The organism is Qipengyuania pacifica, assembly GCF_019857205.1.
GTDB classification, from domain to species: domain Bacteria; phylum Pseudomonadota; class Alphaproteobacteria; order Sphingomonadales; family Sphingomonadaceae; genus Qipengyuania; species Qipengyuania pacifica.
Window position 1 is genome coordinate 57,672 of record NZ_JAHWXO010000011.1, and the last position, 44,427, is coordinate 102,098.

The window sequence follows — 44,427 nt, forward strand, 5'->3', positions numbered from 1 at the left end:
CGTTCCCCGTCGAGCAGCAGGAACGACGCACGCTTCCCAACGGCACCGAGTTTTTCGGGGCGCGGATCATCGTCAAGAACACGGCGCGCGAAACCCGGCCAATCCCGCCGATCCTGATCGTCCTGCGCGATCAGCGCGAACGGCAAGTCTACAGCTGGGTCGTGCAGCCGCCGCAGTCGAGCCTTGCGCCAGGCGAGGATCTGACGATCAATGAAGCGGTAACCGATGTGCCCAAATCGGCGGTTTTCGCCGATGTGGGCTGGGCACCGCGCTAGGTTTCCATTTCACGCAATAAAGATGCTTGCCGGGGCGATGCACCGCTGCTAGTGGCGCGCTCCTACCGACGGGGGCGACGCCAAGCGGATTCGCTCCCGAGCAGACTGTGTGCGGTCGTGGCGGAACTGGTAGACGCGCAACGTTGAGGTCGTTGTGGCCGCAAGGCCGTGGAAGTTCGAGTCTTCTCGACCGCACCAAACAGTCCATCCCCCTGACAATCGGCTCCGACGACGGAGCCATCGGATGGCGTTGATCGCGGCGCCGCGTCGACGGCGAATGCGCCGCCCGATCGCGTGCGGCCGGTTTGGATCAGGCGCGCTGACGCGGCGTTGATCCTATCCAAACTCAGCCATAGCGAGCGCGCGGACCTGCTATTGAGAGCCATTATCATTGACGGCACCATGCGATCCACCTAGGCGGCTTGCGAACGATTCGCAGGAGGGTGTTCGTGAGGGGTTATCTATCGATCGGTGCGGCGGCTGTGGCCCTGCTTCATACGCCGGCTGCAGCGGAGCCGGTCGAACAGGGTGAAGCGGACCGAAGCCCGCAGATCGGTGCGCCCTCTTCGGGTTTGCTAAATGCGCCAGCTTCAGCAGAGCAGGCCGAACAGGCGGGCGCCGACCTAAGCCCGCGGATCGGTGCGGCCGCTTCAGGTCTGCTCCATGCGCCAGCGTCAGCAGGGCAGGTCGAACAGGCGGGAGCGGACCTAAGCTCGCACAACGGTGCTACATCTGTGGTTTCGCTTCATGCGCCTGCTGCATCGCGACAGGTCGAACAGCGTGATGCGGATCAAGGGCCGCAAATCGGTGCGGCGGCTGTGGCCCTGCTTCATGCGCCCGATGCTGCGGAGCCGGTCGAACAGCATCAGACGGCCCCAGGCTCGCAGAACGGTGTGAGCGCCATTTCCCATGACGAAGCGGATGCCATCGTCGTCACCGGGCGCGCGCAGAAGCTGTACCGGGTGGAAGAGACCAGCTCGGGAAAGCTCGACACCCCGCCCCTCGAATCCAGCCTCGTCATCACGACGATCACGGAGCAGTTGATCGAAGATCAGGGCGCACGCGATGCACAGGATCTATATCGAAACATCTCCGGTGTGAGTTTCTTCTCCTACGCCGGAGTGACGGCGCGCGGCTTCCGGCAGGAGGAAATCTTCTATGACGGACTGCGCGGCGACCCCTATGCCGGCTTTTCCGTCCCGCAGCTGTTCAACGTCCAGCGGGTCGAATTCCTGAAGGGACCGAGCGGAATGCTCTATGGCCCCGGCGCACCGGGCGGCCTGTTCAACTACATCACCAAGAAAGCCCAGGCCGACAGGTTCGAAGGTCAGGTCAAGGCGATCGCCGGCACCGAAGATCGCTGGGGCGGTTCGGCCGAACTCAACGTGCCGCTTGGTCGAGGCTTCGCGGCACGCGGCGGCCTGTTCTACGAAGATCGCGGCACCTTCCGGTTCAATGCCGCTTCGCGCACGCTGATTGCCGACGGCGGGGTGTCGTTCGATCCCGGTCCGATCCGCGTGGACATCCAGGCGACCCGCTACGACCAAGAGCTCGACGCCAACCGCATTCGCGGTGTGCCGGTGGACGATAACGGCAAGTTCCTCACCGATCGGCGGTGGAATCACAACGAGCCGGGCGATTTCCTGAATCTCGAATCCGATGTGTTCCAGATGCGCCTCGAAGCCGAACCGTTCGATGGTCTCTCGCTCGATGCGACGGCACGCTACAACAATGCGGTCGAGGTGCAGAACTATCACGAGCCACGCGGCCTGTTCGATTCCGACGGGGACGGCGTGATCGATGCATCGATCCGCGAATTTCGCGACCAGATGCGCACGCAGGAAACCTGGTCCTTCGGCGGCAATGCGGTCTGGGCGACGCAGCTGTCCGACACGATCGGAAACCGTGTGCTTGCCGGGTTCGACCATTTCATTTCGGACCAGTATTTTCAGGGCCGCTCGCTGCGCGGGACAACGCAGGCCACACCCGGCCTCCCCAACCCCATCAGCCTGTTCGATCCGCAATACGGCCTGTCCGACCCTACAACCTACGAGCAGGGGCCGTTCAATGTGACGCTGACCGAAGGGACGCGCACCGGTTATTACCTGTTGAACGAACTCACGATCGGCAGACTCATCCTTACCGGGGGTATTCGCCGCGACAGCTTCCGCGACGATGCCGACGGAACGGTGTTCGAAGACAAGGAAACGACCTATCGCGCAGGTGCAGTCTATCGGATCACAGACGATATTTCCGCCTTCGGGCAATATGCCACCAGTTTCGAGCCGCAGAGTGCGAGTTCGCAGAACCCGCTGGCCGGCGGCCCGTTCGCACCGACCGAGGGCGACATCTACGAGGGTGGGCTGAAAACCGCGCTGATGGGCGGCCGCATACAATCGTCCCTTTCCGCCTATCGCATTCGGCGAACGAATATCCTTCAGACCGACCCACGGGGCGATATCGGCGATGACGGGGTCGACGATCTCGTGTCGATTGGCGAAATCACCAGCAAAGGGATCGAGTTCGATCTGGCGGCGGACATCACGCCCGATTGGGTAGTCACGGTTGCCTATGGCTATAACGACACCCGCATCACGGCGGACAATGGCGGTGGCGGCTTTTCGAACGCTGTAGGCGACCGTTTCGCCAACGCACCGGAACATCAGCTCGGCTTCTGGACCCGCTATCAGTTTCCCATGCTCGGTCTGGCGGCGGCAGTCGGCGGCGATTACGTATCGAGCCGCGTGAGCATCGATGGCCAGCCGGTCAACGCGTACATGGTGTTCGACGCCTCGCTCATCTACGAGACCGGCCCGATCCGGGCGATGGTGCGCGTCGACAATCTGTTCGACAAGACTTACGCCGCGTCGGGTTTCATCTCGCGCACCGGACACTTCCCCGGCGAGCCGCGTTCGGCCTTTCTCGAAATCGGCTACCGCTTCTGATGGAAATGGCGCGCACGCTCGATAGCGGGGTACGCCCGCTCGACAAGGCCAAGCCCAGGCCCAAGGCTGCGCGCATATGGTGGGTCGTGCATCAGTGGACCGGGCTGAAGCTCAGCCTGTTCATGACCTTCATTCTCTTTACCGGGACGCTGGCGGTATTGAGTGCGGAAATCGACTGGGTCCTTCAGCCGAGCCTGCGGGTTGCGCCATCCACTGTCGAAGGCCCGGTCGCCTGGGCGGACATCGCCGAGAATGCGTCCGAATATTCCGGCGTTTCAAAGGTCACATATATCAACGCGCCAACCGCTTCGGCCTTTGCTGCGAAGGTCACGGTCGAGAACAGGAATGGCGAGCTGTTCTTCCTGCACGCGCATCCCACAACCGGCGAAATTCAGGGAACCGGCCCCTGGGCAGGCGCGCAGCGTGTGCTCAGGAACATGCACCGCCATCTCAACTTGCCCACGTGGCTTGGCGTGCCGATCGTCACATCGCTCGCCTTCCTGTTGCTGATCACCCTGATCACGTCTTTCTTCGTGTACAAGAAGTGGTGGAGGGGCTTTGCCAAGCCGCTGCGCAAACGCGACGCCCGTACATGGTGGGGCGACTTTCACCGCCTGGTAGGGGTGTGGTCGCTGTGGTTCGTCGCGCTGATTTCGTTGACCGGCGTATGGTATTTCATTGAAAGCCTGGGCGGCCAGGCTCCTCCCCAACCGAAGGTAGAACGCGAAGCCGCCGCCAGCGAGCGGACCGGCAGCGGCAACTTGCGCGCTTCAATCGATGCCGCGCTCGCAGCCTATCCGGGCCTTCGCGTGGAGGCGGTAGCCTTGCCCACCGACGATGCGGTACTTCAGATCAACGGCGATTTCGAAGCGGTGCTGGTCCGCCCACGTTCGAACGCGGTCTATGTGGACACCAGCACGAACGAGGTGCTGCTGACGACCGATGGACGCGATCTCAATCTTCACCAGCGCATCGGCGAAATGGCAGACCCGCTGCATTTCGGATCTTTCGGCGGCTACTGGACCAAGCTGGTGTGGTTCCTGTTCGGTCTGGCGATGACGGCGCTGTCCGTTTCGGGGGCAGCCATCTATTCGCTGCGGATCGCACGCGAGCGAGGTGACAGGGTAGCGATCCGGCGGGGCTTTACAGGCATGTGGCAGGGCATGGGCCGCTGGCGTGCGCTGTCGGTGGCGCTCATCGGGATCGGGTTTATCCTGATCGCCTTCCTGATCCTGGGCATCCAGTAGCCCGCGGTCAGGCAGACCCGCCCCATCCGACTAGGCCGAGGATCGCGCCAGCAAGCCCCGGATATCTTCCAGGTCCTGGAGCTTGTCGACATCGACGGCAGCAAGCCCGTTGGAAGCCCTTACCAACCGCGCTTCGATACCGATCCGCCGCCCCAGTTGCGCAATACCATCGCCCAGACCGAGACGGCCCAAGGCATATGAGACAAGCGTGGACACCCCAAGCTTGCCGACTATCCGCCATGGCCGCTTGCGATCTTTTTCGACATTGTTCCACGTCGCAAGGGCATGCTCGGCCCGGGAGGTTCGCAGGTAGAACAGATTGCAGCCCGACCATTCCCCGTCGGCAAACCGCAGATAGGTTCGCCGGCTACCCGGCAAGGCGCGTTCGATGTCATCCCGTTTCGCCAGCGCGACGCCGAGATCGGCATCGTCCGGGGTCCCATCCACCAGTTCGCGTACCCATTCCGGACGCAGCAGGGCATGATCGGCGGTGGTCAGGACGAGCGGTGCGCCGAACCGGGCAAAGCCGATGCCGGCACTTTCACTCGGCCCCGCCCCTGTGGGCACAACCTCGCATTCCAGCAATCGGGCGAGGTCTGCGACAGGTCCTTCGTCGCATGACACACCGATGCGCTCCATCCCGGCCAGTCGCAGCGCCGCCACGACCCGCTCGAGCAGCGGCCTGCCCTCTATCTCTATAAGCGCCTTGTGCGGTTTGCCTTCCAGTCCGGCAAGCGGATCGCCGCCGGCGCGCGTGCCGGCCAGCACCAGTGCCGATGTCACTTGGCCTGCTCCGCCTTCACCAGACTGCGCATCACATGCCACACGGTCGCGCTCATCAGCACCCACAATACGGCCATGCCGAAAGCTACCGCGATACCGACGCCGATCGGTCCCATCGGTGACAGCAGCATGATCCCTGCACCCAGAACGGCGACGGCCGCCAGCCGGATCATCAGCGGATATTGGGCATGCCCTGTCGAATAGAGCATCGGCTCATAGGCGACCGATGCGAGTTCGAACGACGCCGCGACCGCCAGCGGGATGAGCACCGCCGCACCGGCGATATAGGCATCGCCGCCGATCAGCATCAGCAGCGGTTCGCCCAGGAAAATGGCGACCAGAGTGACACAGACCCCGCTCAACGCTGCAATAAGCGACACCTGGCGCACCAGCTTGCGGAACATGTCGATGGCCTGCGTGGTGCGTGCGACCGCGAATTCGGGAAAGATCGCGCGCGTCAGTATGCCCGAAAGCTTGCCGATGCCCTGGCCCAGCTGGTCGGCGAGGCGGTAGAGACCGGCCGCGCTCGTACCCAAGAGCAAGCCGACGGCGAGCACCGGCCCCTGCTTGTAGATCGCATCGAGCGTCGAACTGCCGTAAGTTATGCCGAAGAATTTAGGCAGATCGGGGTGCGTGGCCACGGTTTCGCGGAAATGGCCGAAGTTTTCGCGATTGAGCGCCTTGGGCACCAGGCGCCAGGCGACCACCCAGTATAGCAATCCCGTGAGCAGATCGAAGAAGGCCCAGGCGAACAGAAAGCGCCCCACGGTCGGCCCGACCAGAATGATGATCAGCGAAGCGATCAATCGGCCCGCAGGAACCACGGCTTCGACATAGGTGCCCAGATCGAACCGGTCGAGCACGCGAACGATGCCATTGGGCGTCGTCATCCGCGACCACAGCAGGGCGACGTTGAACCAGAAAGCCATGTCGATGAATTCGGGATTGAGCGAAAGCGCTTCCCCGAAGCCGTAATAGACGACGAAGGCGACCATCGTACCGAGCATCGCGCCGGACACGTCGATGGCGCCGCACAGCCACACGATCCGCCCGAAACTGCGCCAGTCCTTGAGGCGCGACGGTTCGGCGCCGAACTTCACGACGGTCTGCCAGGTCTGGAAGCTCGCCACGGCGACCAGCGCAAGGCCGGTCGCGAATATGAGCGAGAAGTGACCGAAGTCCTTGAGACCGAGCGAGCGCGACAGAATGGCGAGATAGGCGATGGAGCAGATCGCCCCGAAGCCCTTGCCCCCCATCAGCCAGGCGACATTCTTGAAGATGTTGAGCAGACCGCCGCGCCGGTGCGGACCGGTTCGATCTTCCTCCATTGCCGCAAGTGTCATTCTCAATCCTAATGCGGCATGCGCGCCGATAGTCGGCGATGCGGTAGCGGCTGCGATCATTCTACGCAAATGCCGGGCGCTGGCTATTCACTTTGCATCGGCGGGCGGTTGCCCTATCCGCGCCGCCTATGGCCCGGGCAGTTTTCCTGTTCAATCACGATGCGGCGCATCAGGTGTCTCACCTCGCGCCGATCGCCGGCGCTATGGCGCGGCATCACCCCGAAGTCGAGACGACGGTCGCCTATGCCAGCCAGACCGTGCGTGCGCAGATCGAAAGACTTGTCCGGCCGGAAGATGCCGCGCGCATGGACTGGCACGAACTCGCCCTGCCCCGCCCTATCGCAGCCGCGACCGGTGTGCTGGACAAGATCGCCCCGGTGACGCGGCTCGCCCGTCTTCGTCTGCACCAGCCGCTGTTCAGGGCGAGCGACGCGGTCGTTTCGACCGAGCGGACCTGCCTGAGGGTGAAACGCCGGCTGCGCCCCGGCACCGCACCGCTGTTCATCAGGGTGCCCCATGGGACGGGGGATCGCAGCGTCACATTCCACCCCGACCATCGCCAGTTCGATCTCAGCCTCGTTGCCGGACCGAAGTTGAAGGAACAGCTCGTCGCCAATGGCGTCGATGCGGCGAAGATCGAGGTCACCGGTTATTCCAAGTTCGAGGGCATCGATTTCGATGCGCAGCCCGACTTCTTCGCCAACGGTCGCCCGACCTTCGTCTATAACCCCCATTTCGATCCGCATCTGTCGAGCTGGTACGATGCCGGGCCCGACGTGCTGCGCTGGTTCGCCAGCGAAGCGGGGCAGGCCTATAATCTGATCTTCGCACCGCATGTGATGCTGTTCCGCAAGTCGGTGCACATCTCCCCTGAATACAAGGTAGGCAGGGTCCGCCCGGACATCCCCGACGCGGCGCGGGCGGCGCCCAATATTCTGATCGACACCGATGGCCCGCGCCTGTTCGACATGTCCTATATGCTCGCAGCGGACGGTTATATCGGCGATGCATCGAGCCAGATCTACGAGTTCCTCATGCGGCCAAGGCCCGTATTCCTGCTGGATCCGAACGCCGCTCTCGGGTCGCAGGGCGAGGAGGTGCTGCCCTTCCTGCGCACCGGGCCAAGGGCGGAGAGCGTAAACGATCTGGGATCGGCGATCGGCGGGTGGGACGAGATCGGGCCGCGTTACCGTGCCGAGCAGGAGCGACTGATCGCACACACTTTCGCGCTGTCCGAAGTGCCCGCATCCCAGCGCGCGGCCGATGCCATCGCCGCCGCCATTGCGCGGCGAAACGGCGCTATGTGATGCGGATAGCCTACGTCATCAATTCGATGGAGGGCGGCGGCGCGCAGACCCCGCTGCCGAAGATCGTCGCCGCACTGGCAAAGGCAGGAGCGCGCGTGCGTGTCCTCGCGCTCACCCGGCGAAACGGGCATGCGATCGAACGGTTGCAAGCCGCTGGCATCGATCCGCTCGTCCGCGAAGGTGGTGAAAGCGACCAGATCGCTGCCTATCGCTGGATCTGCGAACAGGCCCGGGAATGGGGGGCGGATGCGATCTGGACCTCGCTTACGCGGGCGACGCTGCTGGGCCAGATCGCGGGCAGGCGGCTGGGGATTCCGGTCGTAAGCTGGCAGCATAACGCCTTTCTCAAGCCCTGGAACGAGCGGCTTCTGCGCTGGCGTGCGGATGCGGCCGATCTGTGGGTGGCGGACAGCGCGCAGGTGGCGGCCCTCACTCTCGACCGTCTCGGAGTAGCTGCAGAAAAGCTGGTCACCTGGCCGATCTTCGCCGCCGATCCCGGTGCGCCCCAGGCCAGGCCGTGGCAGCCCGGAGAAACGCTGCGGATCGGGAGCCTCGGCAGGCTTCACCCCAATAAGGGCTACGACATTCTGATCGAGGCCCTCGCCAAGGTGAACGCGGCGGCCACGCCAGCGATGCCGCCCTACCACGTGGCGATCGCGGGGGAAGGGGCTGACGAAGCAAGCCTGCGCAGCCTTGCGGCGGGCCGGGGTGTGGATCAGCTCGACTTCGCGGGATTTTCCGACACGAGCGCCGATTTCCTGGCGGGGTTGCACCTCTATGTTCAACCCTCGCGCCGCGAAGGCTTCTGTATCGCCGCGCATGAAGCCATGCAGGCGGGCCTCCCCGTGATCGTTTCGAAAACGGGCGAAATGCCGCTTACGGTCGACACGCCCACTATCGGGCGAGTGGTGGAGGTTGCCGATGCGCAATCGCTGGCCGTGGCGCTGGGCGAATTGCTGAATGCTCCGCATAGCCTCGCCCCAATGGGAAGCGCGGCGCGCGAACGGGTGCTGCACAGATTTTCGCAGGAGAGGTTCGAGTTGAACGCGGCTGAGATCGTTCGCCGCCTCGAAGGTTTGGTCAGTCGGCGCTGATTATCCGCCAGCCCCGCGCTTTGGCCTTTTCCCTCTTGCGGGAACTTGCGCTGATGAAGATTGGATCATCGGCCAGATCGAGCAGCGGCGCGTCGGCGAAACTGTCGCTCACGAAGCGGAACTCTGCTCCTTCCAGCTGGTGATTTTGATGCGCCGCCCATGCCCGGACCCGCGCCAGCTTGGTCTCACCATAACAATTACCACCCACGATGGAGCGGCCATCCCAGCGCGTGCCGATCACGGTATCGATATCGAGATGCTTGGCGAAGGCCGCCGCGTAAAATTCGAATGCTGCTGTCGCAATGGCGATGTGTGCGCCCTGCCGTCGGTCTTCCTCCAGCAGAGCGAGTGTCGCCGGCATCAAGCCATCATCGGCAACGCGCCGATCGGCGAACTCTCGTCCGACATCCTGCAACGTCGCAATCCCGACCTTGCCGACCATCAGCTTCATCCCGGCGGTCTTGAGTATCGTACGATCGTACAGCCCGGCGCGATAGCCGATCATCATGGCTACCCAGACCGGAAGCAGCGCCAGCCTCCATGGCGCGATGCGCCACGCCGCAAAGATCAGGAAAGGCGTAAAAGTCGCCCGCCGAGTCAACGTATTGTCGAGATCGTATATGGCGATTCGCATTTGGTGGCGTGAGGCTTACTGGACCGCCGGTGCGTCCGTAACAGCCATGAGGCACGCCAGCATGGTTGCCGTCGCGGATTCGATTTCTTCCGACGTCGTCGTGCTAAGCTTCAGCCCCATGATCGAATGATGGAGCATTTCGCCCATCCCCTTGGCCGTGATGCCACGGCTTTCGAGCGCGGCTTCGTACGGCAGGAGAAATTCGCACAGATTGCGACGCGCCTCGACATGGATGTCGGCGAGTTCTTCCTTGATGGTGGTGGCAAGTTCCAGCTCGAGCTCGTCTGCATGCGGCATCGCCTGCATGGATTTCCACGATTCGATCACGATCTCGTCGAGCAATATCGAAAAGCGGGTCTTGCGGTCATGCTCGGAGGAGCAACGCGTGAGGATGGCGTCCCATTTGGAGTTGAAATGAAATCGCACGACCCCGGTCAACAGCGCCTCGCGATTGGGAAATATGTTGTAGACGGTCTGCCGCGAGACGCCTGCCGCTTCGGCTATATCGTTCATGGTCGCGCGCCGTACGCCGTACTGGCTGATGACCGCATAACCGGCGGCTGCTATCTTGCATGCTCTCTCTTCCATGCAGGCAGATGGACATATGATGCAAAATTGTCAATTTACATTTGTATAGAAAATGTCAAAGCGCGCAATTGTCGAGCCGTCGGTGGGGCGGTGATTCGTTTTATGAGGGAACTCCATGTCGTTTTACCGGACACTGCTCCTGCTCGTGCTAGGGCTCGTGACTGCCGCTTGCGGATCGCAGGAAACTGCGCAGCAGGGACAGGCCGTTCCGGTGCGGACTATCACGGTATCCGCCACGAATATCGACAATGTGATCGAACTTCCCGGACGTGTTCAGCCCGTCCGGGTTGCCGAAGTGCGGGCCCGTGTCACCGGCATCGTGCAGCAAAGAACCTATGAGGAAGGAACGGATGTCAGCGAGGGCCAGGCCCTGTTCCGCATCGATCCGGCCGAACTCAGGGCCAGTTACGCGCAGATCAAGGCTAGCCTCGACCGGGCACGCGCCACGGCCGCGAACGCCAACGCCGTCGTTACGCGATACCGGCCCCTTGTGGCGGAAAACGCCATCAGCGGGCAGGAATTCGACGCGGCCCAGGCTGCTGCACGTGAAGCCAATGCCAATGTCGCGCAGATCCAGGCTCAGCTTCGCGCTGCATCGCTCCAGTTGGGGTACACGACCGTGCGCGCGCCTATTGCGGGCCGGGCCGGCCGCGCCGTGGTGACGGAGGGCGCACTGGTTTCGCAGCCCGAAGGCACTCTGATGACGCGGGTCGAACAGATTTCCCCCATCTATGTCTCCTTCTCGCAATCGGCCATGGAAGTTCTCCAGATCAGGCGCGCCATAACCAGCGGCGAGCTCGACCTGCAGCCGGGCGATGCGGTCGAAGTTCGTCTGACCCTTCCCGACGGCAGCGAATACGGCACGCCGGGCCTGATCGAATTTCTCGACTTCTCGGTGGACGAAGCCACCGGCACGGTCCAGCTGCGCGCCGAATTCCCCAATCCTGAAGGATTGCTGCTTTCCGGCGAGTTCGTGAAGGCGCGTATCTTCGCAGGCAAGTTGACCAACATCATCGCGATCCCCCAGCTCGCCGTGACCGTGGCCGACGATGGCGGCACCGTCATGATCGTGGACAAGGATGGCAAGGCTGCCGTCCGCCCGGTCAAACTGGGTGAACTCGTGGGAGAGAAGTGGGTCATCAAAAGCGGGCTCAAGCCCGGCGATCGGGTTATCGTATCCAATCTGCAAAAACTGCAGCCCGGCATGCCGGTTCAGATCGCCAATGCCGCGACCGGCCGCAAACCCGCAGCGGCTGCCCCGAAAGCAACGGCCAAGGCTGACTGATCGTGGCACGCTATTTCATCGACAGACCCATCTTTGCGTGGGTCATCTCGCTCGCCATTCTCCTGTCGGGATTCATCGCCCTGCGGGCCTTGCCGATCGAACAATATCCCGAGGTCGCGCCACCGTCTCTGGCGATCAACGTCGTATACCCGGGCGCCGACGCATCCACACTTGAACAGAACGTCACCCAGGTAATCGAGCAGCAGCTCAACGGGGTCGAAGGCTTCCTTTACATGGCCTCGTCCAGCCTCTCCAACGGCACGGCTTCGATCACGCTAACCTTCGAAGCCGGCACTGATATCGACATCGCCCAGACCGAAGTTCAGAACCGTCTGAGCACAGTCGAAGCGCGTTTGCCCGAGGAGGTCCGGCGACAGGGTATTACCGTCCGTCAGGCGAACTCCGGCTTCTTGATGATCGTCGCCCTGACGTCCAAATCCGGCGCTCTGGACACGACCGATCTGGGCAATATCGCCTCCAATCAGGTGATCGATGAACTGCGCCGCGTCGCCGGCGTCGGGGATGTCACGCTGTTTGGCTCTGCCTACGCGATGCGTATCTGGCTCGATCCGGAAAAGCTGGCTTCCTACAATCTCTCGCCCAGCGCAGTCGTGTCGGCAATTCGCGAACAGAACGCCCAGACGGCCGGTGGTGCGATCGGCGACCTGCCATTGCAGGAAGGGCAGCAGATCACGGCGACGATTACCACGGAAAGCCGCTTCCAGACCGAAGAACAGTTCCGCAGCATTATCCTGCGGGCGGATAGCGGGGGTGCCAGCGTTCGCCTGGGCGATGTCGCACGCGTGGAAATCGGCGCGCAGAGCTACGCCACCTCCACCACTCTCGACGGCCAGCCCATGGCGGGCATGGCCGTCCAGCTCGCTACCGGCGCCAATGCCCTGGCCACCGCCGAAGGCGTGAAGGAGCGGATGGAAGAGCTGGGCAACGGCCTGCCGCAGGACATCTCCTGGTCGATTCCCTACGACACCACGCCCTTCGTCCAGATCTCGGTCGAAGAAGTCGTCAAGACGCTGGTCGAGGCCATGGTCCTCGTCTTCTTGGTCATGTTCCTGTTCCTGCAGAACTGGCGCGCTACGCTGATACCGACATTGGTAGTGCCCATTGCGCTTGCAGGCGCCTGTCTGGGCCTGTGGCTGTTCGGCTTTTCCATCAACGTGCTGTCCCTGTTCGGCATGGTGCTGGCGATCGGTATTCTGGTCGACGATGCCATCGTCGTGATCGAGAACGTCGAACGCATCATGCGCGAAGAGGGTCTCGGCCCTGTCGAGGCGACCCGCAAGGCGATGGATCAGATCACCGGTGCGATCATCGGGATCACGCTGGTGCTGGTTGCAGTCTTCGTGCCGATGGCCTTCTTCCCCGGATCGACAGGCGGCATTTACCGCCAGTTCTCGGTCACGCTGGCTATTTCCATTTTCTTCTCCGCGGTCCTCGCGCTGTCGCTGACGCCGGCTCTCTGCGCCACATTCCTGCGCACGAAGGATATCCAAGCCCACGACGCCCACGAGATCGACGAACACGCCGAGCAGGAACCGATTCCAGAAGGATGGCGCGGCCGTGTCGAACAATTGCGGCGGCGCAGCAGTGGCTTCTTCGGAAAGTTCAACCGCTGGTTCGGGCGCATGACCGAAAAATACGGGCGGACCAATGAACGCATTCTCGGTCGGCCCATGCGCGGCCTGGCCGTCTTCCTCATGCTGGCACTTGTCACGGCATTGCTGTTCTTCCGCTTGCCGGGCGGCTTCCTCCCGACCGAAGACCAGGGCTTTGCCATTACGATTGTGCAGTCCCCCACGGGGTCCACGCGCGAACGGCTCGATGAAGCCATCGCCCCGGTCGAAGGCTTCTGGTCTTCGCAGGAAGAAGTCGAGCGGGTCGTCGTGGTGCGCGGCTTCAGCTTCTTCGGTCAGGGTCAGAACAATGCCATCATGTTCACCCCGTTCAAGGATTGGAGCGAACGCAGCGGCTCGGAAAGTTCGGCGGAGGCGCTGGTTGGCCGTGCGATGGGCACCTTCATGGGCATCGACAATGCGATGGTCTTCTCCATCCAGCCGCCCGCAATCCAGTCGCTCGGACAGGCCAGCGGCTTCACCATGAAGCTGCAGGACCGCGCCGGTGTAGGGCGTGAAGCCCTGACGGCAGCGCGCGATCAGATGCTCGGCATGGCGATGCAAAGCAGCCTGCTCGCCGATCTTCGACCCGAAGACCAGCCGCCCGCGCCACAATTGCATGTGGAAGTGGACCGGGTTCAGGCCCGCGCCATGGGCCTGTCGATGACCGACGTGAACAATGCCCTGTCGATCAATTTCGGTTCGGCCTACGCCAACGATTTCAACCGTGACGGGCGCGTGCTGCAGGTGCTGGTGCAGGCAGATGCCGAACACCGCATGACACCTGAAGACGTGCTTTCGCTGCGCATTCCGAATGCACAGGGCGAACTGGTACCGTTCAGTTCCTTCGCCATGGCGGAGTGGACGGCCGGCCCGCCCAGCCTTGCGCGCTATAACGGTTATCCGGCCATGACCATTTCCGGAACCGCCGCACCGGGCGAATCGTCTGGCGCCGCGCTGGCCGAGATGGAACAGCTTGCCAGCCAGTTGCCGGAAGGCATCGGGTTCGAATGGACCGGCATCAGTTACGAGGAAAAACAGGCCGGCGGCCAGATCGGCCTGCTGCTCGGACTGTCGGTCATCATCGTCTTCCTTGTCCTTGCGGCGCTTTATGAAAGCTGGGCGGTCCCCTTTGCCGTGCTGCTGATCGTGCCGATGGGGGTTCTCGGCGCAGTCCTCTTCACCATGCTGCGGGGGCTGTCGGCCGACATTTACTTCAACGTCGGGCTGATCACGATAATCGGGCTTGCCGCGAAAAACGCCATCCTGATCGTCGAATTCGCGATTGAGGAGGAGGCCGAGGGCAAGAGCCCGATGGAAGCGGTAAAGGCGGCTGCCAGATTGCGCCTGCGCCCGATCATCATGACCTCGCTCGCCTTCATTCTCGGCATGGTCCCGCTGGTGATCTCCACCGGCGCGGGCGCTGCCAGCCGCATCGCCGTCGGCACGGGCGTGATGGGCGGAATGATCGCCGCGACCGCGATCGGCATCTTCGTCATCCCGCTCCTCTACATGCTCATCCGCACGCGGATCGGCGGAAGACAGCCCAAGCCGGCCGGCACACTCGAAGGAGATGGCGCATGATCCGCAAGATATCTGCCAGCCTGATGGCGCTCGCACTGGCAGGGTGTGTGAACCTTGCCCCCGATCACGAACGGCCCGCCCTCGCCAGCGCGCCCGCCTATGATCCGGAATTCCGTCCGGACGGCACGGTGGTCGCCTCTACCCTGTCCTATCGGGAATGGTTCAGCGACCCGCGGCTAGTCTCGCTCATCGATACCGCAGTGGCGAACAATCGCGATCTCGTCGCCGCCACTGCGCGGATCGAGCAGGCCCGGGCACAGTACCGCATTCAGGACAGCCGCCGCCTGCCTACCGCCGTGGCGGATGCCGCGGCAACGCGCAGCCGCATCCCGCTGGGCTCGATCGCGCCCGGTACGCCCGGCTCGGTAACCATCAACCGCTACGACGTGGGCGTCGGCGTTTCGTCTTTCGAACTCGATTTCTGGGGCCGCATCGCCAATCTGTCGGAGGCCGCCCGCGCCCAGTATCTGGCTGCCGAGGCCAACCAGCGCGCGTTCTACCTCTCGCTCATCGCCGATGTCGCGACGACCTATTTCGCCCTGCTCGAAAGCGAAGCGCAGATCGATCTGGCGCAGGCCACCCTCGAAAGCCGCCAGGAGGGCCTCCGGATCGCCCGGCTCCGGCTTGATGCGGGCGTCACCTCTGCGCTGCCCTTCCGGCAGTCCGAAACGCTGCTGACGACGGCCGAGCAGCAACTTGCCGCCCAGCGCCTGTCGCAGGCCCAGCAGCGCAACCAGCTCTCGGTGCTCGTCGGCGGAACCACGCCGGAGAACCTGCCGGTTGCCCTTCCGATGAGCGGTCAGGAAAACGGCATGGAACTCGATCCCGGCACGCCATCCGACCTTCTGCTGGTCCGCCCCGATATCGTCGCCGCGGAAGAGCAGCTTCGCGCAGCCCGCGCCAATATCGGCGCGGCGCGTGCAGCCTTTTTCCCGACCATTTCCCTGACTGGAAATGCCGGTTTCTCGTCCAACGATCTCGACAATCTCTTTTCTTCCGACGGGCTGTCCTGGTCGTTCGGCCCATCGATCTCCCTGCCGATTTTCGACTGGGGCGCCCGCGAAGCCGATCTGGATCTGGCCAAGGCGCGCGAAGTGGAACAGGTCGCCGTTTATGAAAAGACCGTGCAGGAAGCTTTCCGCGAGGTATCCGACGCCCTTGCCGGGCGGCGCTGGCTGGCCGAACAGGTGGCTGCGCTGACGCAGGGTGTTGCCGCGCAGGAACGCATTACGCGGCTCGCGCGCCTGCGCTACCGCGAAGGTGTGGCGGATTATCTCGAAGTGCTGGATGCCGAACGCAACCTCTTCACCGCGCAGCAGCAATTGCTCACCACCCAGCGCGCATTTCTGCAGAACGGCACGTCGCTGTTCGTGGCGCTCGGTGGCGGTCTGGCCGTGGAAACGCCTTCATAATCCGGGACTTTTCCAACTCGGCTCCCTGACAAAGACCTGCTAGGGGGCGCCGATGCTAGGAACGTTCCTTACCGATTATTCGGCCTGGATCGGCCTCGGCCTGTTGGTCGGGCTGTTCATTCTGTTCGCCACGGAACGGTTTCCGCCGGTGACCGTCGCCGTGGGCGGCGCGGCCGTCATGCTGGTGCTGGGCTATCTTCCGCGCAGCGAGATGGAACAGGTTTTCGCCAATCCCGCCCCCATCACCATCGCGGCCATGTTCATCCTCTCGGGTGCATTGATCCGTACCGGCGTTGTCGAAGCGCTGGCCAGCATCGCCGAACGCCGGACCGAACGTCATCCGCGCCGGTCGATCGCGGAACTCTTCGGCGGCACTTTCCTCGCCTCTTCGCTGGTCAACAATACGCCGGTGGTGATCATCCTGGTTCCGGTCATTCGCAAGATCGCAGGACTGGCGGGCAGTACGGCCAGCCGCCTCCTCATCCCGCTATCCTATCTCTCGATCCTCGGCGGCACGCTCACGCTCATCGGCACGTCGACGAACCTTCTCGTCGATGGTGTGGCGCAGCGCTCTGGCCAGCCTCCCTTCGGCATATTCGAGCTGACCGGCGTGGGCCTGGTCGCGGCACTGACCGGCACCCTCTTTCTTCTCGTCAGCGGGCGGTTTCTTCTGCCCAACCGGCCCGATGCCGCGGATCGCGACAGCGGCCGACCGCTGGAGGAACGCTACCTTACCCAGTTGCGCGTGACGCAAGACGATAAGGACATCGGCAAGGCCTATGGCGATCTTTCCCAGTTCGGTCGCTCCGGGCTGCGCCTCGTCGGTCTGGAACGCGGCGGCGCCATCCTGCGCAGCGACCTCGACGAGCTGATCGTGGAGGAAGGCGACATCATGCAGATCGCCGCCGATCAGGCCGAAATGCTGTCGCTAGCCGCCGGGCGCGGGTCGGAACTCGGCCTTTCTGCACGTGCCGCACCCGCATCCGATGAAAACCGTATCGTCGAAGCTGCGATTTCGCCCAGCCACCCGACCCTCGGCCGCAAGCTTTCCGAAGTGCCCTTCCTCACCAAGACGGGCGCCCGCATTCTCGGCCTGTCGCGTGCCCGGCACTTTCCCGGGCCCACACTGTCCGATGCGCGGATCCGCGCAGCCGATCATCTGCTGATCGAAGGCAGTCCCGCCAGCATCGCCGCGATCGAAAACAATATCAATCTGATCAACATCTCCACGCCGGACACGCGCCCGTTCCGGCGCCTGCGCGCACCGATCGCGGTTGTGACGATGATGGGCATCATCGTGCTCGCCGCCCTTGGCGTATGGACGATCGAACTTCTGGCAATAACGGGCGTGGCTATCGTGCTGCTCTCGCGCTGCATCGATCCGGAAGAAGCCTGGCGCAGCATCGATGGCAATGTCATCGTGCTGATCTTCGGCATGCTTGCCGTCGGCCTGGGTCTGGAAAGCGCAGGGACGGTCGACCTGATCGTCGATGCCGCCCTTCCGGTCCTCGCAAATCTGTCGCCGCTTTACCTGTTGCTTGCGATCTACCTGCTGACCTCCGTGCTGACCGAAACGGTTACCAACAATGCTGTCGCGGTCATCATGACCCCGATCGTGCTGGCGCTCGCCACCGATCTCGGGGTCGAACCGCGCCCGCTGCTCTTCGCGGTAATGTTCGCTGCATCGGCCAGCTTCGCAACGCCCGTGGGCTATCAGACCAACACCATCGTCTATGCCGCCGGCAATTATCGCTTCGCCGACTTCTTGAAGATCGGTGCGCCCATGAATGTCGTGGTAGGACTGGCGACCTGTCTTGCGATCAATGCGATGGTCTGAACGGCTGACGCCCGTGACGCCTGCCACCCGACCTAGGCGAGCGGTTCGTCTTCCGGTTCTGCTGGCCAGTCCGCCTCTTCGTGCCCGCGCGTTTTCCATAGCGAATAGAGCACGCCCGCTGCGATCAGCACGAACGTCACGCCAAGGCTGATCCAGGCCGGGAATTTCTCACCGTCCATCAGGAAGTCCGTAACGAAGATCTTGCTGCCGATGAACACCAGGATCGCTGCCAGCGCATACTTCAGATAGTGGAATCGGTGGATCATGGCGGCGAGAGCGAAATAGAGAGCGCGCAGCCCCAGAATGGCGAAGATGTTGCTGGTATAGACGATGAACGTGTCGGTCGTGATCGCGAAGATCGCCGGCACGCTGTCCACGGCGAACACGAGATCGGCCAGATTGATGACGACCAGCGCCAGCAGCAGCGGTGTGGCCGCGCGGACCATCTTGCCCGTCTTCTCGTCCTGCACCTTCACCAGGAATTTCTGCCCGTGCAGATTCGGCGTCACCCGCATGTGACGGCTGATCCAGAGGACGACGGGGTTGCTTCCGACATCCATCGGCTCGTCGCCGGCGAAGAACATCTTGATCCCGGTGAACACCAGGAAGGCGGCGAAAAGGTACAGCACCCAATAGGCTTCGGCCAGCAGGGCCGCGCCCCCGGCGATCATCAGGCCGCGCAGGATGATGACCGCGATGATGCCCCACAATAGCGCCCGGTACTGATACTTCGCCGGGATGGCGAAATAGGTGAAAATCAGGCTGATCACGAAGACGTTGTCGATCGACAGTGCCTTCTCGATGAAGAAGCCTGTGAAATATTGCATGCCCGCGGTCTCGCCGCGCTCGAACCACACCCACACGCCGAACAGCAGCGCCACGGTGATGTAGAAGACCGACAGCTTCAGGCTTTCTGCAATGCCCAGTTCCCGGTCTTCCTTATGCAGGAAGCCGAGGTCGAAGGCCGTCAGCACGACGACGATTGCAAGAAAGGCGCCCCAGAACCAGACCGGGGTGCCAAGCCATGACGCCAGCAGGAAATCAGGCACTCGGCACCTCGTTTAGAGGTCTGGTCGCGGCGCGCGGAGCGGTGGCGAGCACTGTCATGCCGATCACCGCCGAAATCAGGGAACCGACCAGCACACCCATTTTCACCGCATCGATCTGGTCCGGATCGATGAAGGCGAGGCCGCCGATGAACAGGCTCATGGTAAAGCCGATACCGGCCAGACAGGACAGGCCATAGATATGGCGCCAGGTCACTTCGGGCGGCATGGATGCGAGCTTGGTTTTCGCTGCCAGCCAGCATGCGCCGAACACGCCGATCTGCTTGCCGACCACAAGACCTGCCGCAATGCCGAGCGACAGCGGCGCAAACAGCGCCTCCAGCCCGGCTCCAGCGAACGAGACGCCGGCATTGGCAAAGGCGAAGATCGGCAGGATCATGAAAGCGACCCAGGGATGCAGTGCGTGTTCCAGCCGTTCGAGCGGCTGTTCGTCACCTGTCGCGATGGGGACGAACATGGCCGTCACGACACCCGCCAGAGTAGCATGCACGCCGGACTTCAGCACGCAGACCCACAGAAAGGCGCCGAGAAGGAAATAGGGAATGGTTCGCGCCACTCCGGCCCGGTTGAGCAACAGCATGCCCGCAGCCGGAACCAGTGCAAGCGCCAGTGCGCCCACGTTCATGTTTTCGGTATAGAACAGCGCGATGATGGCGATCGCACCGATGTCGTCGATGATGGCGATGGCCAGCAGCAGCGCCTTCAGCGCGACCGGTACCCGGCTGCCCAGCAGAGCGAGGAGACCCAGCGCAAAGGCAATGTCGGTAGCGGCGGGAATGGCCCAGCCGCGAATATTGTCCGGCGAACCGGCGTTGATGGCCACGAATACCAGCGCAGGAATGACCATACCGCCAACCGCGGCAAAAACCGGAAGCGATGCCTGCTTCCAGCTTTGCAACTGACCGGTCACGATCTCGCGCTTCACTTCCAGGCCGATCAGGAAGAAGAACAGCGCCATCAAGCCGTCGTTGATCCACAGCAGCAATGGCTTGTCGATAGAAACGAGTTCGCCGGCCGTGAAATTCACCGGCGTGGCAAGCAGGCTCTGATAGCCGGCAAGCAGCGCTGAATTGGCGATGACAAGCGCAATTGCGGCGGCAACGATCAACACGATGCCGCCTGCACTCTCGCTGGCGATGAAAGCGCGAAGGCGCTGCGTGGGGGTCTGTCTGGTCATATGATCAAAGCGGGCGACGGTCCGTCAAGTGTGGGGGGGGAGGGAACGGACCGCCGCCCTATGCCGCAGCTAAGCGAAGCTGCGACCGTAATAATGGCGCTGTAATGCGACGATCTTGTCCTTGAGGCGCAGGCGCAGGCGCTTCAGCGATTTCAAATCGTCGCGCGCGCCGATCGCCTTGGTCGTGTCGATCAGTCGGTTGAGGGCCCGATGCTCGCGCACCAGCTTGCGCAGATACGGGATCATGATCTTCTCGTCGGGCGTCTTGCTCATCGCGCTCTCCTTCGTTTGCTAGGGTACATATGCGTGCTTCGCTGGCGATAATCCAATTCGAAAACTTGCCATGTATCGATAAGTTTTACTAATGGCGTTGGCCATGGTGACGCTCAAACAGATCGATATCTTCGTAAGGCTTGCCGACATCGGCAATATGGGCGAAGCCGCCACCGCGCTGGGCATGACCCAGCCCGCTCTCAGCCAGCAGTTGCGCGCGCTCGAAAGAAAGCTCGACCTGCAGTTGTTCGAACGCGTGCCCAAGGGCATGCAACTTACACCCAGCGGGCGCAAACTGCTCGCGCAGGCCCGCACGGTCATTGCCAGTACGCGCGACTTCACCGATGCGGCCGATCACATTGCCGCTCGCCCCGCCGGCACGATACGATTTGGCGTCAGTCCTACGCTCGGCCCCTATCTCATGCCGCGCGTCATCAAGATCCTCCACGAACGCTATCCCGACCTGCGCCTCTTCATCCGCGAAGGCATTCCGTCGAAGCAGCAGGCGGATCTGGCCGCGGGGCAACTGGACATGCTGCTTTCGCCCATGCCGATCGAAGGCAAGGGCCTCCGGGTGGAACCGCTGTTCCGCGAACGCTTGCGGATCATCGCTCCGCCCGACGATCCGCTGGTGGCCCTGCCGGAACTTCGGAAGGAAGATTTCGCAGGCCGCATGTTCCTCTCGCTCGATCATCGCCATCATTACCACCGCCAGCTCGAAGATATCTGCAAGAATCTCGGCGCTACCATTCTGGCCGATTACGAAGGCACCAGCCTCGATGCCCTGCAACAGATGGTCGGGTCAGGTCTGGGCCTCGCCATCCTCCCGCATTTCTACATCCGCTCGGAAGCGGGCGGCCTCGATGTCGTGCGCATCGCCGAACCGGCAGGGTGGGAACAGCATCGCAGCATTGCCGCTGCATGGCGCGCCAGTGCCGCCTTTTCGGATCTCTATGCCGAAGTGGCAGCCGTCATTGCGGAGGAGGGGCGCCGCCAGCGCTAGCCGCCACGGCTTCGCCATCCGGGCTGGCCGCTGCCGAGTGGAGTGCGATGAACGCATTCGCGAGCGCCGCCTCGTTGTCGAGCAGCGATTCCCGGCTCGAGATCAGCTGGCGCTGCGCATCGAGCACATCGAACAGCGAAGCGAGCCCTTCGCGGTACAAGGCATTGGACCGGCCGAGCGCGGTCTCGCTCTGCTCGATCGCCTCGGATAGCGATCCTGCACGGGCGCGGTAGGCGGTGATCGCGACCAGCGCCGTTTCGGCCTCGCCCAGCGCTTCCAGGAAAGCCTGGCGATATTCGGCCAGGCTCGCATCCAGTTCCGCCCGTGCCGCCGCGACTTCGGCCCGCCGCCGCCCGCCGTCGAACAGCGGAAGGTCCAGCGCTGCGCCGAGCGTTGCGAGAAATTCCGAGAACAGGCCATCGATCGAGCCGTCGCCGATTATGATCGAACCCGGCACGACGAGCGAAGGCCTGAGATCCGACTGCTCGATCCCGACCTGCGCCGCCGCGGCAGCCAGCCTCGACTCGGCCGCCAGCACATCGCCGCGCCGCCGCAGCAGATTGGCGGGGCCGCCCAGCGGTGGTCCATCGCCGTAATTTGGTATCGTCGTCTCGCTTTCGGGCTCCGCAATCACCAGCGTCCCCGGCGCCTCGCCTACCAGTATCGCGAGCGCATGGGCTGCCTGCGCCCGGGCGATTTCGATCAGCCCCAGCCGCGCTTCCGTCTGCGCCAGATCGGCTGCAGCGCGGCGCACGTCGAGATTGGCCGACAGCCCGGCTTCGAAGCGCAAGGTCACGATCCGCAGCGTCTGCCGCTGGAGATCGGTCGATTCCGCCAGCAATTCAAGCTGCGCCCCCGTTCGGCGGTATTCCACATATTGCGCGGCGATGGCGGCGGCGATCAGGCGGCGCTGATCGGCACGAATATATCCCGCCTCGGCATAGCGCGCCGCCGCCGCGCGCACTTCCGCGCGCAGGCGCCCGGAAAAATCGGGGTCGAACGTGCCGAACAGCCCGGCACTTGCACCCGTCCGCGAAGTCCCCTCGCCCACATCGACGCTTGCCTCGGCCGATCCGTCGATCGTGGGAAGCCGGTCCGCGCGCTCTGCCCGCAGCAGGGCTTCGGCGGCTGCCAGCCGTCCCTCCGCCGCTGCAATATCGAGGTTCGCCGCAAGGCCGCGATCGACCAGCGCATCCAGCACCGGATCAGAAAAGGCGCCCCACCACACGCCGTCCATGCCGGCAGGCGGCAAGTCCGCCCGGTAGCTTTCCGGCGGAGCGATCTGCGCCTCGGGCAAGTCGGTGGGAACCGCGGCACATCCGCCGAGCAGAAGCGCGAGGGCGCACAGATGGAAACGCGCAGCGATCATGCAGGCGCCATCGTCATGTCTTCGTCGATGTCGTCGATCTCTTCCTGCAGTTTGGCGAGGTCGACACTGCGCGGCTTGCCGAAGCGCGCCACGCCCAGATAGATCACCGGCGTCAGGAACAGGGTGAAGACCCCGGCGATGCCCAGCCCGCCGAAGATCACCCAGCCGATCGACTGGCGCGCCTCTGCACCGGCGCCGGACGCGAGGATCAGTGGAACTGCCCCGACCACGGTCGAAATCAGCGTCATCGCGATCGGCCGCAGGCGAATGGCCGCCGCCTCTTCCACGGCCTCGCGGATAGTGCGGCCCTGATGGCGCAACTGGTCGGCGAATTCCACGATCAGGATGCCGTTCTTCGCCATCAGGCCGATCAGCATCACCAGCCCGATCTGCGAATAGATGTTGAGCGAGATGCCCGACAGGAACAGCGCCAGGATCGCCGCGACGAGCGCGAAGGGAACGGTCAGCAGCACGACGAGCGCGCTCGTCAGGCTTTCGAACTGTGCGACCAGCACCAGGAACACGATCACCAGCGCGAACATATAGGTCAGCAGGACGTCGTTCGACGTTTCCTCGAGGCTCTCCGCATCGCCCTGCAGGATCATGTCGGTATCGTCCGCGACCGTTTCTGCCCCCAGCCGTTCGATCTCGTCGATGGCGTCCTGCAGGGGTGTTCCCTCGGCAATATCGGCCTCCACCTCGATCGCGCGGCGCTGCGCGGTGCGGTTCAGTTCGGCAGCGACCCCCTGTTCCACGATCTGCGTGATGCTCGACATCGGCACCAGCGCATCGCCTGCGGTTCGGACATAGAGGTTGCGCAGATCGGAGGGATTGGTGATCGTCGTCGCCTGCGATGTCAGGAAGATCGGCACGGCCTGATCGCCGACGTTCAGATCGACGATCTCGTCCCCGCCGACCATCGCCCGCAACGTCTGGGCGACATCGTCGAGGTCCACACCCAGATCAGATGCCCGCTGGCGATCGATGCGGATCGAAAGCTGCGGCTGGGTCGGCTGATAGGAAATGTCGGGGTTCGACAATATGGTCGATTGCGTATCGATCGCCTCGCTCAGTTTCAGGGCGGAGGCATAGATCTGGTCATATTCTGCGCCGGTCAGGGCCACTTCGATGTTTCCGCCGCCTCCGCCGCCGAAACTCAGTGTGCCGCGCCCGCGCGCATTGGTCCGCGATCCGGGAATTTCACGCAGCGGTCCGTTCAGCTCCTCGACGATGTCCGACTGGCCGCGATCGCGCTCGCCCCAATCGGCAAGCTGCGCGGTCACGCGCACCCGGTTGGGATCGTACCTGCCCACGATGGAAAAGGTGCTCTCGATTTCGCCGCTGTCCAGATAGGGCTGGAGGACCATTTCGATCTCGTCGAGTTCGCGGTCCATGAAGTCCAGTCCCACGCCGTCGGGGCCGGTCGCATCGACCTCGATCACGCCGCGATCTTCATCGGGGACAAGTTCGCTGTCGAGCTGCGTGAACAGCAGCGCGGTCAGGCCCGTGACCAGCACCGCGCCGCCCACCACCGCTTTCCCGCGGTCTAGGCACCAGGTGAGCGCGGCAATGTAGCGGTCGCGCATTCGCGATCCCCAGCGCGACAGGCGGTCGGATCGATCGCCGCTCGTGCGCAGGTCGAACTTGGCCGCCAGCGCGGGTACCAGCGACAGGGCGACGAAGGATGAAATGATCACCGCGAAAGACAGCACGAAACCGAATTCGCGGAACAGCCGGCCCGCTTCCGATGGCAGGAAACTGATGGGCAGGAATACCGATACCAGTACCGCCGTCGTGGCCACGACGGCAAAGAAGACCTGCCGGGTCCCGACAACCGCGGCCGCACGCCGTCCCAGCCCCTTGTCCTGCAAGCGCTGGGTATTCTCCAGCACCACGATGGCATCGTCGACGATCAACCCCGTTGCCAGAACCAGCGCCAGCAGCGTCACCAGATTGACCGAAAATCCCAGCGCCCAGATACCGGCCAGCACGCCGATCAATGCCACGGGGATGGTCGTGCTCGGTATCACGGTCGGCCGCCATGCGCGGAAGAACAGCAGCATCGTGCCCACGACGACCAGCACGGTGAAACTCAGCGTGATCAGCACCTCGCGCACCGAAATCTTGATGAAATCGGCATCGTCGGACACGATGCTGATGGTTATGTCCTCGTAACGCGCATTGATCCGGTCGACCGACGCGCGGATGGAATCGGAAATCTGGATCGTGTTCGAACTGGCCTGCCGCACCACGCCAAGTCCCACGATGGGGCGCCCGTCCAGCCGCACGAAATTGGTCGCATCGGCGGGGGCCAGCGTTACGTCCGCAACATCGCCGATGCGCGTGTTGCCCGCCACGATGACGTCGCGGACCAGGCCCGGATCGGTCGCGCTGGCATCGGCGCGCACGACCAGTTCCTGCGCGTTGGACCGGAAAGATCCTACCGGCACGTCGTACGGCGCGCCCTCCAGCGCCGTCGAAACGTCGCTCATTGTCAGGCCGAAGCGGTTGAGCCGCGCGGGGTCTACCGAAACGCGCATCTGCAGGGCGCGGGTGCCGAACTCGTCGATGCTCGCCACGCCGTCGGCGGTAAGCAGTTCCGGCACGACATCGTTTTCGACCAGCTGGGTGAGCTCGGCCTCGCCATAGCGTTCGCTCGACACGGCCAGCGTCATGATCGGCTGCGCATCGGCATCCGCCTTCACGATATTGACCTGTTCCACCCTGTCGGGAAGATCGCGCGTCACGCGGCTGACCGCCTCGCGGACATCGGATGCCGCCGTGTCCAGATCCGCCCCAGGATTGAATTCGGCGCGAATGCGGCTGTTGTTTTCCTCGCTGGAAGAGCGGATCTGCCTCACCCCGGTGACGCGAGCGATCGCGTCTTCGAGGATGCTGGTCACTTCCCGGTCCATCGTTTCAGGGGCAGCGCCGGGAAAGGTCGCGGAAACCGACACGATGGGCCGGTCGACATTGGGCAATTCGCGCACTTCGATCCCGGCGAAAGCGGCAAGCCCGGCAATGACGATAAGCAGATTGAGGACGCCCACCAGCAGCGGCCGCTTGACCGCCAGCATCGGTAGGTCGGATCTATCCGCCATCGTTACCGGCTTCGGACTGGCGGCTGGGCCGCAGTTCGACATCTTCGGCCGGCACACGGGTCGGCCGCACCAGGCGGATGGCCTGCCCGTCGCGGACCTTCTGCACACCCTTCACGATTACCCGGTCCCGGGCATTGACCTTGCCGTCGACCAGCACCTGACCGTCGCGGCGCGAGGTTATGGTGACCGGAACGCGTACGGCCTTGCCGTCGCGGACCACGAAGATATGCGATCCCTCCCCGCCCCAGACTATGGCTTCTTCGGGGACGGAAGGGCGGCTGGTGTTGTTGCGCGTGAAGGTCACGCGAAAACTCATTCCGGGGCGCAGGCGATCGTCCGAATTCGAAATTTCTGCCCGCGCGGTGAAATTGCGGCTGTCGTTCGTGATGCTGCTGTCGGTCGAGATGATGCGTGCATCGCGCGTGGTTCCGGGTTCGGAAAATGCCACTGCCTCGACCACTTGCCCTTCGCGGAGCGAGGCGAACACCTCTTCGGGTGCCGGGAAGTCGATATACAGGCGGCTACGCTGGTCGAGCTGGGCAATGGCGGTCGCGTCGCTCACCCTGTCGCCCGGATCGACATCGGTCAGCCCGATATGGCCCGAAAACGGCGCCCGGATGGTCCGGTCCGCCAGCGCGACCTGTGCCTGCTGCAATGCCACACGCGAAGAATCGAGTGCGGTCTCTCCCGCTTCGATCTGGCTTTCGGATATTGCGCCCGTATCTTCGATCCGCCGGTATCGGCCAAGCAATTGCTCCGCTTCGCGCACCTGGACGCGCGCGGCATCCACGGCGAGCCGTTCCTGCCGCGCATCCAGTTCCAGCAGCGGCTGGCCCGATTGCACATAGTCGCCGGCGGAAAACATCACGCGGGTGACGCGGCCAGCCGTTTCGGGAAAAAGCTGGGCGGATGTAACGGCCCGCGCAGTGCCGATTGCCTCGATCCGGGTCTGCTCCGGCAACAGGCGAACCGTTTCGGCCACCACCGGGATCGCCTCTTCCGCACGTTCTGCGCCCTCTGGCGAACAGCCTGCAAGAAGTATCCCGCCCAGAAGGCCGAGCGGTCGAATTATGGAACCCATGCCGCGTGGCGTAACCAATGCGGACACATAGCAAAAGCCCTAATCCGCTCAGGCCTCTATCTTGTTCCGATACGATGATCGCCAGACCCGGACATTGCCGGACCTGGCGATCTGTCACCGCGTCGATATCGACGGGTTATATATCGTTACTTGGCAGGGGCCGGCTCGCGCAGGTTCTTCGCTGCGTTCTTGTCGCCTTCGCCCTTGGCGAGATCCGATGTCGCCGGTACGCCGGCATAGCCCTTGATGGACTCTGCGCTGGCCATGCCGGGGGCCTTGGACTTGCCGCCGACCAGATCGCGCGTTGCCTTTTCGATGCGATCACCGATGTCCTTGTCCACATTGCGCCAGTAATCGAACGCACGCACGAGGATCGGCTCGCTGACGCCATCGGCAAGATGCCCGGCGACATTGTCGACGAACCGGTCGCGCTGCGCATCGTCCATGACTTCGCGCACCAGCGCACCGGCCTGGCTCCAGTCGTCGTCGTCCTCGCGCAGCGTATATGCCTGGCGTACCATGTCGCCATCGGACATCCAGGTCGCTTCGCCGCCAACCTGCGGCTGCGCGCCGGCGCCGCCATAGGAATTGGGTGCATAGACCGGGTCGACGGCATTGACCGTGCGCCCCTGTCCCGCGCGGGAATAGCTGTGAACCTCGGCATTCTTCGCCTGATTGACCGGGATCTGCTTGTAATTGACTCCCAGCCGGGCGCGGTGCGCATCGGCATAGGAAAATCCGCGGGCCAGCAGCATCTTGTCGGGCGACAGGCCGATACCGGGGACCATGTTGTTGGGCTCGAAGGCGAGCTGCTCGATCTGGGTGTCCCAGTCGACCGGATTTTCGGTCAGAGTCAGCTTGCCGACTTCCATCAGCGGGTAATCCTTGTGCGGCCAGACCTTGGTCAGGTCGAACGGATTGATGCGGTAGGTCTTGGCATCCTCGAACGGCATGATCTGCCATTTCAGGGTCCAGCTGGGATGATCGCCCTTCGCGATGGCATCGAACAGGTCGCGGCGGTGATAATCGCCATCCTGCCCGGCCATCTTGTCGGCTTCATCCTGCGTCAGATGCGCATTCCCGTCGCCCTGATCGCTGTGCCAGTGAAACTTGACCCAGAATTTCTCGCCTTCTTCATTGACCAGCATGTAGGTGTGGCTGGAATAGCCGTTCATCTCGCGCCAGTTCTTCGGAATGCCGCGGTCGCCCATCAGATAGGTGACCTGATGGGCGCTTTCGGGGCTCAGGGTCCAGAAATCCCACTGCATGTCATGATCGCGCAGGCCATTGTCGGCCCGGCGCTTCTGGCTGCGGATGAAATGCTGGAATTTCAGCGGATCACGAATGAAGAAGATCGGCGTGTTGTTGCCGACCATGTCGAAATTGCCGTCCTCGGTATAGATCTTGACCGAAAAGCCGCGCGGATCGCGCCAGGTGTCCGGGCTGCCGCGCTCACCGGCAACCGTGCTGAAACGCGCTGCCGCTTCGGCCTTCGCGCCCTTCTGGAAAATCTTTGCCTTGGTGTATTTCGACACGTCCGCGGTGGTTTCATATCTACCGAATGCGCCCGAGCCTTTCGCGTGGGGCTGACGCTCCGGAATGCGCTCCCGATTGAAGTTCGCCATCTGCTCGATCAGGTAATGATCGTTGAGGACGATGGGACCGTCGCGCCCGACCGTCAGCGAATGCTCGTCGCTCTGAACCGGAATGCCGGCGTCGGTCGTGGTGAATGGGCATTTGGGGGTATCGGCCATGGCTGGAATCCTTCGCGTTTGCGTACCCTTCCAGAACCGGCGCTGCCGATGGACGTTCCGCGAAGAATCGTAGTGCGCAAATAAACCCTGTAATTACCCGTGCGCGCCGAACTCGTTGGCAATGGCGGTCGAGATGCGCAGGCACAGTGCATAGGCCTGCTCGATCGGATCGATGTACTTCTCGCGGATAGCCGCATAGCCTTCGCCCGCGCCGATCGGATACTGTCCGGGCTCCTCCAGCGCGAAGTCGTCCTTGCGCGGAAAACTGGTCGGGAACGCGCGGCGCAGCTGTGCCAGCGCATCGTCGATCCGCAGCGTGAAGACCATTTCCAGCACATCCGTCCGGCTGATGTCGTTGGCCCGGCTGAAGGCCGGCACCGACACCACCTTCAGGAACATGTGCTGGAGCAGCGCCAGCCGCACGGCCTGCAAGACGCCGATCGCGCGGCGCACGCTTTCCCGTTCGGGATGCGGATCGTCGTCCGGCACGAGGTCCAGCAGCCGGTGCAGCTTGAGCGCATCGACGCGCAGGCGGGACGACAGGCGGCGGAACACGCCGTTGCGATCGTCCTTGATGAGATATTCGGCCAGCGCTTCGCAGGCTTGCGCCAGATGCGGCTCGGTCCCGCGATAGGGGCGGCTTGCCCAATAGGCCGAATTGAATAATTCGCCGAACGCCGCCACTGTCTTGATGCTTGCAAGGGCGTTCGATGCCCGGATCAAACGTATGATCTGCATGCCTCTCGGACTGTCGGCAAGCAGGGCGCCCATCTCTTCGATCTGGCTTTCGGCCGCGCTGCCAACCCCGGCTATGATGTTCACCGGATAGCCCAGCTGCTGCAGAATGGCGTTGTGCGGGATGGCGCGGATCTGCCGCAGGCTCATCTCGCGATCGGCGGATAAGTCGCTCTGGCGGCGTGATTTTCTGCTCCCCGTCTCGTTCAGCAGGCCCAGCCCGAACGCGGTGATCGCGCGGCTGTAGGTCCGGCTTTCCAGATGGTCGCGCTGGTGCTCCTTGATCGCCCGATAGAAATCCAGGCTGAGATCGGTCCGGCGATAGAACGGGTCCGTCGGCACATCCGGATCCGTATGCGCCGGACTATGCGCAACCACCTGCGTAAGCGTCGCCAGCGCAATGTCGGGGGTCGCGAACAGCAGATAACCGTCCCCGCCCTGAAAGCTCGCTTCGGGCTCGAGCGCGATCCCGGCGCGCGTGAAACGCCTTTGCGCCCAAGGGCTTAGCGCCCATTCGATGCGATCTTCGAAGCTGGAAGGATGCGCCCCGCGGCCCATACCTTCGCCATGTGTGTCAAAGATCAGGGCGGCCACATCGGTGAGACCGTTCGCCGCCATCGCTTCCGCAAGCCGCCCCTGCAGTCGCTCGATCGCAAGGCTTGCAGGGATCTGGCCAACGAACCGACCCGCATCCGAAAAACCGGTCTGGATGGCAATCCGCCCACGCGCTTTCGCATAGGCCTGATAGTCAGGTTCGGAAAGCAGGAGGTCGAGAAAACGCCCCCCATGTTCCAGCGCGGTTTCGGTCTCGAACAGCGGCGAGACATCGACCCTGTCCGCGATGCCGAAGAGCCTGGCGAAATACAGTGCGGCGAGCACTGTCGACGGCTGTTCGCATTCTGCCACCAGCATACGGATCGGCGCATCCGCATCGACGTGTTTCAAGATCTGCGTCATGACGAGAAATTGCCTGATCGCAGTTGAGCTCTCCACCGCGAGGCTGGCGAAATTGGCGCTTTGCGGCTCGACATCGGCGAGCAATTCTCGCAGCGCCGCGACTGCCCCGCGGCTGGAAAGGTCGATATCCGCCGCATCGCCGAGCCGTGTACGGATGGCATTGTGCAATTGCTTGGCATTCACCCGGAAATGGATCCACCCCATCCCCAAGCCATCGGCCCGCATGGCTGCCGCAAGCGTGCGGAGCGCCACCGCTGTATCGACACCTTGTTCGTCCGCCTCGCCTTCCAGGCGCTCGATAATCGGAGCCAGTGAAAGCAATTTGTCGGGATGGTCCTGAGTAAGGCGATTGGCCGCGGCCGACATGTCTTCAGGCGCAGAAAGGTCGCCGGCGAATTCGTCCGCGCTGGCCTGCGCCCGCTCCTGCGCCAAGCGCAATGTGGCGATCAGTTCGTGCGAGGGATCGATCGCCTCCAGGCTGGCAGCGTAACGCCCCAGCCGCTCGGCCTTTTCAGCGAGGCGGAAAGCGATGGAGGTGTACCATTTGATGTCGGTACGCCCGTCCATGTCGTAGCCAACCCAGGTGGCGAACCGGAACGGCAGCGGTTGCAGTTCGGTCCACCGGTCGGGGAACGCCTCCCCCGCCTGGCGTAATACTGTGGCGACTAACTTGTCGCGGGCATCCTGCGCATTGGCCATTGCTGACATCGCGCGCCCGTGCTCGTACCGCAGGGTAATTTCCGGCCTTTCGCCATCGCGCACCGTCGCCTTGCCTCCATTGCCGACCGCGGCAGCGACCGCATCGCTCTGCTGCGGCGATAACAGGAAGGTCGGGTGAGCAGTGAAGACCGCATGCATGTGCGGGCGTTCCCAGAACGCTCTGAATGCTTTGAAATCACCTTTCGGAGCCGAGAGCTGCGTAAGCCTCTCGCCTGCGCGGTCAGGCCGAAGGAGCTTCTTCAGCCGTGACGCGCGAGCATCGAGCGACTGCGCTTCGAGTTCATCGACCAACCCGGCAAGCTGTCCGATATCCAGTTCGCCATTCTCCAGCTGTCGCGAGATATCTAGCGAAAGCTGGAAAACCGGATTGAAGAGCGGAGTCTCGCGAGTTTGACGATGGAGCACCCTTAGGCGATCGCTCAGACTTGCGAGGGTCGGTTCGATTGTCGTTTCTGCCATTGCTCTACTCTACCCCTGGATCCGGGTGCGAGTTCCGCGGCAAGGCGGCCTTCGTGTCAAGATACGAGCTTCGCGAGCCGCATGAATACGGATGCAGGTGACATTATCCGACCGCGCGGATCAATCCCCCGACGTCCCGGCAGTTGATGAGCGCAGCCACATCGCTCGCAGGCACCGGCCTGCTGAGCAGGAAGCCCTGGATATATTCGCACCCTTCTCGCCTCAGAATCTCCCGTTGCTCGGCATACTCGACGCCCTCAGCCAGCGTGCGCATGCCCAGCGCTGATGCAAGCGTGGTGATCGCCCGAATAACCGCGTGGGCATTGTTCCCCTCCACGTTCAGATCGCGCACGAAGCTCTGGTCGATCTTGACCTTGTCGAATGGGAAACTGCGCAGATAGCTGAGTGAGGAATACCCGGTGCCGAAATCATCCAAGGCGATGCGGACCCCGAGATCCCGCAATTTGTGAAGCGTACTCAATGTCTTTTCGACATCGGCAATGAATATGCTCTCGGTAATTTCCAGCTCCAACCGGTTCGGTCTGAGACCCGATTGGGTGAGCGCCTGCAAGATCGTCGTCGTGAGGCCGGGTGTCGAGAACTGTTTAGCCGAAACATTGACGGAGACCGACAGATGCTCCGGCCATTCGCGCGCCGATCGGCATGCTTCGCGCACGACCCATTCGCCTATTTGCAGAATGAGGCCGGTCTCCTCGGCCAACGGTATAAACTCTGCTGGGCTGATCATGCCGCGCTTGGGGTGGTTCCAGCGGATCAAAGCCTCGAACCCTTCCAGCTCTTCCCGCGCGAGACTGTAAAGCGGCTGGAAATAGAGCTCGAAGCCGCCGTCTTTTATGGCCAGGCGAAGATCAAGTTCCATCTCACGGCGGACACGGGCTTGTTCATCGAGCGAAGGCTCGAAGAAATGGAAGTCCGATTTGCCCCCACGCTTGGCCCGGTAGAGCGCAAGGTCAGCATGCTTCAGAAGGTCGACGCCGGTTTCGCCGTCTATAGGTGCAACCGCCACGCCCACGCTGGCCGAACAATCGACCGTATGGCCGCCGATCTCTACCTGTTGGGCGAAGCAGTTCTGGATATGCTGAGCGATGGGGAGCAGACTTTCGTTCTCGTTCTCGACCACCGTAAGAACGGCGAACTCGTCCCCGCCCAGCCGCGCAATCCGCGCATTGCCGAGTTCGGAGTTGAGACGCGCGGCAATCTGCCGAAGCAGGGTATCGCCTGCTGGATGGCCCAGCGTGTCGTTGACCACCTTGAAATCGTCGAGATCGCAATATGCGACAAGGACGCGTTCGCCATCCTTGCGCCGCGCCAAAGCCTGCCCCAGCTGTTCGACGAACAGCTTGCGGTTGGGCAGGTTCGTGAGCCCGTCGTGCAAGCCGATATGAATGATCTCGCGTTCGCGTTCCGCAATTGCCTCGACCATGGAATTGAAACTTGTCGCAAGCCGGCCGACCTCGTCGTCGGTTTCGGCCTGCAATACGGCTTCTTCGCCGCGGCCGAACTGCCGGACGGCATCGTCAAGCGCGGACAACGGTTTGGTAATGCCGCGCGCGATCCGCCACCCAAGTGCCACGACCAGCGCCAGTCCCAATGTACCGACCAGCACGATCAGATATTTCAGCACGGCATATTCCGCCATCGCCGATGCCAGCGAGTGGCGCAGAACGAGGCGAGGATCCAGTCCATCCTGCAGGCTTGGAAGAACGCTGACGCGGAAGAGATTTCGGGCTTCGTCGTGAGCTTCAATCACGGTCCCCGGCGGCTGTGAGGCTGCTATCTCCGGCAAGTCATCGTGGAGCAGGACTTCCGAGTGGAAATCGACCGCCGCCAATTCGCCCAGGCGTGCCATTTCCGCTTTGTCGAGCGGCGATGCCAGGACCAGCCAGCCCATCAGATCCGGCACCTCGATCGGTGACGCAGCGGCAAGCGCAAGCGTGTCGCCGAGCTGGATCACCCCTTTGTTTTCGCCCGAGTCCAAAGCGAACCAGATCGGTTCTGCCGGAGGAAGTGCGCCCGAGCCATCACCAATGATGTCCCCGTCGAGCCCAACGACGAATGCGGAACTGGCATTCGTCCGGTCACGTACATTACGCAAGGCGCTGGCGAGCGTGACCTCATCCTCCGTCGCCAGGGCTTCGCGAAATCCATAATCGCGGGCCAGGACGTCTGTCGCACCGCGCATCTGCCGCGCGCGCAGTTCGATAATTTCATCGAAAACGCGCGCACTGGCGGCGAGATCGCGGCTCGCGCTGTTCTCCCCGAAACGCTCGATACTGACGTTGACCAGCGCCAGCACCACCGCCAGCACTGCCGCGAAAAGGCCTGCATAAAGTATGGCAATCCGCAGCTTCAGCGACGCGAAGCGCGGCAACTTGATGTTCGTGAGCATGGCCATCACCGCAGACGCACCGCCACCTTGTGATTACCCGATGCGGAAATCTGCTTCGACATTTCACCGCCCGGACCGCGCAGTCGCGGATGCCAGACGGTCAGCTTGGCGGATCCCGACGGTACATTGGCCATGGTTACGTAGCCATTGGCATCGGTTTTGCCCGCAAAGGGCGTATCGACCACGCGAATATAGCCGCGCATCTCATCGTGAATATTGCACCCAAGCGCCACGGCGCCGGCAATGGGAAAGGTATGAGTTCGGGTCTGGTCCCGGCCATAGAGGTCGATCTCGAAGCGCGCAGGCTTCGAAAAGCTGTAGATCGAATGGCGCACCTTATCGAGGTTGGGAAAGGCCACGGTGCTGCCACGTGCGACCACCAGTGTACCGGGCGCGAATTGTTCGTTCCGCTGCGCCATCGCCATCCGCCAGGGGAAGGCAATGCGCCCTGCGCGTCCGCCTGCAGCATTCAGTTCGACCACGGCATCGCGCACGGGGACACCGCGTTCATCGACCACCTGGACCCGGACCGGGCCGACAGAGGCCGCCCATGCAAAGGAAGCCGGTATCGCCACAAGGGCTGCGAGAAAGGCAAAACGCGTCCACATCCCCGGTATCGTACGGGGTCAGGAGTTAAGAAAGTGTCCGCATACGGTTAATAACTTTTGCACCACATCCTGCCATCAATTGCGCATGACCCCTGTTTTCAATCACTTTGCCACCTGCTTGATGGTGGCGCCTCTCGCTCTGCTGCCGATGTCGCTCTGCGCTCAGGAAGTGCTTTCGGATACGCAATCTATCGACCAGGCCGGAACCTTCCCGGAATACAATGCCAAACTGCTGCTGACCAACGCGGTCAGCGCTGTCGATGGTGCGAGCGGTGGCGGCATTTCGAACTGGGCGACCATCGCAGGACGGCAGGAAACACGCGGCGTGGGCGTTCAGGCTCATGTGACGGCAGTACTTCTGCCGGACTTCTTCTATCAGTCGCATGGGGTGGCGCTGGGAATCGCCGACAGGATCGAACTGAGCTACGCACGACAGAATTTCGACACGCAGGATGTCGGTGCCGCGCTCGGCATTGGACAGGGCTATATGCTCAATCAGGATGTATTTGGCGCCAAGGTCAGACTGTTCGGCGACGTCGTCTACGGCAATACAATGGTCCCTCAGGTCGCTGTGGGCGCACAATATAAACGCAGTCTCGACGGCGCCGTCGCGAGCGCGGTGGGGGCAGCACATGACGAAGGTGTCGATGTTACGTTGAGCGCGACCAAGCTGTTGCTCAGCCACAGCGTGCTGGTCAATACGACGGCGCGGCTGACAAAGGCCAATCAGAACGGCTTGCTGGGGTTCGGCAGCGTTTCAGACGATAGTTACGCGATCCAGTTCGAGGGCGCTGTCGCTTATCAGTTTTCCCGTCGCTTCGTTCTGGGGACCGAGTTCCGCACCAAGCCAGACAATCTCGGCCTTGGCGAAGGCGACTGGTTTGACGTCTTTGCCGCCTATGCGCCCAGCGACAATCTGACCGTGACCGCAGCATATGCTGATCTTGGCTCGATCGCGACATTCACGGGTCAGCGCGGCGCATTCCTGCAGGCGCAGGTCGCATTCTAGGAGTTATGCCCATGTTGCTCACTGCCACCCTCTCGCTTTTGCTCATGCAGCAAGCTCCTTCAGAAAATGTCGACTGGGATGCCGAATTCGGCGTCGAAGAGGTCGAACGCGATCCTGCAACCGGGGAAATTCCCGTCGAACCTTACGAGCAGAACAATGAAAACGCCGGCGCCAAGCCATTCACCGGCGATGACATGGCTGAAACGTTCGGCGGCCGTGACGGCATCCGCCAGATCGCCGAAAGGTTCGTCGAGATCAATTTCGCCGATCCGCGCATTCAGGGCATATTCGCCGGCCACGACGAAGTCCGATTGCGGCGCACGATTTTCGAACAGTTCTGTTACATCCTGAACGCTGGCTGCGACTATACCGGACGCGATATGAAAAGCTCTCACGAAGGGCTTGGATCGCGCAAGGCTGACCTCAATGCCATAGTTGAGAACCTCCAGCAGGCGATGCGGGAACAGGATGTGCCGTTCGCCGCCCAGAACCGTTTCCTGTCCAAACTGGCACCGATGAGCAGGGACGTCATCAACCGCTAAAGGGCTGGACACAAAAGGTCGCAAGGCCCACCCGTTAGCGATGGTCGGTATTATGCGAGACGAAGAAAACTCATGAGCGATTGGACGATCGGCATCATCGGGGGATCGGGGCTCTATGCCATGGATGCCCTCGAAGATGCGCATTGGATCCCGGTTCAATCGCCTTGGGGCGAGCCGTCCGATGAAATCCTGTGCGGCAAAATCGGGCATGTTCGCGTCCGCTTTCTGCCGCGGCACGGACGCGGGCACCGTCTGGCCCCTTCTACCGTCAATGCACAGGCGAACATTGATGCGCTAAAACGCGCGGGCTGCACCGACATCCTTGCCGTGAGCGCAGTCGGATCGCTTTCGGAAGAACTTTCTCCGGGCCGGTTCGTCACCATCGATCAGTTTATCGACAACACCCGCGGGCGCCCATCGAGCTTCTTCGGAGATGGATTCGTTGCCCATGTGTCGATGGCCGACCCGGTGTGCCCACGGCTGTCGAAACACGCTGCAAAGGCCGTTGCCACCGCTGGCGGTGAATGTGCGCAGGGCGCGACCTATGTCGCTATCGAGGGCCCGCAATTTTCCACTCGTGCCGAAAGCCGCCTGTATCGGCATTGGGGTGCCGAAGTGATCGGAATGACCGCCATGCCCGAAGCCCGGCTCGCTCGCGAAGCGGAACTGCCCTATGCCCTTCTGGCCATGGTTACCGACTACGACAGCTGGAAGGACGATGCCGAGACGGTGGACGTTGCACAGGTGGTCGAGCAGATGCGCGGCAACGCGAAACTGGCAAGGAAAGCGATCGAAGCTTTTTGCAAAGGCCTGCCAAAGAAACGTAGCCCGTCCCCCATCGATCATGCCCTTACCGACGCCGTCATCACCGCGCCCGAAAGACATGACAAGGCTGTACTTGCCAAGCTCGACGCAGTTGCAGGGCGGTTGTTTCGGCAGGGATGACCGATAGCTACGACCTCCTCGTCATCGGCGGCGGGATCAACGGCGCCGGCATCGCGCGGGATGCTGCAGGGCGCGGCCTGAAGGTCCTACTTGTCGAGAAGGACGATCTGGCATCGCATACATCTTCCGCCAGCACCAAGCTGGTGCATGGCGGCTTGCGCTATCTCGAACATTACGAATTCCGACTGGTCGCGGAATCCCTGCGCGAACGCGAAGTGCTGCTTCGCAATGCGCCGCATATCATCTGGCCCTTGCGTTTCGTGATGCCGCACGAGCCCAGCATGCGCCCGAAATGGATGCTGCGCCTTGGTCTTGCCCTTTACGATCGGATCGGCGGCCGAACGAGCCTGCCGAAGAGCAAGAGCGTCGATTTGCGCGTCGCCCCCCACCGCAATACCCTCCAGGGGCGGCTGAAGTCCGGTTTTGAATATTCGGATTGCTGGGTGGAAGATTCCCGCTTGGTCGTGCTGACGGCGAAGGATGCGGAGGAGCGAGGCGCAGAAATCCGGGTTCGTACCGAATGCACCGGCCTGGAACGTAATGCGAGCAACTGGACCGCACATCTGCAAAGCGGGGCGGGGGAACGCAGCGTAACTGCGCAGGCTGTCGTCAATGCGGCTGGCCCCTTTGTCGACCGCGTAGCCGTGACCGCGCTCGGGCAAGGAACGCCAGCGCACTTGCGACTGGTGAAGGGCAGCCACATAATCCTTTCGCGTCGGTTTGCCGGAGATCATGCCTATATCTTCCAGCAACCGGACGGGCGGATCGTCTTCGCCATACCCTACGAACGGGATTTCACACTGATCGGCACCACCGATCTCCTGTACGAAGGCGATCTTGATGACGTGGTCATTTCTCCAAACGAAATCGCGTATCTAATCGAGGCGGCTTCGCGATATTTTTCCAGTGCGATTACCGAAGACGAGATTGTCTCGTCCTACTCTGGCGTACGTCCGCTCTACGAAGATCATGCCGCCAGCAACTCCACCGTAACCCGTGATTACGTCTTCGAACTCGATAACGAAGGCGGCGCACCGATCCTGTCGGTATACGGCGGCAAGATCACAACGTACCGCAAGCTTGCAGAACATGCGCTGGAAAAGCTTGGGAGAGTGCTGGCCCTGCCCGGAAAAGCCTGGACCGCTAACGCCCCGCTACCTGGTGGTGACATGCCGGATGGCGATTTTGCAGCCTTCCTGTGGCGCATTAGCGAGCGCTATGAATGGCTGCCGCCGGAAATGCTCCTTCGCCTTGCACGCGCCTACGGGACGCGGATTGAAGCCGTCATCGGCTCGGCCGGGTCACTTGGGGAGCTTGGAGCGCACATGGGCGGAAATCTCTATGAGGCCGAATTGCGCTACCTTTTCGACGCAGAATACGCGCGTACGGCGCAGGACGTATTGTGGAGACGCAGCAAACTCGGTCTCCATCTGCCTGTTGGCGCCCAGCAGGCGGTCGCAGACTGGTTTGCGGCCCAAGCCTCATAAGCCGCTACGGAACAAGGACGTTTCACAAAGCTTGTAAGGGAAACACGGCAGGTCCAAGGGGCTTGCTTTAATCCTCCTTTCCTTTCGGAGTCGTATGGCCCTGCACGATCCTGTCCGCCTGTCCCCCATCTCCCGCCAGTCCGTTCGCGAAGCTTACCGAGCGGAAGAAAGTACCTGTGTCGCGGAACGCATGGCACAGGCATCCGGCGCAAGCGCCAAACACTCGGAAGCAGCGCAGATAGCCATCCGGCTGATCGAGGACGCGCGCAAGCGCAAAGCCAGTGGGATCGATGCATTCCTGCAGCAATATGGCTTGGCGACGGAAGAAGGCGTAGCGCTGATGTGCCTCGCCGAAGCTCTGCTGCGTGTGCCGGATGCGGCGACGGCCGATGCGTTGATCCGGGACAAGATAGGGCACATCGATTGGGCGGAGCATATGGGCGAAAGTTCGTCCACCTTCGTTAACGCAGCGACGTTCTCTCTGATGCTGACGGGAGAGGTTCTCGAACGCCCCGAAGAAGCGCAGAAGGGAATGGGCAAGACGCTCAAGCGTGCGGTCAATCGGCTTGGCGAACCCGTGATCCGCACGGCCACTTTGCAAGCCATGCGCATTCTCGGCGGGCAGTTTGTCTACGGTCGTACGATCGACGAAGCGCTCAAGCGTGCCAAACCAGAACGTGCAAAGGGTCTGACGCACAGCTTCGACATGCTTGGCGAAGCGGCGATGACCTACGAAGATGCCGAACGCTATCGCGTCAATTATCACAAGGCGATCGACCGGCTGGTCCGCGAAGCGACGGGAGATGTCCGCACTTCGCCTGGTATCTCGGTCAAGCTTTCGGCACTGCACCCGAAGTACACCTTCCTCCATGCCGATCTCGCGATTGCCGATTTGCTGCCGATCGTACGCGATCTCGCCACGGCCGCACGCGATGCGAACATCCATTTCACGATCGACGCAGAAGAAGCCGACCGGCTCGAACTTTCGATGGATCTCATCGAAGCCTTGGCACGTGATGACAGTCTCTTCACCCGGCCGGACGGCAGCCGTTGGGAAGGTTTCGGCCTCGCTATCCAGGCCTATCAGAAACGCGGCGTGCCGATGGTCGACTGGGTTGCCCGCCTTGCTCGAAAGCATGACCGCAAGTTCTTCGTCCGGCTTGTGAAAGGGGCCTATTGGGACACCGAGATCAAGCTTAGCCATGTTGGCGGTTTCAAGGATTTTCCGGTGTTTACCCGCAAACTGGGTACCGATGTCAGCTACCTTGCCTGTGCGGAAAAAATGCTCGCGGCCGACGATGCAATGTATCCGGCGTTTGCAACGCATAACGCCTACACCATCGGCGCGATCAAGGCGCTTGCAGGCGAAAAGCCCCTCGAATTCCAGCGCCTGCATGGCATGGGCGAGGATGTGTACGGCGCATTGGCCCAAATGGAAGGCAACAAGCGCACGAGCGTGCGTATTTATGCGCCGACCGGGACGCACAAGGACCTGCTCGCCTATCTCGTACGGCGATTGCTGGAAAACGGCGCCAACAGCTCGTTCGTCAACCGTATGGCGGATGCAGAAGTGCCGGCAAGCGACTTGGCCACCGATCCCGTAGCCGACATGGCGGCACTCGAACCATACCGTAATCCGACGATCCCCCTGCCCGCCGACATCTTCGCAGACCGTCGCAATTCGGCAGGGATCGACCTGTCCGATCCTCTCGTACTCGAGCCTTTGCAGGAACGGTTGGCCGAACTCGAAAACAAGCACTGGGTTGCAGAGCCCACGTTCAAGTCGGGTTCCGAAGCGGAAATCGCGCCTATCAACAAGCCGCACGATCTGACTGCGGAAGTCGGAACACGGCGCGACACGCTCGACTTCGAAGTAGAAGAGGCAATCACGCGTGCCCAGGCGATCCAGCCCGGGTGGGACCGGCTCGGCGGTGAAAAGCGCGCCGTCCTGCTCGAAGCGGCAGCAGACCTGTTCGAAGAGCACACCGACGATTTCCTCAGCCTGTGTCAGCGTGAAGCTGGCAAGACACTGATGGATGCCGTTCTGGAACTGCGCGAAGCAGTCGACTTCCTGCGGTTTTACGCCAACGAAGCACGGCGTCAGTTCACCCGCCCCATCATTCTTCCCGGACCCACCGGCGAGGAAAACCGGCTGAGCCTGCATGGTCGCGGCGTTTTTTCCTGCATCAGTCCATGGAACTTCCCGCTCGCCATTTTCATCGGCACACCTGCAGCTGCGCTGGCAGCGGGCAATACGGTCGTCGCCAAGCCTGCCGAACAGACCCCCCTGATTGCCGCACTGGCCGTGCGCCTTTGTCACGAGGCCGGCATCCCTGAGGAAGCGTTCCAGCTGCTCCCCGGAGCGGGCGAGGTCGGCGAGATGATAACGTCGGATGCACGCATTGCGGGCGTTGCCTTTACCGGCTCGACCCAGACGGCACAGGCCATCAATCGCAGCCTCGCTTCACGCGATGGCCCCATCGCGACCTTGATTGCCGAAACCGGCGGGCAAAATGCCATGATCGTCGATTCGACGGCCTTGCCTGAACAGGTCACGCGCGATGTCGTCGCATCGGCCTTCCAAAGCGCCGGACAGCGCTGTTCGGCACTGCGTGTTCTGTACATTCAAGACGACGTATACGACGAAATGCTGCGTATGATCCGCGGCGGTTTCGAAGCTCTGACGATCGGCAACCCGGAACATCTGGCGACCGATGTCGGCCCTGTGATCGATCCGGATGCGAAGTCTTCGCTCGAACGTCATATCGCCCGGCGCAAGAAGGGTGGCCGTCCAGTGTGGCGTCGCCGCCTGCATCGCGGTGCCAACGCCGGCTGCTTTGTGGCCCCCACGATCATCGAGATGGATTCGATCCTCGACCTCAAGCGAGAAAATTTCGGTCCGATTCTCCACGTCGTTCGATACCGTGCTGCCGATCTCGAGCGTGTGATCGAAGACATCAATTCTACCGGTTTCGGTCTGACGATGGGTCTTCATAGCCGCAACGACGACACGCGTGCCTTTGTCGAAGCGCGGGTCAAGGTCGGCAATTTCTATGTGAACCGCAACCAGATCGGCGCGGTCGTCGAAAGTCAGCCTTTCGGCGGCGAAGGACTTTCCGGCACGGGTCCGAAGGCCGGTGGCCCGCATTATGTCCAGCGCTTCGCGACGGAACGCGTCGTGTGCGTCGACACGACGGCGGCGGGCGGAAACGCCACCCTCCTTGCCAGCTAAAGGCGGATAAATCGCCCCGGCCGCTTGCCCAATGGCGGCGGCTGGGGAATCGTCCCCGTATGGCGATTCTTTCCGATAAGTGGATCCGCGACAAAGCGCAGAACGAAGGCATGATCGAGCCTTTCGTCGAAGCGCAGCGTCGCGAAGGCGTGATCAGTTACGGCCTCTCGAGCTACGGCTACGATGCGCGCGTTGCTCCCGAATTCAAGATTTTCACCAATGTCGATTCTGCGGTGGTCGATCCCAAGGATTTCGCGAGCAACAGCTTCGTCGATCGCGAAACCGACATCTGCGTGATCCCGCCCAACAGTTTCGCGCTCGCCCGGACGGTCGAATATTTCCGCGTGCCGGAGGATGTTCTCGTCATCTGTCTCGGCAAGAGCACATATGCCCGGTGCGGGATCATCGTGAACGTGACACCGCTGGAACCGGGCTGGGAAGGCCATGTGACCCTGGAGTTCTCGAACACCACGCCCCTGCCAGCAAAAATCTACGCGAACGAAGGGGCGTGCCAATTCCTGTTCCTTAAAGGGAATGAACGCTGCGAAACGAGCTATAAGGATCGTGCTGGCAAATACATGGGCCAGCGCGGGGTGACGCTGCCGCGGCTTTAGGCAAAGCGGCCCTGACGCTGCGTCTTTGACTCTCCCTTCGGGCACGCGCAATCATGCCGGCCGAGGAGAGAAGTGTTATGGCAGATCGTGAATTCGACATCATCGTCTATGGCGCCACGGGCTATACGGGACGCCTAGTGGCAGAGCATTTCTTGCGCGAATACGGCTCGACCGTCGATGGTCCCAAATGGGCGATGGCCGGCCGCAGCTTGAGCAAGCTGGAGGCTGTCCGCGACGAGATCGGGGCACCAAAAACCATCCCGCTGGTCGTTGCCGACGCCGATGACAGAACCAGTCTCGAAGCGATGTGCAAAAGGGCCAAGGTCATCCTGACGACCGTTGGCCCTTATCAATTGTATGGCGACGGACTGGTGGCAGCCTGTGTGGCGACGGGCACGGATTACGCCGATCTCTGCGGCGAACCGGCCTGGATGCGTGAGCAGATCGACCTTCATCATGCAGTGGCCGGTAAATCCGGTTCGAGGATTACCTTCTCGTCCGGCTTCGATTCCATACCCTTCGACCTAGGCGTTCTCATGCTGCAAAAGGAAGGTATCGCCCGCCATGGCTCGCCTGCGCCGCGCGTTCGCGGCCGCGTACGCAGCATGCAAGGCACCTTTTCCGGCGGAACCGCAGCCAGCCTGACGGCGACAATGAAGGCCGCCGCAAGGAACTCGGGCATCATCAAAGTACTTAACAATCCCTTCGGCCTGACCCCGGGCTTCGATGGTCCCGACCAGCCCGGCGGAATGATCCCCCATTACGAAGACGATCTGGGCAAATGGGCCGCTCCCTTCATCATGGCGACGATCAATACCAAGAACATCCACCGCACCAACTTCCTACTCGGCCACCCGTATGGCAAAGATTTTCGTTACGACGAAATGATGCTCACCAGTCCTGGCGAAGCGGGCAAGGCCGCTGCCAATGCTGTGGTAGACATGCTCAAGAACCCGTTCGGCGCCAAGCCACCGAAACCTGGCGAAGGTCCGAGCAAGGACGAACGCGAGAACGGTCATTACGACGTAGTGTTCATCGGCGAATGGCCGGATGGCCAGCGCCTGCACTATGGGGTGAAAGGCCGATACGATCCCGGCTATGGTTCAACCAGCCGAATGCTCGCCGAAACCGGGATCGCACTGCTTACGAGCGACGCCAAAGGGGGTGTGGGCACGCCGGGGGCATTCCTGGGCGAAGCACTGGTCGAACGCCTTCGGGAGCACGCCGCACTAACCTTTGCGGTAGAAGAGTAGGGAACCACATACCCTCAGGTGCTTTCAAACCATATCCAAGGGGAGAAGCATCAATGGCTACCATCGCGGCGCTCATCGGGCGCATACTGCTCGGCGCACTGTTCGTCTTTGCCGGGCTCGGCAAGGTTATGGATCCGGCAGGCACGGCAGCCTACATGGAAGCGGAATCGCCCTTCCCCGGAAGCTTGGCCCTCGCCGTCGGCGTATTCGAGATCGTTGCCGGCCTGGTTCTGGCAAGCGGCTTCATGACCCGTATCGCCAGCGTCGCATTGATTGTTTTCACGGCACTGGCCACTTTGTTCTTCCACGAACGGGTAACCGATCAGGCGCAGGCGGCAATGGCCCTTAAGAACCTGGCCGTGATCGGCGGGTTGCTCATGGTTTTTGCTTATGGTCAGGTTCGTGGCCAAGTCGGCGTATGGCGAGAACGGGACCGCGCTCATGATGCCGAAATCAAAGCAGCGCGAGCAGAAGGAAAGGCCGAGGCTACGACCACCGTAGTCCACGATGATCGTCCCACACGTCCAGCCTGATCCAGATTGAAGTGCGCGAACGTAACGTCGGCGGCTCACCACCGCCGACATAGCACTGCGCCTGACGCGCACGCGCATGAGATACGTCTCGAATATCCGGAGAAACTGGAGCGGGCGAGGCGATTCGAACGCC

The 44,427-nt window shown here is 62.3% G+C and carries 32 protein-coding genes and 1 tRNA gene (1 of these 33 cut by a window edge); 19 read left to right on the forward strand and 14 right to left on the reverse strand.

Annotated features, from left to right (window positions below; genetic code table 11):
- From KYK83_RS14925 to KYK83_RS14940, 4 genes are all read left to right on the forward strand, one after another.
- Positions 1–275 carry the final stretch of a zinc-ribbon domain-containing protein gene (locus KYK83_RS14925; protein ID WP_222828857.1) on the forward strand. The gene continues 577 nt to the left of window position 1, outside the view, so 275 of the gene's 852 nt are visible here — the last part of the coding sequence; its start codon lies beyond the left edge, outside the window; its stop codon occupies positions 273–275.
- A 111-nt stretch (positions 276–386) separates the two neighbouring features.
- Positions 387–473 (forward strand) — tRNA-Leu (locus KYK83_RS14930).
- Positions 474–724: 251 nt separating this feature from the next.
- Entirely contained in the window at positions 725–3,220 is a 2,496-nt protein-coding gene (locus KYK83_RS14935) for a TonB-dependent siderophore receptor (RefSeq protein WP_222828858.1), read from the forward strand.
- Positions 3,220–4,467, forward strand: coding sequence for a PepSY-associated TM helix domain-containing protein (locus KYK83_RS14940; protein WP_222828859.1), 1,248 nt, complete (start codon positions 3,220–3,222; stop codon positions 4,465–4,467). Before KYK83_RS14935 ends, KYK83_RS14940 begins: the two co-directional genes overlap by 1 nt.
- Positions 4,468–4,497: 30 nt before the next feature.
- Here the strand turns inward: KYK83_RS14940 and KYK83_RS14945 are convergent, their stop codons facing one another.
- Together KYK83_RS14945 and KYK83_RS14950 are read right to left on the reverse strand one after the other, a co-directional pair.
- The gene (locus KYK83_RS14945; protein ID WP_222828860.1) at positions 4,498–5,250 is read right to left on the reverse strand and encodes a nucleotidyltransferase family protein; all 753 of its coding nucleotides are present in this window, start codon (positions 5,248–5,250) and stop codon (positions 4,498–4,500) included.
- Entirely contained in the window at positions 5,247–6,593 is a 1,347-nt protein-coding gene (locus tag KYK83_RS14950) for a lipopolysaccharide biosynthesis protein (protein ID WP_248284506.1), read from the reverse strand. The genes KYK83_RS14945 and KYK83_RS14950 overlap by 4 nt, the downstream gene beginning before the upstream one ends.
- Before the next feature lie 128 nt (positions 6,594–6,721).
- Here KYK83_RS14950 and KYK83_RS14955 point away from each other — a divergent pair, with 128 nt between their 5' ends.
- On the forward strand, positions 6,722–7,900 hold the full coding sequence (locus KYK83_RS14955; protein ID WP_222828861.1) for a hypothetical protein: 1,179 nt from the start codon (positions 6,722–6,724) through the stop codon (positions 7,898–7,900).
- The gene (locus KYK83_RS14960) at positions 7,900–8,994 is read left to right on the forward strand and encodes a glycosyltransferase (RefSeq protein ID WP_222828862.1); all 1,095 of its coding nucleotides are present in this window, start codon (positions 7,900–7,902) and stop codon (positions 8,992–8,994) included. The genes KYK83_RS14955 and KYK83_RS14960 overlap by 1 nt, the downstream gene beginning before the upstream one ends.
- On the opposite strand, the gene KYK83_RS14965 is transcribed toward KYK83_RS14960, so the two are convergent.
- The gene (locus KYK83_RS14965) at positions 8,981–9,628 is read right to left on the reverse strand and encodes an HAD family hydrolase (RefSeq protein ID WP_222828863.1); all 648 of its coding nucleotides are present in this window, start codon (positions 9,626–9,628) and stop codon (positions 8,981–8,983) included. The genes KYK83_RS14960 and KYK83_RS14965 overlap by 14 nt on opposite strands.
- Before the next feature lie 15 nt (positions 9,629–9,643).
- Positions 9,644–10,216: a TetR/AcrR family transcriptional regulator gene (locus tag KYK83_RS14970; protein ID WP_222828864.1), complete on the reverse strand. Its 573-nt coding sequence runs from the start codon at positions 10,214–10,216 to the stop codon at positions 9,644–9,646.
- A 115-nt stretch (positions 10,217–10,331) separates the two neighbouring features.
- Between KYK83_RS14970 and KYK83_RS14975 the strand changes: the two genes are divergently transcribed.
- Genes KYK83_RS14975 through KYK83_RS14990 form a run of 4 tightly spaced genes read left to right on the forward strand, consistent with a single transcriptional unit; the run spans position 10,332 to position 17,965 of the window.
- The gene (locus tag KYK83_RS14975) at positions 10,332–11,501 is read left to right on the forward strand and encodes an efflux RND transporter periplasmic adaptor subunit (protein WP_103022226.1); all 1,170 of its coding nucleotides are present in this window, start codon (positions 10,332–10,334) and stop codon (positions 11,499–11,501) included.
- 2 nt (positions 11,502–11,503) lie between these two features.
- Complete coding sequence (locus tag KYK83_RS14980) at positions 11,504–14,716, forward strand: multidrug efflux RND transporter permease subunit (protein ID WP_221596368.1); 3,213 nt, start codon at positions 11,504–11,506, stop codon at positions 14,714–14,716.
- On the forward strand, positions 14,713–16,128 hold the full coding sequence (locus KYK83_RS14985; protein ID WP_196846988.1) for an efflux transporter outer membrane subunit: 1,416 nt from the start codon (positions 14,713–14,715) through the stop codon (positions 16,126–16,128). The genes KYK83_RS14980 and KYK83_RS14985 overlap by 4 nt, the downstream gene beginning before the upstream one ends.
- 52 nt (positions 16,129–16,180) lie before the next feature.
- Complete coding sequence (locus tag KYK83_RS14990; RefSeq protein WP_222828865.1) at positions 16,181–17,965, forward strand: SLC13 family permease; 1,785 nt, start codon at positions 16,181–16,183, stop codon at positions 17,963–17,965.
- A gap of 32 nt (positions 17,966–17,997) precedes the next feature.
- On the opposite strand, the gene KYK83_RS14995 is transcribed toward KYK83_RS14990, so the two are convergent.
- The 3 genes from KYK83_RS14995 to KYK83_RS15005 form a co-directional block, all read right to left on the reverse strand.
- Positions 17,998–19,014, reverse strand: a complete 1,017-nt coding sequence (locus tag KYK83_RS14995; RefSeq protein ID WP_103022222.1) for a TerC family protein — start codon at positions 19,012–19,014, stop codon at positions 17,998–18,000.
- The gene (gene nhaA / locus KYK83_RS15000) at positions 19,007–20,209 is read right to left on the reverse strand and encodes a Na+/H+ antiporter NhaA (RefSeq protein ID WP_103022221.1); all 1,203 of its coding nucleotides are present in this window, start codon (positions 20,207–20,209) and stop codon (positions 19,007–19,009) included. Before nhaA ends, KYK83_RS14995 begins: the two co-directional genes overlap by 8 nt.
- 69 nt (positions 20,210–20,278) lie before the next feature.
- Entirely contained in the window at positions 20,279–20,482 is a 204-nt protein-coding gene (locus KYK83_RS15005; protein WP_103022220.1) for an HP1242/YdcH family protein, read from the reverse strand.
- Between the two features lie 103 nt (positions 20,483–20,585).
- Between KYK83_RS15005 and KYK83_RS15010 the strand changes: the two genes are divergently transcribed.
- Positions 20,586–21,485: a hydrogen peroxide-inducible genes activator gene (locus KYK83_RS15010; protein ID WP_221596376.1), complete on the forward strand. Its 900-nt coding sequence runs from the start codon at positions 20,586–20,588 to the stop codon at positions 21,483–21,485.
- Here the strand turns inward: KYK83_RS15010 and KYK83_RS15015 are convergent.
- The 7 genes from KYK83_RS15015 to KYK83_RS15045 form a co-directional block, all read right to left on the reverse strand.
- The gene (locus KYK83_RS15015; RefSeq protein WP_222828866.1) at positions 21,454–22,854 is read right to left on the reverse strand and encodes an efflux transporter outer membrane subunit; all 1,401 of its coding nucleotides are present in this window, start codon (positions 22,852–22,854) and stop codon (positions 21,454–21,456) included. The genes KYK83_RS15010 and KYK83_RS15015 overlap by 32 nt on opposite strands.
- On the reverse strand, positions 22,851–25,955 hold the full coding sequence (locus tag KYK83_RS15020; RefSeq protein WP_222828867.1) for an efflux RND transporter permease subunit: 3,105 nt from the start codon (positions 25,953–25,955) through the stop codon (positions 22,851–22,853). Before KYK83_RS15020 ends, KYK83_RS15015 begins: the two co-directional genes overlap by 4 nt.
- Positions 25,945–27,036, reverse strand: a complete 1,092-nt coding sequence (locus tag KYK83_RS15025) for an efflux RND transporter periplasmic adaptor subunit (RefSeq protein ID WP_222828868.1) — start codon at positions 27,034–27,036, stop codon at positions 25,945–25,947. Before KYK83_RS15025 ends, KYK83_RS15020 begins: the two co-directional genes overlap by 11 nt.
- A 146-nt stretch (positions 27,037–27,182) precedes the next feature.
- Entirely contained in the window at positions 27,183–28,790 is a 1,608-nt protein-coding gene (locus tag KYK83_RS15030) for a catalase (protein ID WP_222828869.1), read from the reverse strand.
- 93 nt (positions 28,791–28,883) lie between these two features.
- On the reverse strand, positions 28,884–31,661 hold the full coding sequence (locus KYK83_RS15035) for a phosphoenolpyruvate carboxylase (protein WP_222828870.1): 2,778 nt from the start codon (positions 31,659–31,661) through the stop codon (positions 28,884–28,886).
- Positions 31,662–31,764: 103 nt separating this feature from the next.
- Complete coding sequence (locus tag KYK83_RS15040; RefSeq protein ID WP_222828871.1) at positions 31,765–34,077, reverse strand: putative bifunctional diguanylate cyclase/phosphodiesterase; 2,313 nt, start codon at positions 34,075–34,077, stop codon at positions 31,765–31,767.
- Positions 34,077–34,679: a cupredoxin domain-containing protein gene (locus KYK83_RS15045; RefSeq protein ID WP_222828872.1), complete on the reverse strand. Its 603-nt coding sequence runs from the start codon at positions 34,677–34,679 to the stop codon at positions 34,077–34,079. Before KYK83_RS15045 ends, KYK83_RS15040 begins: the two co-directional genes overlap by 1 nt.
- Before the next feature lie 85 nt (positions 34,680–34,764).
- Here KYK83_RS15045 and KYK83_RS15050 point away from each other — a divergent pair, with 85 nt between their 5' ends.
- The 8 genes from KYK83_RS15050 (at position 34,765) to KYK83_RS15085 (ending at position 44,294) form a co-directional block, all read left to right on the forward strand.
- Positions 34,765–35,688, forward strand: a complete 924-nt coding sequence (locus KYK83_RS15050) for a DUF3034 family protein (protein WP_248284508.1) — start codon at positions 34,765–34,767, stop codon at positions 35,686–35,688.
- Between the two features lie 11 nt (positions 35,689–35,699).
- A complete protein-coding gene (locus KYK83_RS15055) occupies positions 35,700–36,230 on the forward strand; it encodes a group I truncated hemoglobin (RefSeq protein WP_222828873.1) in 531 nt (176 codons plus the stop codon).
- 72 nt (positions 36,231–36,302) lie between these two features.
- Positions 36,303–37,175 carry an S-methyl-5'-thioadenosine phosphorylase gene (mtnP, locus tag KYK83_RS15060; RefSeq protein WP_222828874.1) on the forward strand — a complete coding sequence of 291 codons (873 nt, stop codon included), beginning with the start codon at positions 36,303–36,305 and terminating at the stop codon, positions 37,173–37,175.
- On the forward strand, positions 37,172–38,662 hold the full coding sequence (gene glpD / locus KYK83_RS15065) for a glycerol-3-phosphate dehydrogenase (RefSeq protein WP_222828875.1): 1,491 nt from the start codon (positions 37,172–37,174) through the stop codon (positions 38,660–38,662). Before mtnP ends, glpD begins: the two co-directional genes overlap by 4 nt.
- A gap of 94 nt (positions 38,663–38,756) precedes the next feature.
- On the forward strand, positions 38,757–41,894 hold the full coding sequence (gene putA / locus KYK83_RS15070) for a bifunctional proline dehydrogenase/L-glutamate gamma-semialdehyde dehydrogenase PutA (RefSeq protein ID WP_222828876.1): 3,138 nt from the start codon (positions 38,757–38,759) through the stop codon (positions 41,892–41,894).
- A gap of 59 nt (positions 41,895–41,953) precedes the next feature.
- The gene (dcd, locus tag KYK83_RS15075; protein WP_103022209.1) at positions 41,954–42,508 is read left to right on the forward strand and encodes a dCTP deaminase; all 555 of its coding nucleotides are present in this window, start codon (positions 41,954–41,956) and stop codon (positions 42,506–42,508) included.
- A 77-nt stretch (positions 42,509–42,585) separates the two neighbouring features.
- Positions 42,586–43,761, forward strand: a complete 1,176-nt coding sequence (locus tag KYK83_RS15080; RefSeq protein WP_222828877.1) for a saccharopine dehydrogenase family protein — start codon at positions 42,586–42,588, stop codon at positions 43,759–43,761.
- 53 nt (positions 43,762–43,814) lie between these two features.
- The gene (locus KYK83_RS15085; protein WP_103022207.1) at positions 43,815–44,294 is read left to right on the forward strand and encodes a DoxX family protein; all 480 of its coding nucleotides are present in this window, start codon (positions 43,815–43,817) and stop codon (positions 44,292–44,294) included.
- The last annotated feature ends 133 nt before the right edge of the window (positions 44,295–44,427 follow it).

Excerpts from the sequence above, each read along its gene's own strand:
- KYK83_RS14940 (WP_222828859.1), top strand. The coding sequence starts at position 3,220 with ATGGAAATGGCGCGCACGCTCGATAGCGGGGTACGCCCGCTCGACAAG.
- KYK83_RS14950 (WP_248284506.1), bottom strand. The coding sequence starts at position 6,593 with ATGACACTTGCGGCAATGGAGGAAGATCGAACCGGTCCGCACCGGCGC.
- KYK83_RS14955 (WP_222828861.1), top strand. The coding sequence starts at position 6,722 with ATGGCCCGGGCAGTTTTCCTGTTCAATCACGATGCGGCGCATCAGGTG.
- KYK83_RS14960 (WP_222828862.1), top strand. The coding sequence starts at position 7,900 with ATGCGGATAGCCTACGTCATCAATTCGATGGAGGGCGGCGGCGCGCAG.
- KYK83_RS14965 (WP_222828863.1), bottom strand. The coding sequence starts at position 9,628 with ATGCGAATCGCCATATACGATCTCGACAATACGTTGACTCGGCGGGCG.
- KYK83_RS14970 (WP_222828864.1), bottom strand. The coding sequence starts at position 10,216 with ATGGAAGAGAGAGCATGCAAGATAGCAGCCGCCGGTTATGCGGTCATC.
- KYK83_RS14975 (WP_103022226.1), top strand. The coding sequence starts at position 10,332 with ATGTCGTTTTACCGGACACTGCTCCTGCTCGTGCTAGGGCTCGTGACT.
- KYK83_RS14985 (WP_196846988.1), top strand. The coding sequence starts at position 14,713 with ATGATCCGCAAGATATCTGCCAGCCTGATGGCGCTCGCACTGGCAGGG.
- KYK83_RS14990 (WP_222828865.1), top strand. The coding sequence starts at position 16,181 with ATGCTAGGAACGTTCCTTACCGATTATTCGGCCTGGATCGGCCTCGGC.
- nhaA (WP_103022221.1), bottom strand. The coding sequence starts at position 20,209 with ATGACCAGACAGACCCCCACGCAGCGCCTTCGCGCTTTCATCGCCAGC.
- KYK83_RS15005 (WP_103022220.1), bottom strand. The coding sequence starts at position 20,482 with ATGAGCAAGACGCCCGACGAGAAGATCATGATCCCGTATCTGCGCAAG.
- KYK83_RS15010 (WP_221596376.1), top strand. The coding sequence starts at position 20,586 with ATGGTGACGCTCAAACAGATCGATATCTTCGTAAGGCTTGCCGACATC.
- KYK83_RS15015 (WP_222828866.1), bottom strand. The coding sequence starts at position 22,854 with ATGATCGCTGCGCGTTTCCATCTGTGCGCCCTCGCGCTTCTGCTCGGC.
- KYK83_RS15020 (WP_222828867.1), bottom strand. The coding sequence starts at position 25,955 with ATGGCGGATAGATCCGACCTACCGATGCTGGCGGTCAAGCGGCCGCTG.
- KYK83_RS15025 (WP_222828868.1), bottom strand. The coding sequence starts at position 27,036 with ATGGGTTCCATAATTCGACCGCTCGGCCTTCTGGGCGGGATACTTCTT.
- KYK83_RS15030 (WP_222828869.1), bottom strand. The coding sequence starts at position 28,790 with ATGGCCGATACCCCCAAATGCCCATTCACCACGACCGACGCCGGCATT.
- KYK83_RS15035 (WP_222828870.1), bottom strand. The coding sequence starts at position 31,661 with ATGGCAGAAACGACAATCGAACCGACCCTCGCAAGTCTGAGCGATCGC.
- KYK83_RS15040 (WP_222828871.1), bottom strand. The coding sequence starts at position 34,077 with ATGGCCATGCTCACGAACATCAAGTTGCCGCGCTTCGCGTCGCTGAAG.
- KYK83_RS15045 (WP_222828872.1), bottom strand. The coding sequence starts at position 34,679 with ATGTGGACGCGTTTTGCCTTTCTCGCAGCCCTTGTGGCGATACCGGCT.
- KYK83_RS15050 (WP_248284508.1), top strand. The coding sequence starts at position 34,765 with ATGACCCCTGTTTTCAATCACTTTGCCACCTGCTTGATGGTGGCGCCT.
- KYK83_RS15055 (WP_222828873.1), top strand. The coding sequence starts at position 35,700 with ATGTTGCTCACTGCCACCCTCTCGCTTTTGCTCATGCAGCAAGCTCCT.
- mtnP (WP_222828874.1), top strand. The coding sequence starts at position 36,303 with ATGAGCGATTGGACGATCGGCATCATCGGGGGATCGGGGCTCTATGCC.
- glpD (WP_222828875.1), top strand. The coding sequence starts at position 37,172 with ATGACCGATAGCTACGACCTCCTCGTCATCGGCGGCGGGATCAACGGC.
- putA (WP_222828876.1), top strand. The coding sequence starts at position 38,757 with ATGGCCCTGCACGATCCTGTCCGCCTGTCCCCCATCTCCCGCCAGTCC.
- dcd (WP_103022209.1), top strand. The coding sequence starts at position 41,954 with ATGGCGATTCTTTCCGATAAGTGGATCCGCGACAAAGCGCAGAACGAA.
- KYK83_RS15080 (WP_222828877.1), top strand. The coding sequence starts at position 42,586 with ATGGCAGATCGTGAATTCGACATCATCGTCTATGGCGCCACGGGCTAT.
- KYK83_RS15085 (WP_103022207.1), top strand. The coding sequence starts at position 43,815 with ATGGCTACCATCGCGGCGCTCATCGGGCGCATACTGCTCGGCGCACTG.